Annotated in this window: 53 protein-coding genes and 1 riboswitch (2 of these 54 cut by a window edge); of the genes, 23 read left to right on the forward strand and 30 right to left on the reverse strand. The window is 57.8% G+C overall.

The genetic code is table 11. The annotated features are described in order from the left end of the window. On the forward strand, nt 1-166 hold the 3' portion of the coding sequence (locus B3X29_RS12235; RefSeq protein WP_159339928.1) for a S8 family peptidase. Its footprint begins 1,919 nt before the window's first position; 166 of the gene's 2,085 nt are visible here — the last part of the coding sequence; the start codon falls outside the window, past its left edge; the stop codon is at nt 164-166. 31 nt (nt 167-197) lie between these two features. On the opposite strand, the gene ureG is transcribed toward B3X29_RS12235, so the two are convergent. From ureG to plsY, 9 genes are all read right to left on the reverse strand, one after another. Beyond that, entirely contained in the window at nt 198-815 is a 618-nt protein-coding gene (gene ureG, locus B3X29_RS12240) for an urease accessory protein UreG (RefSeq protein WP_159339929.1), read from the reverse strand. Between the two features lie 9 nt (nt 816-824). Beyond that, nucleotides 825-1,499, reverse strand: a complete 675-nt coding sequence (locus B3X29_RS12245) for an urease accessory protein UreF (protein WP_159339930.1) — start codon at nt 1,497-1,499, stop codon at nt 825-827. After that, the gene (locus tag B3X29_RS12250; RefSeq protein ID WP_103177008.1) at nt 1,499-2,038 is read right to left on the reverse strand and encodes a HupE/UreJ family protein; all 540 of its coding nucleotides are present in this window, start codon (nt 2,036-2,038) and stop codon (nt 1,499-1,501) included. The genes B3X29_RS12245 and B3X29_RS12250 overlap by 1 nt, the downstream gene beginning before the upstream one ends. A gap of 9 nt (nt 2,039-2,047) precedes the next feature. Then, nucleotides 2,048-2,506, reverse strand: a complete 459-nt coding sequence (gene ureE / locus B3X29_RS12255) for an urease accessory protein UreE (RefSeq protein WP_103177007.1) — start codon at nt 2,504-2,506, stop codon at nt 2,048-2,050. A 9-nt stretch (nt 2,507-2,515) separates the two neighbouring features. Continuing rightward, nucleotides 2,516-4,219, reverse strand: coding sequence for an urease subunit alpha (gene ureC / locus B3X29_RS12260; protein ID WP_159339931.1), 1,704 nt, complete (start codon nt 4,217-4,219; stop codon nt 2,516-2,518). After that, the gene (locus B3X29_RS12265; RefSeq protein ID WP_103177005.1) at nt 4,212-4,526 is read right to left on the reverse strand and encodes an urease subunit beta; all 315 of its coding nucleotides are present in this window, start codon (nt 4,524-4,526) and stop codon (nt 4,212-4,214) included. Before B3X29_RS12265 ends, ureC begins: the two co-directional genes overlap by 8 nt. Nucleotides 4,527-4,535: 9 nt before the next feature. Continuing rightward, a complete protein-coding gene (locus tag B3X29_RS12270; protein ID WP_039031754.1) occupies nt 4,536-4,838 on the reverse strand; it encodes an urease subunit gamma in 303 nt (100 codons plus the stop codon). 10 nt (nt 4,839-4,848) lie between these two features. Further along, on the reverse strand, nt 4,849-5,676 hold the full coding sequence (locus tag B3X29_RS12275; RefSeq protein ID WP_159339932.1) for an urease accessory protein UreD: 828 nt from the start codon (nt 5,674-5,676) through the stop codon (nt 4,849-4,851). 740 nt (nt 5,677-6,416) lie between these two features. Next, on the reverse strand, nt 6,417-7,031 hold the full coding sequence (gene plsY / locus B3X29_RS12280; protein ID WP_159339933.1) for a glycerol-3-phosphate 1-O-acyltransferase PlsY: 615 nt from the start codon (nt 7,029-7,031) through the stop codon (nt 6,417-6,419). A 107-nt stretch (nt 7,032-7,138) separates the two neighbouring features. Between plsY and folB the strand changes: the two genes are divergently transcribed. Together folB and bacA are read left to right on the forward strand one after the other, a co-directional pair. After that, nucleotides 7,139-7,507 (forward strand): bifunctional dihydroneopterin aldolase/7,8-dihydroneopterin epimerase, encoded by a 369-nt coding sequence (gene folB / locus B3X29_RS12285; RefSeq protein WP_103177002.1) that lies wholly within the window; start codon nt 7,139-7,141, stop codon nt 7,505-7,507. 103 nt (nt 7,508-7,610) lie between these two features. Then, complete coding sequence (bacA, locus tag B3X29_RS12290) at nt 7,611-8,429, forward strand: undecaprenyl-diphosphate phosphatase (protein ID WP_103177001.1); 819 nt, start codon at nt 7,611-7,613, stop codon at nt 8,427-8,429. Nucleotides 8,430-8,439: 10 nt separating this feature from the next. On the opposite strand, the gene B3X29_RS12295 is transcribed toward bacA, so the two are convergent. Beyond that, nucleotides 8,440-9,681 (reverse strand): multifunctional CCA addition/repair protein, encoded by a 1,242-nt coding sequence (locus B3X29_RS12295; RefSeq protein WP_103177000.1) that lies wholly within the window; start codon nt 9,679-9,681, stop codon nt 8,440-8,442. Nucleotides 9,682-9,739: 58 nt separating this feature from the next. Further along, nucleotides 9,740-10,360, reverse strand: a complete 621-nt coding sequence (locus B3X29_RS12300; RefSeq protein ID WP_039031844.1) for a TIGR04211 family SH3 domain-containing protein — start codon at nt 10,358-10,360, stop codon at nt 9,740-9,742. 238 nt (nt 10,361-10,598) lie between these two features. Between B3X29_RS12300 and B3X29_RS12305 the strand changes: the two genes are divergently transcribed. From B3X29_RS12305 to hldE, 3 genes are read left to right on the forward strand one after another with little or no spacing between them, the layout of a single operon-like run. Beyond that, nucleotides 10,599-11,900, forward strand: coding sequence for an inorganic triphosphatase (locus tag B3X29_RS12305; RefSeq protein ID WP_159339934.1), 1,302 nt, complete (start codon nt 10,599-10,601; stop codon nt 11,898-11,900). An 18-nt stretch (nt 11,901-11,918) separates the two neighbouring features. Next, a complete protein-coding gene (glnE, locus tag B3X29_RS12310; RefSeq protein ID WP_159339935.1) occupies nt 11,919-14,777 on the forward strand; it encodes a bifunctional [glutamate--ammonia ligase]-adenylyl-L-tyrosine phosphorylase/[glutamate--ammonia-ligase] adenylyltransferase in 2,859 nt (952 codons plus the stop codon). A gap of 40 nt (nt 14,778-14,817) precedes the next feature. After that, nucleotides 14,818-16,251 (forward strand): bifunctional D-glycero-beta-D-manno-heptose-7-phosphate kinase/D-glycero-beta-D-manno-heptose 1-phosphate adenylyltransferase HldE, encoded by a 1,434-nt coding sequence (gene hldE, locus B3X29_RS12315; protein WP_103176996.1) that lies wholly within the window; start codon nt 14,818-14,820, stop codon nt 16,249-16,251. Nucleotides 16,252-16,325: 74 nt separating this feature from the next. Here the strand turns inward: hldE and ubiK are convergent, their stop codons facing one another. Beyond that, nucleotides 16,326-16,625, reverse strand: a complete 300-nt coding sequence (gene ubiK, locus B3X29_RS12320) for a ubiquinone biosynthesis accessory factor UbiK (RefSeq protein ID WP_103176995.1) — start codon at nt 16,623-16,625, stop codon at nt 16,326-16,328. 120 nt (nt 16,626-16,745) lie between these two features. Continuing rightward, nucleotides 16,746-16,896: riboswitch (FMN riboswitch) on the forward strand. A 104-nt stretch (nt 16,897-17,000) separates the two neighbouring features. Between ubiK and ribB the strand changes: the two genes are divergently transcribed. Then, nucleotides 17,001-17,654 (forward strand): 3,4-dihydroxy-2-butanone-4-phosphate synthase, encoded by a 654-nt coding sequence (ribB, locus tag B3X29_RS12325; protein ID WP_103176994.1) that lies wholly within the window; start codon nt 17,001-17,003, stop codon nt 17,652-17,654. A 41-nt stretch (nt 17,655-17,695) separates the two neighbouring features. Here ribB and zupT read toward each other — a convergent pair whose 3' ends face one another. Beyond that, complete coding sequence (zupT, locus tag B3X29_RS12330; protein WP_103176993.1) at nt 17,696-18,469, reverse strand: zinc transporter ZupT; 774 nt, start codon at nt 18,467-18,469, stop codon at nt 17,696-17,698. A 196-nt stretch (nt 18,470-18,665) separates the two neighbouring features. Here zupT and ygiD point away from each other — a divergent pair, with 196 nt between their 5' ends. Next, nucleotides 18,666-19,454: a 4,5-DOPA dioxygenase extradiol gene (gene ygiD, locus B3X29_RS12335; protein ID WP_159339936.1), complete on the forward strand. Its 789-nt coding sequence runs from the start codon at nt 18,666-18,668 to the stop codon at nt 19,452-19,454. Nucleotides 19,455-19,535: 81 nt separating this feature from the next. On the opposite strand, the gene B3X29_RS12340 is transcribed toward ygiD, so the two are convergent. The 3 genes from B3X29_RS12340 to tolC all read right to left on the reverse strand — a co-directional run bounded on the left by B3X29_RS12340 (nt 19,536) and on the right by tolC (nt 22,966). Then, the gene (locus tag B3X29_RS12340) at nt 19,536-20,696 is read right to left on the reverse strand and encodes a glutathionylspermidine synthase family protein (RefSeq protein WP_159339937.1); all 1,161 of its coding nucleotides are present in this window, start codon (nt 20,694-20,696) and stop codon (nt 19,536-19,538) included. Between the two features lie 2 nt (nt 20,697-20,698). Further along, nucleotides 20,699-21,370, reverse strand: coding sequence for a DUF1190 family protein (locus tag B3X29_RS12345; RefSeq protein ID WP_103176990.1), 672 nt, complete (start codon nt 21,368-21,370; stop codon nt 20,699-20,701). 174 nt (nt 21,371-21,544) lie between these two features. Beyond that, complete coding sequence (gene tolC, locus B3X29_RS12350; RefSeq protein ID WP_103176989.1) at nt 21,545-22,966, reverse strand: outer membrane channel protein TolC; 1,422 nt, start codon at nt 22,964-22,966, stop codon at nt 21,545-21,547. A gap of 204 nt (nt 22,967-23,170) precedes the next feature. On the opposite strand from tolC, the gene nudF reads away from it, so the two are divergent. From nudF to parE, 5 genes are read left to right on the forward strand one after another with little or no spacing between them, the layout of a single operon-like run. Continuing rightward, nucleotides 23,171-23,803 carry an ADP-ribose diphosphatase gene (nudF, locus tag B3X29_RS12355; RefSeq protein ID WP_159339938.1) on the forward strand — a complete coding sequence of 211 codons (633 nt, stop codon included), beginning with the start codon at nt 23,171-23,173 and terminating at the stop codon, nt 23,801-23,803. Next, on the forward strand, nt 23,800-24,222 hold the full coding sequence (locus B3X29_RS12360; protein WP_003862516.1) for a DUF1249 family protein: 423 nt from the start codon (nt 23,800-23,802) through the stop codon (nt 24,220-24,222). The genes nudF and B3X29_RS12360 overlap by 4 nt, the downstream gene beginning before the upstream one ends. 28 nt (nt 24,223-24,250) lie before the next feature. After that, nucleotides 24,251-25,078: a 3',5'-cyclic-AMP phosphodiesterase gene (gene cpdA / locus B3X29_RS12365; protein ID WP_159339939.1), complete on the forward strand. Its 828-nt coding sequence runs from the start codon at nt 24,251-24,253 to the stop codon at nt 25,076-25,078. Then, on the forward strand, nt 25,078-25,659 hold the full coding sequence (gene yqiA, locus B3X29_RS12370; RefSeq protein WP_103176986.1) for an esterase YqiA: 582 nt from the start codon (nt 25,078-25,080) through the stop codon (nt 25,657-25,659). Before cpdA ends, yqiA begins: the two co-directional genes overlap by 1 nt. A gap of 28 nt (nt 25,660-25,687) precedes the next feature. Beyond that, nucleotides 25,688-27,580 (forward strand): DNA topoisomerase IV subunit B, encoded by a 1,893-nt coding sequence (gene parE, locus B3X29_RS12375; protein ID WP_103176985.1) that lies wholly within the window; start codon nt 25,688-25,690, stop codon nt 27,578-27,580. 156 nt (nt 27,581-27,736) lie between these two features. Here parE and B3X29_RS12380 read toward each other — a convergent pair whose 3' ends face one another. Genes B3X29_RS12380 through B3X29_RS12395 form a run of 4 tightly spaced genes read right to left on the reverse strand, consistent with a single transcriptional unit; the run spans nt 27,737 to nt 33,944 of the window. After that, on the reverse strand, nt 27,737-30,883 hold the full coding sequence (locus tag B3X29_RS12380) for a CusA/CzcA family heavy metal efflux RND transporter (RefSeq protein ID WP_159339940.1): 3,147 nt from the start codon (nt 30,881-30,883) through the stop codon (nt 27,737-27,739). Continuing rightward, nucleotides 30,876-32,138, reverse strand: coding sequence for an efflux RND transporter periplasmic adaptor subunit (locus tag B3X29_RS12385; RefSeq protein ID WP_159339941.1), 1,263 nt, complete (start codon nt 32,136-32,138; stop codon nt 30,876-30,878). Before B3X29_RS12385 ends, B3X29_RS12380 begins: the two co-directional genes overlap by 8 nt. Before the next feature lie 40 nt (nt 32,139-32,178). Further along, nucleotides 32,179-32,529, reverse strand: coding sequence for a cation efflux system protein CusF (gene cusF, locus B3X29_RS12390; protein WP_159339942.1), 351 nt, complete (start codon nt 32,527-32,529; stop codon nt 32,179-32,181). A gap of 29 nt (nt 32,530-32,558) precedes the next feature. Next, complete coding sequence (locus B3X29_RS12395) at nt 32,559-33,944, reverse strand: Cu(I)/Ag(I) efflux RND transporter outer membrane protein (RefSeq protein ID WP_159339943.1); 1,386 nt, start codon at nt 33,942-33,944, stop codon at nt 32,559-32,561. Between the two features lie 183 nt (nt 33,945-34,127). On the opposite strand from B3X29_RS12395, the gene B3X29_RS12400 reads away from it, so the two are divergent. Beyond that, entirely contained in the window at nt 34,128-34,811 is a 684-nt protein-coding gene (locus B3X29_RS12400) for a copper/silver response regulator transcription factor (protein ID WP_103176980.1), read from the forward strand. Continuing rightward, a complete protein-coding gene (locus B3X29_RS12405; protein WP_159339944.1) occupies nt 34,801-36,261 on the forward strand; it encodes a Cu(+)/Ag(+) sensor histidine kinase in 1,461 nt (486 codons plus the stop codon). Before B3X29_RS12400 ends, B3X29_RS12405 begins: the two co-directional genes overlap by 11 nt. Before the next feature lie 84 nt (nt 36,262-36,345). On the opposite strand, the gene B3X29_RS12410 is transcribed toward B3X29_RS12405, so the two are convergent. After that, complete coding sequence (locus tag B3X29_RS12410) at nt 36,346-37,185, reverse strand: AraC family transcriptional regulator (RefSeq protein ID WP_103176978.1); 840 nt, start codon at nt 37,183-37,185, stop codon at nt 36,346-36,348. Between the two features lie 166 nt (nt 37,186-37,351). On the opposite strand from B3X29_RS12410, the gene B3X29_RS12415 reads away from it, so the two are divergent. Genes B3X29_RS12415 through B3X29_RS12425 form a run of 3 tightly spaced genes read left to right on the forward strand, consistent with a single transcriptional unit; the run spans nt 37,352 to nt 41,652 of the window. Then, nucleotides 37,352-39,160 (forward strand): DUF2264 domain-containing protein, encoded by a 1,809-nt coding sequence (locus B3X29_RS12415; RefSeq protein WP_159339945.1) that lies wholly within the window; start codon nt 37,352-37,354, stop codon nt 39,158-39,160. Between the two features lie 31 nt (nt 39,161-39,191). After that, nucleotides 39,192-40,436 (forward strand): oligosaccharide MFS transporter, encoded by a 1,245-nt coding sequence (locus B3X29_RS12420; protein WP_197431824.1) that lies wholly within the window; start codon nt 39,192-39,194, stop codon nt 40,434-40,436. Between the two features lie 28 nt (nt 40,437-40,464). Next, the gene (locus tag B3X29_RS12425) at nt 40,465-41,652 is read left to right on the forward strand and encodes a glycoside hydrolase family 88 protein (protein ID WP_103176975.1); all 1,188 of its coding nucleotides are present in this window, start codon (nt 40,465-40,467) and stop codon (nt 41,650-41,652) included. A gap of 21 nt (nt 41,653-41,673) precedes the next feature. On the opposite strand, the gene B3X29_RS12430 is transcribed toward B3X29_RS12425, so the two are convergent. The 6 genes from B3X29_RS12430 to qseB all read right to left on the reverse strand — a co-directional run bounded on the left by B3X29_RS12430 (nt 41,674) and on the right by qseB (nt 45,896). Then, nucleotides 41,674-42,204 carry a hypothetical protein gene (locus B3X29_RS12430; protein WP_371816533.1) on the reverse strand — a complete coding sequence of 177 codons (531 nt, stop codon included), beginning with the start codon at nt 42,202-42,204 and terminating at the stop codon, nt 41,674-41,676. Nucleotides 42,205-42,224: 20 nt separating this feature from the next. Next, entirely contained in the window at nt 42,225-42,665 is a 441-nt protein-coding gene (gene lysM / locus B3X29_RS12435; RefSeq protein WP_103176973.1) for a peptidoglycan-binding protein LysM, read from the reverse strand. A gap of 193 nt (nt 42,666-42,858) precedes the next feature. After that, nucleotides 42,859-43,173, reverse strand: a complete 315-nt coding sequence (locus B3X29_RS12440) for a putative quinol monooxygenase (RefSeq protein ID WP_032614615.1) — start codon at nt 43,171-43,173, stop codon at nt 42,859-42,861. A 29-nt stretch (nt 43,174-43,202) separates the two neighbouring features. Further along, nucleotides 43,203-43,784: an NAD(P)H-dependent oxidoreductase gene (locus B3X29_RS12445; protein WP_103176972.1), complete on the reverse strand. Its 582-nt coding sequence runs from the start codon at nt 43,782-43,784 to the stop codon at nt 43,203-43,205. Between the two features lie 106 nt (nt 43,785-43,890). After that, on the reverse strand, nt 43,891-45,240 hold the full coding sequence (gene qseC / locus B3X29_RS12450) for a quorum sensing histidine kinase QseC (protein ID WP_159339946.1): 1,350 nt from the start codon (nt 45,238-45,240) through the stop codon (nt 43,891-43,893). After that, a complete protein-coding gene (gene qseB / locus B3X29_RS12455; RefSeq protein WP_103176970.1) occupies nt 45,237-45,896 on the reverse strand; it encodes a quorum sensing response regulator transcription factor QseB in 660 nt (219 codons plus the stop codon). Before qseB ends, qseC begins: the two co-directional genes overlap by 4 nt. Before the next feature lie 139 nt (nt 45,897-46,035). Between qseB and B3X29_RS12460 the strand changes: the two genes are divergently transcribed. From B3X29_RS12460 to ftsP, 4 genes are all read left to right on the forward strand, one after another. After that, nucleotides 46,036-46,437, forward strand: a complete 402-nt coding sequence (locus B3X29_RS12460; protein WP_103176969.1) for a YgiW/YdeI family stress tolerance OB fold protein — start codon at nt 46,036-46,038, stop codon at nt 46,435-46,437. Between the two features lie 120 nt (nt 46,438-46,557). Beyond that, on the forward strand, nt 46,558-48,816 hold the full coding sequence (gene parC / locus B3X29_RS12465; protein WP_159339947.1) for a DNA topoisomerase IV subunit A: 2,259 nt from the start codon (nt 46,558-46,560) through the stop codon (nt 48,814-48,816). Between the two features lie 122 nt (nt 48,817-48,938). Continuing rightward, nucleotides 48,939-49,676: a 1-acylglycerol-3-phosphate O-acyltransferase gene (plsC, locus tag B3X29_RS12470; RefSeq protein ID WP_103180982.1), complete on the forward strand. Its 738-nt coding sequence runs from the start codon at nt 48,939-48,941 to the stop codon at nt 49,674-49,676. A gap of 58 nt (nt 49,677-49,734) precedes the next feature. Continuing rightward, a complete protein-coding gene (ftsP, locus tag B3X29_RS12475; protein WP_103176967.1) occupies nt 49,735-51,147 on the forward strand; it encodes a cell division protein FtsP in 1,413 nt (470 codons plus the stop codon). Between the two features lie 39 nt (nt 51,148-51,186). Here the strand turns inward: ftsP and B3X29_RS12480 are convergent, their stop codons facing one another. Continuing rightward, nucleotides 51,187-52,617, reverse strand: a complete 1,431-nt coding sequence (locus tag B3X29_RS12480; RefSeq protein WP_236560478.1) for a TrkH family potassium uptake protein — start codon at nt 52,615-52,617, stop codon at nt 51,187-51,189. Nucleotides 52,618-52,885: 268 nt separating this feature from the next. Between B3X29_RS12480 and B3X29_RS12485 the strand changes: the two genes are divergently transcribed. Continuing rightward, nucleotides 52,886-55,060, forward strand: a complete 2,175-nt coding sequence (locus B3X29_RS12485) for a YgiQ family radical SAM protein (protein ID WP_103176966.1) — start codon at nt 52,886-52,888, stop codon at nt 55,058-55,060. Between the two features lie 90 nt (nt 55,061-55,150). On the opposite strand, the gene dkgA is transcribed toward B3X29_RS12485, so the two are convergent. Continuing rightward, nucleotides 55,151-55,978: a 2,5-didehydrogluconate reductase DkgA gene (dkgA, locus tag B3X29_RS12490; protein WP_103176965.1), complete on the reverse strand. Its 828-nt coding sequence runs from the start codon at nt 55,976-55,978 to the stop codon at nt 55,151-55,153. 105 nt (nt 55,979-56,083) lie between these two features. Continuing rightward, nucleotides 56,084-56,625 carry the 3' portion of an alcohol dehydrogenase gene (gene yqhD / locus B3X29_RS12495; RefSeq protein ID WP_159339948.1) on the reverse strand. 622 nt of this gene lie beyond the right edge of the window, so only the last 542 of its 1,164 coding nucleotides appear in the window; the start codon falls outside the window, past its right edge; its stop codon occupies nt 56,084-56,086.

Here is a 56,625-nt window from a genome sequence, read left to right on the forward strand (position 1 = left end):
TAACCCAAAAATTGCCTATCCGGTGAAATGCACCAAAGTGTCCCACAACGGTAAAATCTGGTTTAACCAGTGGTACGTCAACCCGGGCCAGGAAGAGCCAGGCAAAGGCTTCAGCAGTTGGGGCGTATGGCGTGAAGAGGGGGCGTCGAACAACACCTGTAAATGATCGGCAAGCCTGGCGTCACGCCAGGCTTTTTTTAGACCTTCAGCATGCCTTTCTCTTCCAGAAACGCGATGATGTTTGCCAGCCCGTCACCCGCTTTCAGGTTAGTAAAGGTCCACGGACGCTCGCCGCGCATGCGTTTGGTGTCGCGCTCCATCACCTCCAGCGAGGCCCCCACGTAAGGGGCGAGATCGGTTTTATTGATCACCAGAAAATCGGATTTGGTGATCCCCGGCCCGCCTTTGCGCGGGATCTTCTCCCCTTCCGCCACGTCGATCACGTAGATCGTCAGATCCGCCAGCTCCGGGCTGAAGGTGGCGCTCAGGTTGTCGCCGCCGCTCTCGACAAAGATCAGATCCAGGTTGCCGAACTTCTCGCTCAGGGCTTCTACCGCCGCCAGGTTCATCGAGGCATCTTCACGAATGGCGGTGTGCGGACAGCCGCCGGTCTCCACCCCCACAATGCGCTCCGGCTCCAGCGCGCCCGCCTCGGTGAGGATGCGCTGATCCTCTTTGGTGTAGATATCGTTGGTGACGACGGCCAGGTGATAGGTGTCGCGCATCGCTTTACACAGCGCTTCCAGCAGGGCGGTTTTACCCGACCCCACCGGGCCGCCCACGCCCACGCGCAGGGGGTGTTTGTACTCAGACATAGAGACTCCTCAGGAACGGAATAATCGTGAATATTGGGTTTCGTGGCGCGCCGAGGCGATGGCCGACAGCGGCGTGGCGGCGCCCAGTTCGTCATCGCAAAGCAACAGCGCCTGCGCCAGCCCGTCGGTAAAGCGATCGCAGAGTTCGATGATCAACAGCTGGGCCGCCTGCTGCCCAAAGGGCACCAGCTTGACGCCCGCCATTACCGCGCTCTCGATCCAGCTGTAGCCAAGACTCAGCGCCATCTCGCGCAGGCCGATGCCCCAGTGCACACCGAGCCACGCCATACCGCATAGCTGGCTTTGCGGGAACAGCGCCAGCCAGTCAGGTGGGCAATCCGTCTCCCAGCTTTTGATCAGCCGGGTAAACGCCGCCCCGCGGTTGCGCTCCTCTTCCCGCAGCTCGCGGGTCTCCCGGCAGGCCAGCAGGTACGCCGTCCAGTGCGCGGCGCTCGCCAGATCCTGCTGTTCACAGGCGTGGTAGAGGCGGGAAAAGAGCGGCAGATCGACGCGGAAAAAGCTTTGCTCCATCTGCTGACACTGCCAGGCTTTGAATGCCGCCGGGGTAGTGACCCAGCCCGCTTCCACCGCCCACTCCAGCCCCTGCGACCAGGTAAAAGAGCCCACCGGCAGACTGCTGCTGGCGAGTTGCATCAGGCGCAACCACTGGCGGGACGGCTCCATCAGCTCATCAGCGCCAGCAGGGCAGAGGCGATCAGCCCGCCGCCGAGGGTTTTACGCAGCCCGTCGTGACGGCGCAGCAGCAGGCCTGCCGCAAAGCTTGCGCACAGCACCGCGGCGCTGGCGAGCATAAAGCCGCTGGTAAACAGCCAGAAGCTGTGGCCTGCCATCTCCACCCCGTGCGCCCAGCCGTGGAACATCGCCAGCGCGGGCACCGCCAGCAGCAGGCGGTTTTCGGTTTTGAACATCATGGCACCACACACCGCCAGCGAGGCGATAATCAGCATCTCCATGCCGCTAAAGCCCCCCAGCAGGCTGCCTGCAATCGCCCCGGTGAGCATCATGCCGAGAGTGGCAAAGGGCATCAGCAGCCTGCGGCCGCTCAGGGCGGCGAGCACGCCTGCGCCGGTCAACATCAGCAGATGATCAAGCCCGGTCAGGGGATGGAAAAAGCCCGCCTGAAAACTGTCGCTGCCGTGTCCCGGATGGGCCAGCGCGGGCAGGGAGAAGGCCAGCAGAAGCAGGGGTAACAACTTACGCATAATTAATCCTTAATGTGAATGAGCGTGAGAGTGGGAGTGCCCTTCGCTGGCATAAGCGCCCGCTTCCGGTTCAAAGGGCAGGGTGGCGAAAGTGACGTCCAGGCCCAACAGGTGCAGCATTTCATCCAGCACGTGATCGTGGTGATAGCGCAATTCGCCGGGCATGACCTGCAGCGGAACGTGGCGGTTGCCCAGGTGATAACAGGCGCGGGCCAGCAGGAACGGGTCCGCGCAGTGCACCACCGACAGCGGCTCGGGGGCGGCAATGACCTCCACCACTTCATGACCATCGTCACTGGCAAGCAGGTCGCCGCCCCGCAGCAACAGACCGCGGGGCAACATCAGCCCGGCGTCACGGCCATCGTTAAGCACTACGCGGGCGCGGCTCTTTACCCGCACATCAATGGGCAGCGTGACGTGTGCGGTAACGGGATGGGGATGATCAAGGCGTTGGGTTAAGGTGATCATGAGTCCTCCTCAGAACAGGAAATAGCGTTGCGCCATCGGCAGAACCTCTGCCGGTGCGCTGGTAATCAGCTCCCCGTCAATGCGCACCTCATAGGTTTGCGCATCGACGGTAATGTTCGGCTGCAGGCCGTTGTGGATCATGTCGGCCTTCTTCACCGTCCGGCAGCCTTTGACTACCGCAGTGGCGCTCTGCAGGTTCAGCTGCTGCGAAATGTTGTTATCGGCGGCAGCCTGCGAGAGAAAGGTCAGACGGGTGGCGTGGCGGGCGGCGCCCAGCACGCCAAACATGGGCCGGTAATGCACCGGCTGCGGCGTGGGGATCGAGGCGTTGATGTCGCCCATCGGCGCGCAGGCGATCATCCCGCCTTTGACGATGGTGGCTGGCTTGACGCCAAAGAAGGCGGGGGACCAGACCACCAGGTCCGCCAGTTTCCCTGCCTCAACCGACCCGACCTCATGGGCGATGCCGTGGGTCAGCGCCGGGTTGATGGTGTACTTGGCGATATAGCGCTTCACCCGCAGGTTATCGTTATCGCCCGACTCCTCCGCCAGCGGGCCGCGCTGCACCTTCATGCGGTGCGCCACCTGCCAGGTGCGGATGATCACTTCTCCCACCCGGCCCATCGCCTGTGAATCGGACGAGGTGAGCGAGAAGGCGCCAATATCGTGCAGCACATCTTCTGCCGCAATGGTCTCCCGGCGAATACGCGATTCGGCAAAGGCCACATCCTCGGCGATATCCGGGTCGAGGTGGTGGCAGACCATCAGCATGTCCAGATGTTCGTCGATGGTATTCACCGTGTAGGGCAGCGTGGGGTTGGTAGAGGAGGGCAGAATGTTGGGATGCGCGCAGGCGGTGATGATATCCGGCGCATGGCCGCCGCCCGCCCCTTCGGTGTGGAAGGTGTGGATGGTGCGCCCGGCGATGGCCGCCAGGGTGTCCTCGACAAACCCGCCCTCGTTAAGGGTGTCGCTGTGCAGCGCCACCTGGATATCCATCTCATCCGCCACCGTCAGGGCGCAGTCGATCGCCGCAGGGGTGGAACCCCAGTCCTCATGAATTTTCAGGCCAATCGCACCCGCGGCAACCTGCTCGCGCAGGGCATCCGGGTTGGAGCCGTTGCCTTTACCCAGCAGGCCGACATTCACCGGCAGCGTGTCGACCGCCTGCAACATGCGGGCGATATACCACGGCCCTGGCGTGCAGGTGGTGGCGTTGGTGCCTGCGGCAGGGCCGGTACCGCCGCCAATCATGGTGGTGACGCCAGAGACCAGCGCCTCTTCCGCCTGCTGCGGGCAGATCCAGTGGATATGGGTATCGACCCCGCCTGCGGTGACGATCTTCCCTTCGGCGGCGATCACCTCGGTGGCCGCGCCAATGGGGATCGTTACGCCGGGCTGAATGTCCGGGTTACCCGCTTTGCCGATGGCGAAGATCCTGCCATCCTTCACGCCGATATCCGCTTTGACGATCCCCCAGTGATCGACGATCAGCGCGTTGGTCAGCACCAGATCCACGCAGTCCTGCGCCAGCATCTGCCCCTGGCCCATGCCGTCGCGGATCACTTTTCCGCCGCCGAATTTGACCTCTTCGCCGTAGATGGTCAGATCGTTTTCCACCTCGATCCAGAGCTCGGTATCGGCGAGACGGACTTTATCCCCGGTGGTGGGGCCGAACATGTCGGCATATGCCTGACGTGAAATCTCAGCCATGGTTGACCTCACCCATCACCTCGCCACGAAAGCCCACAATACGCTGCGCGCCTGCCACAGCCACCAGCGTCACGGCGCGCTTCTGCCCCGGTTCAAAGCGCACGGCGGTACCGGCGGCAATGTTCAGCCGGTAGCCTCGGGTCGCCTCACGATCGAACTTAAGCGCCGGGTTCACCTCAAAAAAATGGTAGTGGGATCCGACCTGGATCGGGCGGTCGCCGTGGTTCTCGACGATCACCGTCCGGGTATCGCGATCCGCGTTAATGACGATCTGGCCGGGTTGTATCTGATATTCCCCTGGGATCATGTTGCCCCCTTACAGGATCGGATTGTGAACGGTGACGAGCTTGGAGCCGTCCGGGAAGGTGGCCTCCACCTGAATATCCGGGATCATCTCCGGTACGCCCTCCATCACCTGGGCGCGGGTCAGGACATGGCGGCCCGCTTCCATTAATTCCGCAACCGTCTGCCCATCGCGCGCCCCTTCCATAATGAAGGCGCTGATCAGGGCCACCGATTCCGGGTAATTGAGTTTTACGCCACGGGCGAGACGACGCTCGGCGACCAGCGCGGCGGTAAACAGCAACAGCTTGTCTTTTTCTCTGGGGGTCAGTTCCATCGTGCTTCTCTCAGGTGTGCCAGATTCGGGGCGAACAGGGGGCTTTGGCGGTAAGTTGCGGACGCAGGCGCTGCCAGATCTCACGCATCGCCTGCTGGCAAATCAGGTTGTCGTGCGCGAGGAAGCGCACCGACAGCAGGCCGTCGGTGAGGGTCGCGCCAGCGAAATGCTCCAGCGGTGCCAGGGCTTCGCAAGCCTCCTCCAGCTGTGTTTCGCTCGCCGGGTAAAACAGCAGGGTGCCGATCCACGGATGTTCCGCCACGGGGGTCAGATCGCCGTCGGCCAGGTGCTGGCGCTCGATTAACAGCGGCTCACCCTCAAGCCAGACTTCGAGACGGCTCTCAATACGACCGTGGCTGAAGGGCTCATTAATCACCGGGCGGCCCAGGCAAAACAGCTCCCAGGCCAGCAGCGTACTGCTGCGCTGCAGATGGAACACCGAGCGCAGGGCGGCCTGTGCCCCAGGAAAGAAAAGGGTGTCCTGTGGCAGCCACTCCAGCGTTGCGTTCTCCTCCAGCGTGAAGTGCTGATCCAGCCGCGCCAGGGCGCCGTTGCTGCGATAGAACTTGCTGGCGCCGGGCATGGTGATCAGCGCGTGGCTATGGGCCGCAAGATGAACGGTAATCGCCAGCTCATCCCCGCCGACAATCCCGCCGGGGGGATGCAGCAGATAGAGGTGGCAGGTTTCACCTTCGGGATAAAAGGGGCGCTGCACGGTGAGTGGCCCGACGTGGCGGGCAGAGTGGAGGAGGGTTTTCTCAGGCGAGTAGGAAAAGTGCAGGGCAAGGGATGCCTGCCAGCCTTTTACTGTTTTTTCATGCGCCTGAGTTGCTGACATGCTTTATCCATCTGCTCGCCGTCGGGTTTTTTTAGTATGCCCTGGCGGAAATGAAGGCTGTCATATGAGTCGCTTATGGATGGGGGGGGCTAAGCGCCCACTTATTTTCTGGAGTGGTGGAATTGTTCCGTTCACTATAACTTCTCTGCGTTATGTACGCCCCGCTGCGGTGAACGTGTTAAGGGGGCTGCCGCCGCCCCCTTAACAATCCCGGCTCCCGGCAAAGAAAATCGCCGCTTCGCGGTCCCTTCGGCTTATTCCCTCCGGCTAACGGGTCGGGCGTGATCCTACATCCATGTAGGTCACGCCCTCTCGGCGCATCCATGCGCCTCGCCCCGGCCTGCGGTCAACGCCTCAGCGATTTTCAGCCGGACTCACGCTCCCTCTGCCTTCGCTGCGGTCTGAAGGAAACAGAATGTCATTTCTCTGCAAATTCTTTTATTGCCGGAATGTGGCACGGGTGTTGAGTCCCCGCTGAAATCGGCGAACCGGAGACCGGCTGACAAGGGCTGGACGCCAGGGATGGCGGCCAGAGGCGAATCGAGACAGGATGTCGAGTTGAGCCGACCGCAGGCAGCAGGTCGGGAGGTGAGCGCAGTGCGAAGCACCGATTTCGTCGCGGGGCCGCGGGGATTGATAAGGGGGCCGCGGTGGCCCCCTTATCACGTTCACGGGTTCCGGAACGTCATATTCTGTTGGTCATAAAGTGAACGTAACTATTCCACTAAACTCAATATAAGCTACCGCGTCTCTTTATTCTTCCGCTTCAACCGCGCCCAGATCTTCGTCTCCTGACGCCGCCACAACCGCTGAATATTGTCATGGTGACGCAACAGGATCAGACAAGAGAGCATCGACACCGGAAAGGTAAACTGCGGCTTAAACCACCAGACATAAAATGGCGCAATCAGCGCGCTCACAATGGCGCCAAGCGAAGAGTAGCCGCTCAGCAACACGCTGAGCAGCCAGGTGCCGGCCATCACGCCGGTCAGATCCCAGCCAATGGGGGCAATGGCGCCAAACGCGGTGGCGACGCCTTTTCCACCTTTAAAACCAAAGAAAACCGGCCAGATATGGCCCAGACAGGCGGCAATGGCAATCAGCCCCAGCCAGAACGGCGTGACGCCCAGTGCATACGCGCCCCAGACGGGAAGCATTCCTTTCAGAACGTCAAAAATCAGAACCGCTACGGCTGCTCCTTTGCCGCCAATTCGTAGTACATTGGTCGCTCCCGGATTCCCGGAGCCGCTCTCGCGTGGGTCAGGCAACCCGGCGATACGGCAGACCAGAATGGCGCTGGAAATTGAGCCGCAAAGGTAGGCGAGGAGGATCATTCCAGGCGCGATTGCACTCATAACGCTGTTCCGTTTTGAAAATGTCGTTTTGTACTTAGCATCTGTGGATAATACGCATAATTCGCCGGGAGTGGTATCCGGTTTAGCCAAAAACCAGGCAGGTCGTGATGGATATAGTATTTATAGAGCAACTTTCGGTAATCACCACTATCGGGGTGTATGACTGGGAGCAGACCATCGAGCAGAAACTCGTGTTCGATATCGAAATGGGCTGGGATAACCTCGCCGCGGCAAAAAGCGACGATGTGAACGACTGTCTGAGCTATGCCGACGTGAGTGACGCGGTCATCAGTCACGTGGAAGGCCAGCGTTTTGCGCTGGTGGAGCGCGTGGCGGAAGAAGTCGCGGAGTTGCTGCTCAGCCGCTTCAACTCCCCATGGGTGCGTATCAAAGTCAGCAAGCCGGGGGCGGTTGCGCGGGCGGCCAATGTGGGCGTCATTATCGAACGTAGCCAAAATCTGAAAGGAAACATTTAAAGGTATAATAGTTAAACCAATTCCTGTTAAATCAGTCTTAGAGCTGTTCCTTTTACGGTTACCCCCTGGGTAGCCCTTTTTTCTGTCTTTTAGGGGTTAATTGATGAGCGATATGCACTCCCTGCTGGTGGCAGCAATACTGGGTGTGGTCGAAGGATTGACAGAGTTTTTGCCGGTTTCCAGTACAGGCCATATGATCATTGTCGGCCATCTGCTGGGGTTCGAAGGCGAAACGGCGAAAACCTTTGAGGTAGTGATCCAGTTAGGATCCATTCTGGCGGTGGTGGTGATGTTCTGGCGTCGCCTGTTCGGCCTGATTGGCATCCACTTTGGTCATCCGCCGCATGAAGGCACAGGTAAAGGGCGTTTAACGCTGCTGCACATTCTGCTCGGGATGATTCCGGCGGTAGTGCTGGGTCTGTTACTCCACGACACCATCAAGTCGCTGTTTAACCCGATTAACGTCATGTATGCCCTGGTGGTCGGCGGTATCCTGCTAATTGCCGCCGAGCTGCTGAAGCCGAAAGAGCCCCGCGCGCCGGGTCTGGACGACATGACCTACCGTCAGGCGTTTATGATTGGCTGCTTCCAGTGTCTGGCACTGTGGCCGGGCTTCTCTCGCTCCGGGGCGACGATTTCAGGCGGGATGCTGATGGGCGTGAGCCGCTATGCGGCCTCTGAGTTCTCATTCCTGCTGGCGGTGCCGATGATGATGGGCGCCACCGCGCTCGATCTCTACAAGAGCTATCACTTCCTGACCGCGGGCGACATCCCGATGTTTGCCGTGGGCTTTGTCACCGCCTTTATCGTGGCGCTGATCGCCATCAAAACCTTCCTGCAACTGATCAAGCACATCTCGTTTATCCCGTTCGCCATCTATCGCTTTATCGTGGCGGCCGCGGTATACGTGGTCTTCTTCTGATTGCCCGCCCTCAGTCTTTCGGCTGAGGGCAATGCTGTTCCTTCCAGGCTGCGACGGCCCGGATCCGCCGTTTCGTTAACTCTTCCCGGATTTCTGCTCCTTTAAATCCAGCTTCGACGACCGCTTTTGTCGGCACCGCTTTCGCCACCTCCCAGGCTTCACGCAGCAACCGCCCCTGCGGATAATCGTTGGCTTCAAACCCGGTACGCCCGCGCACGTCGGCTTCGCTGGTTAAGGCGATCTGCTCCACGCGCTGCGGTTTGCGCCAGGCGTCAATACTGTCGAACAGCTTGATGATGGTGGCCGGTTTAAGAATCGGGAAGGTGTGGATAAGGTCGTGGAACTCGGCAACCAGCTTCGCCAGATCGCGGATCTCGTTAGGGACCCGCATCCGCTGGCAGACCCGTTCAACCAGCCGCACGCCCGCCGGACCGTGGCCGTGGTGGCGCGGCCAGAGTTCGGGCGGCGTTAACCCCTTCCCGAGGTCGTGACAGAGCGTGGCAAAGCGGACGTCTACCTCCGGGCTCAGCATCGCCGCCATGCTCAGGGTCATCAGGGTATGGATGCCGGTATCGATTTCCGGGTGCCACTTCGCCGGGGCCGGCACGCCAAACAGGGCGTCCACTTCCGGGAACAGTACCTTCAGCGCCCCGCATTCGCGCAGCACCTGGAAGTAAACCTGTGGATTACGTGTGGTGAGCGCATTCTCGGTCTCTTTCCACACGCGTTCGGGGGTAAGGTGTTCCAGCTCGCCCGCTCTGGTCATGGCGGCCATCAGCGCCATCGTTTCATCGGCGATGCGAAAACTCAGGTGGGCATAGCGGGCAGCAAAACGCGCCACGCGCAGCACGCGGAGCGGATCTTCAGAGAAGGCGGGGGAAACATGGCGCAGAATGCGGTTTCGCAGATCCGACTGGCCGCCATAGGCATCAATGATATGGCCGTTTTCATCCTGGGCGAGGGCGTTAATGGTCAGATCGCGGCGCTGCAAATCCTCTTCAAGGGTGACGTCCGGGGCGGCATGACAGGTGAAGCCAGTATAACCGACGCCGGATTTGCGCTCGGTACGCGCCAGCGCGTACTCCTGGCGGCTTTGCGGATGCAGGAAGACAGGAAAATCGCGGCCTACCTGCTGGTAGCCCGCATCAAGCATCTCCTGAGGTGTGGCGCCTACCACCACCCAGTCTTTATCTTTGACCGGCAGACCTAACAACGCATCACGAACCGCACCACCGACCAGATAAATCTTCACGCCACACTCTCCCGTATTAAAAATGGCAATAATACGTAAGTGTGGCAGAGATAGCGATTTAGTTCATCCAGCGGTCTTTACGCTTACGGCTCGGTACCAGATGCGGCAGCACCAGACCCAGCAGCAGACCCATACCCAGCACGCCGCCGCCATACATAAACCACTGCATAATAATGGTGCGCTGTTTGTCATCCAGCTGCAGGTTGGCTGCGCTCACCTTTTTCTGGGCGACGATCAGCTCGTTCTTCAGCTTCTGGTTTTCGTCTTTGAGACCGTTGATCACCCCGTCGCTCTGCGCCACTTTCTGCTGCATTTCAGCCGTGCGCTGGTTCCAGGTGGCGTCGATATTGGTCAGTTTGTCGGTCAGGGTTTTGACCTGGTTTTCCAGATCCGGCACGCGGGTGCGCAGGCTTGGGCTGGTGCTAAGCTCTTTTAACGGGATCCAGGCGGTACGGCCGCTGCTGTCGCGCACCTGGCCATAGCTGGAGTCGGCGTTACTCTGTAACAGCACCACTTCCTCGCCGGCATTAATCGTACCCACGAGGCGATAATTGTCACCCGGACCACTACGTACCCAGGTATTCAGTTCGTCAGAAACGTAGCGTTTCTCTTCAGCGTGAACCGCTGTTGCGGCGCTAAAAGCAAGTAATGTCAGTCCGATTAGGCGTAATTTAAGCATCAGGCAGTCGTTATTTTCGTAAAAAGTGGAACGATAGTAGTGGTAACGGCTTCTCCACGCAAAGGATTCGTCAGCATTCGGAATCCTCCGTGTAGGGTTTGCCACTTTAACAAACTTTACGCCCGTCAAATTGCTCATTGCGTGGCAATCTGGCGCAAAATACTATCTACTGACAAAAAAGTGGCGAGTAAGTTCGCCTAAATTTACCCCGCAGTGCTGCAATCAAAAGAACAAGGCCATGGCTCAGGAAATCGAATTAAAGTTTATCGTTGAAAATGAGAGCGTCGACGCGCTGAAAAACCATCTGCACCAGCTGACAGCTGAACATCACGAGCCGGTGCAACTGCTCAACATCTATTACGAAACTCAGGACCTGTGGCTGCGTCGCCATGACAGGGGGCTGCGCATCCGCGGCGTTGATGGCCGCTACGAGATGACCATGAAAATTGGTGGTCGCGTGGTGGGCGGTCTGCATCAGCGCCCGGAATACAACATTGATATTGACCAGCCTGCGCTGGATCTGGCGCGCTTTCCGGCGGAAGTGTGGCCGGAAGGTCAACTCCCCGAGGGCCTGGAAGAGAGCGCCAGCCCGCTGTTCAGCACCGATTTCTGGCGCGAAAAGTGGCTGGTGAACGAAGGTAAAAGCCGCATTGAAATCGCCCTCGACCGGGGTGAGGTAAAAGCGGCCGAGTTCCAGGAGCCGATCTGCGAGCTGGAGCTTGAACTGCTGGAAGGCCACGCCGATGACGTGCTGAAGCTGGCGCGTAAGCTGGTGACCCAGAGCGGTCTGCGTCAGGGGAGCCTGAGCAAGGCGGCCCGCGGCTATCATCTGGCCCAGGGCAATGCCCCGCGCACCCTGAAACCGCTGGAGATTATGCGCGTCGCGCCGAAATCCTCTATCGAGCAGGGGTTTGAAGCCTCGCTGGAGCTGGCCCTGAGCCAGTGGCAGTATCACGAGGAGCTGTGGGTCCGCGGCGTGAAAGGGGCGAAAGCCGAGGTGCTGGCGGCGATGGCGCTGGTACGTCATAGCCTGACGCTGTTCGGCGGCATTGTGCCACGTAAAGCGAGTGCTCACTTACGCGATCTGCTGACCCAGACCGAAACCCTGATGGCGTCGGATGTCTCTGCCGAGACGGCGGTCTACAGCCCGCAAACCGCCACCGCGAAACTGGCGCTGACCGAGTTTCTGGTGACGCGCGGCTGGCGCACCTTCCTCGACGCGAAGGCGCAGAGCAAAATGGCGGATAACTTTAAGCGCTTCGCCGATATTCACCTCTCCCGTCATGCTGCTGAACTGAAAACCACCTTCGCCCATCCGCTGGGGGATCAGTATGGCGATCAGCTGATTCGTCTGGCGCGCAACATCGACAGTATGTTGCTGCTGTCAGGGGCGTATGACGGCCCGGTGGCCCGCGCCTGGCTGGAAAACTGGCAAGGGCTGCTGCATGCCATTAAGACGCGCCAGCACATTGAAATTGAGCATTTCCGTAACGAAGCCATTTCGCAGGAGCCATTCTGGCTGCACAGCGGAAAACGTTAACGCAGGCAAGGAACCCCAATGATGCCGCTTTCTTCACCCTTACAGCAGCAGTGGCAGACGGTATGTGAGCGTCTGCCGGAAACATTACCCGCCTCGTCATTAAGCGACCAGGCCAGGCAGGTGCTGGCGTTCAGCGACTTTGTGCAGGAGAGCGTTACGGCACATCCTGACTGGCTGACCGGGCTTGAGGCCGCGCCGCCGCAGGCGGACGAGTGGCAGCACTACGCGCAGTGGTTACGCGACGCGCTGGCAGATGTCGGCGATGAAGCCGCGCTGATGCGCGAGCTGCGCCATTTCCGCCGCCGGGTAATGGTGCGCATCGCCTGGGCGCAGGCGCTGATGCTGGTGAGTGAAGAGAGCACGTTGCAGCAGTTGAGTCACCTTGCGGAGACGCTGATCGTCACCGCCTGCGACTGGCTGTACGACGCCTGCTGTCGTGAATGGGGTACGCCATGCAGTGAGGATGGCACCCCGCAGCCGCTGCTGATTTTAGGGATGGGCAAGCTCGGCGGCGGCGAGCTCAACTTTTCCTCAGACATCGATCTGATCTTCGCCTGGCCGGAGAAGGGTGCCACCCGCGGCGGACGCCGTGAGCTGGACAACGCCCAGTTCTTTACCCGCCTGGGGCAGCGGCTGATTAAGGCCCTGGATCAACCCACCCAGGATGGCTTTGTCTATCGCGTGGATATGCGCCTGCGTCCGTTCGGTGACAGCGGCCCGCTGGTGCTGAGCTTCGCCGCGCTGGAGGACTACTACCAGGAGCAGGGGCGCGACTGGGAGCGCTACGCGATGGTGAAGGCGCGGATCATGGGCGATAACGACGGTGCCTACGCCAGCGAGCTGCGTGCCATGCTGCGCCCGTTCGTGTTCCGCCGCTATATCGATTTCAGCGTCATCCAGTCGCTGCGCAACATGAAAGGGATGATTGCCCGGGAAGTGCGGCGGCGTGGCCTGAAAGACAACATCAAGCTGGGGGCGGGCGGTATCCGCGAGATCGAGTTTATCGTCCAGGTGTTCCAGCTGATCCGCGGCGGGCGCGAGCCGTCGCTGCAATCCCGCTCCCTGCTGCCAACGCTTGCGGCAATTGCACAGCTGAACCTTTTGGCGGAAGGGGATGCGCAGATCCTGCGTGAGGCCTACCTCTTCTTGCGTCGGCTGGAGAACCTGCTGCAGAGCATTAACGACGAACAAACCCAGACCCTGCCGGGGGATGAGCTTAATCGCGCCCGTCTCGCCTGGGGAATGCGCCTTGACGACTGGCAGGCGCTGACCGAGGCGCTGGATGCGCACATGGCCGCGGTGCGGCGGATTTTTAACGACCTGATTGGCGACGATGAGAGCGAATCACAGGATGATGAGCTGTCGGAGCACTGGCGCGAGCTGTGGCAGGATGCGCTGCAGGAGGACGATACTACCCCGGTGCTGGCCCACCTCAGCAATGATGACCGTCACCGGGTGGTGGCGCTGATTGCAGATTTCCGCCTGGAGCTGAACAAGCGCGCCATTGGCCCGCGCGGACGTCAGGTGCTCGATCACCTGATGCCGCACCTGCTGAGCGACGTCTGCTCCCGCGCCGATGCGCCGGTGCCGCTGTCGCGCCTGACCCCGCTGCTCAGCGGGATCATCACCCGCACCACCTATCTGGAGCTGTTAAGCGAGTTCCCGGGCGCGCTCAAGCACCTGATTTCCCTTTGCGCCGCCTCGCCAATGATCGCCAGCAAGCTGGCGCGCTATCCGCTGCTGCTGGACGAGCTGCTCGATCCCAATACCCTTTACCAGCCGACGGCGACCGACGCCTACCGGGACGAGCTGCGCCAGTATCTGCTGCGCGTGCCGGAGGAGGATGAGGAGCAGCAGCTGGAGGCGCTGCGTCAGTTTAAACAGGCGCAGCTGCTGCGTGTGGCTGCCGCCGATATCGCCGGAACGTTGCCGGTGATGAAAGTGAGCGATCACTTAACCTGGCTGGCGGAGGCGATTATTGATGCCGTTGTCCATCAGGCGTGGGTACAGATGGTGGCGCGTTATGGCCAGCCGAAACACCTGGCCGATCGGGAAGGGCGCGGCTTTGCGGTTGTGGGATATGGCAAGCTGGGCGGCTGGGAGCTGGGCTACAGCTCCGATCTGGATCTCATTTTCCTTCACGACTGCCCGGTAGATGTGATGACCGACGGCGAGCGTGAGATCGACGGGCGTCAGTTCTACCTGCGCCTCGCCCAGCGCATCATGCACCTGTTCAGCACCCGCACGTCGTCGGGCATTCTGTATGAAGTGGATGCCCGCCTGCGTCCGTCCGGGGCGGCGGGCATGCTGGTCACCTCCACCGAGTCGTTCGCCGAGTATCAGAAGAACGAAGCCTGGACCTGGGAGCATCAGGCTCTGGTGCGCGCCCGGGTGGTCTATGGCGATCCGCAGCTGAAGGCGCAGTTCGATGCTATCCGGCGCGACGTGCTGACCGCCACGCGTGAAGGCCAGACGCTGCAGACCGAGGTGCGCGAGATGCGTGAAAAAATGCGCGCCCATCTGGGAAATAAACATCGTGATCGCTTTGATATTAAAGCCGACGAAGGCGGTATTACCGACATCGAATTTATCACCCAGTATCTGGTGCTGCGTGACGCCCACGCCAAACCGAAGCTGACCCGCTGGTCGGATAACGTGCGCATTCTGGAACTGCTGGCGCAGAACGACATTATGGATGAGCAGGAGGCGCTGGCGCTCACCCGCGCTTACACCACGCTGCGCGATGAACTGCATCATCTGGCGTTGCAGGAGCAGCCCGGTCATCTGCCGCTCGACTGCTTTAACGCCGAGCGGGAGCTGGTGCGCGCCTGCTGGCAGAAGTGGCTGGTGGAACCGTGCGTAACAAAACAAGTGTGATATTATCGCGCGCAAATTGTGAATCTTTCTGGAGTCAGGAATGAAAGTAACACTGCCAGAGTTTGAACGTGCTGGAGTTATGGTAGTTGGCGATGTGATGCTGGATCGCTACTGGTATGGGCCAACCAGCCGCATTTCCCCGGAAGCCCCGGTCCCGGTGGTGAAGGTGGATACCATTGAAGAGCGTCCTGGCGGCGCGGCAAACGTGGCGATGAACATTGCTTCTCTCGGCGCACATTCGCGTCTGGTCGGTCTGACCGGCATCGACGATGCGGCACGGGCGCTGAGCAAGACGCTGGCGGATGTGAACGTTAAATGTGATTTCGTTTCTGTTCCAACGCACCCGACCATTACCAAGCTGCGCGTGCTGTCGCGCAATCAGCAGCTGATCCGCCTCGACTTTGAAGAGGGCTTTGAAGGGGTAGATCCGGAGCCGCTGCACGAGCGCATCAACCAGGCGCTGGGCAACATCGGCGCGCTGGTGCTCTCCGACTACGCCAAAGGGGCGTTGGCGAGCGTCCAGCAGATGATTAAGCTGGCCCGCGCTTCCGGTGTGCCGGTGCTGATCGACCCGAAAGGCACCGATTTCGAACGCTATCGCGGTGCGACGCTGCTGACGCCGAACCTCTCCGAGTTTGAAGCGGTGGCGGGCAAATGCAAAACCGAGGATGAGATCGTTGAGCGCGGCATGAAGATCATCGCCGACTTCGATCTCTCCGCGCTGCTGGTGACCCGTTCCGAGCAGGGGATGACCCTGCTGCAACCGGGCAAAGCGCCGCTGCATATGCCAACCCAGGCGCAGGAAGTGTATGACGTCACCGGTGCGGGCGATACGGTGATTGGCGTGCTGGCGGCGACGCTGGCGGCCGGTAATACCCTTGAAGAGGCCTGCTACTTTGCCAACGCTGCCGCAGGCGTGGTGGTCGGCAAGCTGGGGACCTCAACCGTCTCCCCTATCGAGCTGGAAAACGCGGTGCGTGGCCGTGCTGATACCGGTTTTGGCGTGATGAGTGAAGAAGAGCTGAAAGTGGCCGTTGCCGCCGCGCGTAAGCGTGGTGAGAAAGTGGTAATGACCAACGGCGTGTTCGACATTCTGCACGCGGGCCACGTCTCCTATCTTGCCAACGCGCGCAAGCTGGGCGACCGTCTGATCGTGGCGGTGAACAGCGATGCCTCCACCAAACGTCTGAAGGGTGAAACCCGTCCGGTGAATCCGCTTGAGCAGCGTATGATTGTGCTAGGCGCGCTGGAAGCGGTGGACTGGGTCGTCTCCTTCGAAGAGGATACCCCGCAGCGCCTGATTGCCGGGATCCTGCCGGACCTGCTGGTGAAAGGCGGTGACTACAAGCCTGAGCAAATCGCGGGCAGCGAAGAGGTCTGGGCCAACGGCGGGGAAGTGATGGTGCTCAATTTTGAGGACGGATGTTCAACCACCAACATCATCAAAAAAATCCAGAAAGATAGCGAGAAATAAAAAACGGGCCGAAAGGCCCGTTTTTTTGCCGGGTGGCGGCTTCGCCTTACCCGGCCTACGGTAACCCGTGTGAATTATTCCACGTTGTCTACCGGTGGGATCGCCGGGGCCGGTTTCACTTCATCAACAACAACACCGCGGTTTTCCAGCTCGGTGAGGCGCTGCTCCAGCAGGGCAATCTTTTCGCGGGTGCGCAGCAGAACCTGCGTCTGCACGTCAAATTCTTCACGGCTGACCAGATCCAGACGCATCAGCTGCGCCTGCAGCACCTGGCGGATCTTCTTCTCAACATCATCACCAAACTCACGTACGCCTTTTGGCATGGATTCATGGACCTGGCGGGCAAGTTGTTCAATTTTTTTTGGGTCGATCATCATAGTTCCCTTGAAGTAAAGATGTTTAGAACCATTGTAGCGCGTTACGGGGATCCTTAAACCAGAATTGTGTGAAGCTTATGCGTTGCCGAACATAATCATTAGCGTTATAGTTATCCCGCTTATTCTCAGGGCGGGGCGAAATTCCCCACCGGCGGTAAATCAACACCATGTTGAAAGCCCGCGAGCGCTTTGGGTGCATACTCAAAGGTCAGCAGATCCGGTGTAATTCCGGGGCCGACGGTTAAAGTCCGGATGGGAGAGAGTAACGAACCAGTCGGGCGAGGCCCGCTCACGTTATTTTTTTGCCGTACTCCGGCGCTCCTAAGACTGCCCTGATTCTGGTAACCATAATTTTAATGAGGTTTTTTTACCATGAATCAGACGCTCCTTTCCTCTTTCGGTACCTCTACTGACCGTGTTGAGCAGGCGCTTGCTGCGCTTCGCGAAGGCCGCGGCGTGATGGTGCTTGACGATGAAGACCGTGAAAACGAAGGCGATATGATTTTCGCCGCCGAAACCATGACCGTTGAGCAGATGGCGCTGACCATCCGTCACGGCAGCGGCATTGTTTGCCTGTGTATCACCGAAGATCGCCGTAAACAGCTGGAACTGCCTATGATGGTAGAGAACAACACCAGCGCCTTCGGCACCGGTTTTACCGTCACCATCGAAGCCGCCAGCGGCGTGACCACCGGTGTCTCTGCCGCTGACCGCGTCACCACCGTGCGTGCCGCCATTGCCGACGGTGCAAAACCTTCTGACCTGAACCGTCCGGGCCATGTCTTCCCGCTTCGCGCGCAGCCGGGCGGCGTGTTGACTCGCGGCGGCCACACCGAAGCCACTATCGATCTGGTAACGCTGGCCGGTTTCAAACCCGCCGGTGTCCTGTGTGAACTGACCAATGATGATGGCTCTATGGCCCGCGCGCCGGAGTGCATCGACTTCGCGGTGAAACACAACATGGCTGTGGTCACCATTGAAGATCTGGTGGCGTATCGCCAGGCGCACGAGCGCAAAGCCAGCTGATAACGCAGCATAAAAAACGCCGGGTTAACCCGGCGTTTTTTTTACCCTATTCCTGCCGTCTGGAGCAGCACCAGACTGAGCCCCATTACCGACATCCCGCACAGCACGCCGTAGCTGGGATTGTTATTGGGATCGATCTCTTTGGCGAGCGGCATCAGCTCATCCACCGACAGCGCCACCATAATGCCCGCCACTGCCGCCATAATCGCCGCCATCACCACCGGCGAGATCAGGCTGCCGAGGATCAGCCACGCCAGTACGCCGCCTGCAATCTCCGCCATGCCGGAAATACCCGCCCAGAAGACCGCTTTACGTTTTGAACCGGTGGCCGCATAGACCGGGCCTGCGACCGCGAGCCCCTCCGGGATATTGTGCAACGCCACCGCCAGCGCAATACCGAATCCTAACTCCAGGTTGTTACTGGCGGTCACATAGGTCGCAACGCCTTCCGGGAAGTTGTGCAGGCTGATGCCCAGGGTCAGCAGCAGCGCAGTACGTCGCAGGTTGCGGGGCAGCGGCTGACTCCCTTTCTGCATCAGATCCTGCGGGTGCGCGTGGGGCAGCATTCTGTCCAGCGCAAAGTAGCCCAGCAGGCCAAAAACAAACATCCCGTAGCCGAGCACCGGCGACATCCCTTCGGTGCCGAGTGCCGCGGGCAGCATCTCCATCAGGGAGATGAGCAACATGATCCCGGCGGCAAAGCCGAGCGAAAATGCCAGCACGCGGTTCGAGGGCTTCTGGCCCAGCACGCCGAGCAGGGCGCCGATAAAGGTGGCGGCGCCTGCGAGAATCGTCAGAATCAGAGGAACTGACATTCACCTCTCCTTATGATAATGATTATCATTCATATTAAAGGCTAAACGCGCGTAAAGCGAGCGGGTATAATCGCCTTTACAGATCCCTTACATTCAAATTTCCTGATGATCTTCATCATGGTTATCAGAGTTCATCTTATCCTGTTAACGGGTAAGGTAAAGCTATCAAATCGACAGCTTGTGTAAGGATATCATCATGACATCTTCTCGTATGCCAGCACTGTTTTTGGGCCACGGTAGCCCCATGAACGCGCTGGAGGATAACGTCTATACCCGCGCCTGGCGTCATCTGGGAGAGACGTTGCCGCGTCCGAAAGCAATCGTGGTGATTTCTGCACACTGGTTTACCCGTGGCACCGGTGTTACCGCGATGGAAACGCCGAAAACGATCCATGATTTTGGTGGCTTCCCGCAGGCGCTGTACGACACGCACTATCCGGCACTGGGATCACCGGCCCTGGCGCAGCGGCTGGTAGAGCTGCTGTCGCCTCTCCCGGTCATCCTTGATAAAGAGGCGTGGGGCTTTGACCACGGCTCCTGGGGCGTGCTGATCAAGATGTACCCGGATGCCGACATCCCGATGGTGCAGCTGAGCATCGACAGTACCAAACCGGCGGCGTGGCACCTTGAGATGGGCCGTAAGCTCGCCGCGCTCCGTGACGAGGGCATCATGCTGGTAGCCAGCGGTAACGTGGTGCATAACCTGCGCACAGCCCGCTGGCATGGAGAAAACACGCCCTATCCGTGGGCAACGTCGTTTAACGATTACGTGAAAGCAAACCTGACCTGGCAGGGGCCGGCTGAAGAACATCCCCTGGTGAACTATCTGGCGCATGAAGGCGGCTCGCTCTCAAACCCGACGGCGGAACATTTCCTGCCGCTGCTCTATGTCCTGGGCGCGTGGGATGGTCAGGAGCCCGTTTCCACACCGGTGGACGGCATTGAGATGGGCAGCTTGAGTATGTTGTCGGTGCAGGTGGGGTAAAGCGCCCGGTGGCGCTGCGCTTACCGGGCCTGCGGAGTGATGTAGGCCGGATAAGGCGAAGCCGCCACCCGGCACCACAGGCTACTCCACGAAGATATGCGGATAGAACCGCGACAGATCCTGGGTGATCAACGCCCGATCTTCACGAATACCAATCCCGGCTGGCTGATCGTTGATCAGCCAGCTGCCGATCAGCATGTAGCTGTCGCCATACTTCGGTAACTGACAGAACTGCTGGACGATCATCCCTTCTTCGCCATACGGACCTTCTACCGCTTCCACGGTGTTACCGTTTTCGATAATCGATACGTTGGCGCCTTCGCGGGAGAAAATCGGCTTTTTGACATACTTATCCATCTGCGGATAGTCATCTTCCGCGAAGTAAGCGGGCAGCAGGTTTGGATGGTCCGGGAACATCTCCCACAGCAGCGGTAACAGCGCTTTGTTGGAGATAATGCTCTTCCAGGCCGGCTCCAGCCAGCGCACGCCAGCATCTTCCAGCTTGGTAGAGAAAACTTCGCGCAGCATGTATTCCCACGGATAGAGCTTGAACAGGTTACTGATTACCTGGTCCTGCAGATCGGTGAACTGGCCTTTTTCACCCAGCCCGATATCTTCCATGTAGAGAAATTCGCTGGCAACGTCCGCTTCGGCGGCGCAGTCCTGCAGGTACTGTACCGTGCCGCGATCTTCGACCGTGTCACGACAGCAGGCAAAGTGCAGCAGGTTGAAGCCGTGCTGTTCGCGCAGTTCAGCGAAACGCGCGATCAGCTTTTCCTGCAAACTGTTGAACTGGTCACTGCCTTCCGGCAGATGGCCTGCGTTCTGCTGATCTTCCAGCCAGATCCACTGGAAGAAGGCCGCTTCATACAGGGAGGTTGGTGTATCAGCGTTGTTCTCAAGCAGCTTCGGCTCGCCGGTGCCATCCCACGCCAGATCGAGGCGGGAGTAGAGCGACGGCTGATGGGTCAGCCATGACTGACGCACAAAGCCCCAGGTGTGCTTCGGAATGCGGAATTTGGTCATCAGCTCATCGCTGGCGATCACCTTTTCCACCACCTTCAGGCACATCTGATGCAGCTCCGCCGTCACCTCTTCCAGTTTTTCAACCTGGGCGAGGGTCAGCTTGTAGTAGGCATCTTCACACCAGTACGGCTCGCCGTACATGGTGTGGAAGTTGAAACCATATTCGGTGGCTTTTTCGCGCCAGTCCGGGCGCTCAACAATACTGACTCGTTCCATTATCAGCCGCCCATTGAGCGCGTTGAGGTGCCGGTCGCGCTGCGTTGCATGGTGTTCTGTTTGGCAACAGATTCACCAAAGCCGCCGCGGGTAACGGTGCTGGTGGTCGCCGGTTTAGGCGCCATAGCGGTTTTCGGAACGGTCATGGTGCGGCCTGGCTGGGCAGCACCGTAACCTTTGCCGCTGGCATCGGTATACTGGCCGTAAGCCGGGCTGGCCGGGTTTTTAGAGCTGAACAGCGGTTGCTGCTGATAACCCGCGCCGCCGCTCATCAGTCGGCCCATCATGTAACCGGCCATCAACGGCATCCAGAAACTGCCGCTGGATTGCGCCTGCGCCTGGTTTTCTGGCGCCGTGCCCGCCTGAGCCGGAGCAGGCGCCTGCTGGCACTGACCTTCGCCAAATTCCGCCACGCAGTCTTCACGGCTGGCATATTTCGGCGCGGTACGTTCGGCCTCTTTCAGGGCATTGTTGTAGGCGGTAGTACACTCTGCCTTGTTGCCGGTGGCGGAGGCACAGTCATCGGCATTCTGGTAGAGCGAAACCGTTTCGTCGCTTTGCTCACATCCTGCCAGCATAAACACGGCGCCCAGCGCCAGGGCGACAGGAGTGAGGTGACGCGCGTTCCAGCTTTTGCGGAACGTGGCGTGATTAATGGATTTTGTCCGTTTCATGATCGTCTTCCAGGACCCAGTGATAAAACACAGAAAATAACGCTCAGAATAGAGGATGAGTGGTGGAAATTGAAGCGATGGGGGCGAAACTGGGGGATCTTTACGTTGGCTTACGTTTTTTTGTCGGGCAGCGCGATAATACCCGGCCAGGATAGCCCTGGCCGGATGACATCATTAGTTGCTGGTGGTACGCGCAGCGGCGGCGGTTAAGCCATCAGCAGAGGCAGCCTGCTGTGGATTTTCCGGGGCCACAACCTCTGGGGTAGTGGAGATAGGTTTACCCAGAGCGCCGTTCAGCGCCAGCAGATCCTGCTCGTTCAACGTACCCAGCGCTTGCTTGATGTTCAGCTGGTTAATCAGGTAGTTATAACGGGCATTGGAGAGCTGTTGTTTGGCGTTATAGAGCGTGGTGGTCGCGTCCAGCACGTCAACAATGGTACGGGTACCGACCGCGTAACCCGCTTCTGACGCATCCAGCGAGCTCTGAGCAGACACTACGGCCTGTTTATAGGCATTGATGCTGCTGACAGAGGCATTCACGTTGTTGAAGGAGGAACGCACGGTCTGCACAACGCTGCGGTGCGCACTTTCAAGCTGCTCGCTGGCACCGACAAAGTTGTACTGCGCCTGTTTGACCTGCGAATTGACCTGGCCGCCCTGATAGATTGGCAGAGAGAAGTTCAGGCCGATTTTATTCTGGCCAACGTCGCTGTCGTTGTACTGGGCTCCGCTGGTTCGTGAACCACTGTAGCTGGTGTTTGACACCCCGGTAGAGGCGCTCAGGCTCAGGGTTGGCAGATGGCCATCCTGTGCCAGGCGGATCTGCTCGCGGGCCAGATCCTGGTTCAGGCGGGCCTGCAGCAGGCTCAGGTTACGGTTTTCAGCTTCTTTCAGCAGGGCATTCACCGCCTGCGGCTTTTCGGCTTTGAAGCGATCAACGTTCAGGGAAGCCAGCTGTGGGTAATAGTTACCGGTGACCTGACGCAGCTGTTCAACGGCGTTATCCAGGTCGTTACGCGCGGTCACTTCGTTCGCCAGTACGTTATCGTATTGCGAACGGGCGTTCTGCACGTCGGTGATGGCGACCAGGCCCACGTTAAAACGCTGGGTGGTCTGATCGAGCTGACGGTAGATAGCTTGTTTTTGCGCTTCAATATAGGAGAGCGTATCGATAGCGCTCAGCACTCTGAAGTAGGCGGTGGCCGTGTTCAGGATCAGGGTCTGCTGGTCGGTCTGATAGGTCACATCCTGAATACCGGCAGATTTCTCCTGCAGGCTCAGGGTACGCCATTTAGACATATCAAACAGCGTCTGGGTCAACTGGAGTGAACCGCTGGTGACGTTGGAGTCGATGCCGTTAGCATCACGGTAACCGTTGTTATAGGTATAGTCTGCACCTAAACCCAGCTGTGGTAATAATGGGCTGCGTGCTTCATTAATTTTTTCAAATGCAGCATCACGATCGGCGGCGGATTTACGCAGTTCCGGATTACTCAGACGTGCCTGCTTATAAACCTGTATCAGGTCCTCTGCCTGACTCACCGCGCTGAAACCCGTCAGGCTCAGGCCGATGAGGATGGGGAGCAATTTCTTCATTTGCTTTCCTTGTTGTGAAGCTTAGTTAGCGCTGATCTAATTTAAAAAATATCTACCGATTCTAGCAGACTTCGCCACTGCAAAAGGTTGGCGTTCCGTGCCATGCGGCAGTAACTTGCACCAATTTACCATACTGTTGTAGAAACCGCATTTTAGCAGAATTGAATTTCACCTTAACGCCACCATTTATACCAGGATGCAAACATGGATAAACCAGAGAAGTTGCCAGTGACTTTTACAAAAAACGATGTAGAAATTATTGCACGAGAAACGCTCTACAGCGGATTTTTTTCACTGGAATTATACCGTTTTCGCCATCGTCTGTTTAACGGCGAAATGAGTGGCGAAGTGCGGCGCGAAATTTTTGAGCGCGGGCATGCTGCAGTCTTGCTACCCTTTGACCCAGTGCGTGATGAAGTGGTACTGGTAGAGCAGATTCGCATTGCCGCGCTGGATACCAGCGAAAGCCCGTGGCTGCTGGAGATGGTAGCCGGGATGGTTGAAGCAGGCGAGACCCCGGATGAGGTCGCCCGTCGCGAGGCGATGGAAGAGGCCGGGCTGATGGTTGGGCGTACAAAACCGATTTCGAATTATCTGGCAAGCCCTGGCGGCACCAGCGAGCGTTTATCGGTTCTGGTAGGCGAAGTGGACGCCACGACCGCGCAAGGGATTCACGGTCTGGTTGATGAAAACGAAGATATTCGTGTTCATGTGGTAAGTCGGGAGCAGGCTTATCAATGGGTAGAAGAGGGGAAAATCGACAACGCGGCGTCTGTCATCGCTTTGCAATGGCTACAGCTGCACTATCAGGAATTAAGAAACGAGTGGAAAAAATGAAGCGTTATACACCTGACTTCCCTGAAATGATGCGCCTGTGCGAAACCAACTTCGCCCAGTTGCGCCGTTTGCTGCCGCGTAATGACGCGCCCGGCGAAACAGTGAGCTATCAGGTGAGCAACGCGCAGTATCGGTTAACGATTACGGAATCAACCCGTTACACTACGCTGGTGGAGATTGAACAAACGGCACCTTCCATCAGCTACTGGAGCCTGCCGTCGATGACGGTGCGGCTGTACCATGACGCGATGGTCGCTGAAGTGTGTTCAAGTCAGCAGATCTTCCGCTTCAAAGCGCGTTATGATTACCCAAATAAAAAGTTGCATCAACGTGACGAAAAGCATCAAATTAATCAGTTTCTGGCTGATTGGCTAAGATACTGTTTAGCACATGGAGCGATGGCGATTCCGGTTTGTTAGCGTCGTGAAACCTACCTAAGGACACCATTTGGAAAGCCTGTTGAACCTGACTGTTGCTGGTGGGGCGCCAGTCAGGGTATTACAAATTACCGATACTCACCTGTTTGCCAATAAGCATGAAACCCTGTTAGGTGTGAATACCTGGGAGAGTTATCAGGCTGTTCTGGAAGCCATTCATGGCCAGAAGCGCGAATGCGATTTGATAGTCGCAACGGGCGATTTGGCGCAGGACCAAACCGCCGCGGCTTATCAGCATTTCGCTGAAGGTACCGCGAGCTTTCACGCGCCCTGCGTCTGGTTACCGGGAAACCACGATTTTCAACCTGCGATGTACAACGCACTTCAGGATTCAGGCATTTCGCCCGCTAAACGGGTCTACGCCGGCGACCACTGGCAGATTCTGCTGCTCGACAGCCAGGTCTTCGGCGTGCCGCACGGTGAGCTGAGCGATTTTCAGCTGGAGTGGCTGGAAGGGAAACTGGCGGCTGAGCCGGAGCGCAACACCCTGCTTTTACTGCATCATCATCCGCTGCCGGCAGGATGTAGCTGGCTCGATCAGCACAGTCTGCGCAACTCCGCCGCCCTGGATCAGGTGCTGGAAAAATTCCCGCGGGTGAAGCACTTGCTCTGCGGGCATATCCATCAGGAGCAGGATCTCGACTGGAACGGTCGTCGCCTGCTGGCTACGCCTTCTACCTGCGTGCAGTTCAAACCGCATTGCGCGAACTTCACGTTAGATACCATTGCGCCAGGCTGGCGCTGGCTGGAACTGCATGCCGACGGCTCGTTGACCACCGAAGTCTGCCGCCTGGAAGGCACCCGGTTCCGCCCGGATACCGCTTCAGAAGGCTACTGATGTCTGCGCTCCTTTATCTGCACGGGTTCAACAGCTCCCCGCGCTCGGCAAAAGCGACGCTGTTTCGCCAATGGCTGGAGGTTCATCATCCCGACGTCGAGATGATCGTCCCGCAATTGCCGCCGTACCCGGCTGACGCTGCCGAGATGCTGGAGACCATCGTCATGGCGCACGGCGGCGAGCCTTTCGGTGTGGTGGGCTCTTCCCTTGGTGGCTACTACGCCACCTGGCTCTCTCAGTGCTTTATGCTGCCCGCCGTGGTGGTGAACCCAGCGGTGCGGCCTTTTGAGCTGCTGGTGGGCTATCTTGGGCACAACGAGAACCCCTACACCGGACAGCAATATGTGCTAGAGTCTCGCCATATTTACGACCTCAAAGTGATGCAGATTGATCCGCTGGAAGCGCCAGATCTTATCTGGCTGCTGCAACAGACGGGTGATGAAGTGCTGGATTACCGCCAGGCAGTGGCGTATTACGCCTCCTGCCGCCAGACTGTAGAAGAGGGTGGCAACCACGCTTTCACGGGCTTTGAGGATCATTTCACCCAGATTGTCGATTTTCTCGGTCTGCACAGCCTCTGACAATCGCTGCGAATTGCTAGTTTAAATCATGACGCAAACCTATAACGCTGATGCCATTGAGGTACTCACCGGGCTTGAGCCGGTTCGCCGCCGTCCGGGGATGTACACCGATACCACGCGCCCAAACCATCTGGGCCAGGAAGTAATTGATAACAGCGTCGACGAAGCGCTGGCGGGTCATGCCAGACGCGTTGACGTTATTCTGCATGCCGACCAGTCGCTGGAAGTGATCGACGACGGGCGCGGCATGCCTGTCGATATCCACCCGGAAGAGGGTGTGCCGGCGGTTGAACTGATCCTCTGCCGCCTGCATGCGGGCGGTAAGTTCTCCAATAAAAATTACCAGTTCTCAGGCGGTCTGCACGGGGTAGGTATCTCCGTGGTGAACGCCCTTTCCAAACGCGTTGAAGTGACCGTTAAGCGCGACGGCCAGGTCTACAACATCGCCTTTGAGAACGGCGATAAAGTGCAGGATTTGCAGGTGATCGGTACCTGCGCGAAACGTAATACCGGTACCAGCGTCCACTTCTGGCCGGACGAGAGCTTCTTCGACAGCCCGCGTTTCTCGGTTTCTCGCTTAACGCACATCCTGAAAGCGAAAGCGGTGCTCTGCCCTGGGGTAGAAATTACCTTCAAGGATGAGGTCAACAACAGCGAGCAGCGCTGGTGCTACCAGGATGGTCTGAATGATTATCTGGGCGAAGCGGTTAACGGCCTGCCAACCCTGCCGGAAAAACCGTTTATCGGTAATTTTGCCGGTGATACGGAAGCGGTGGACTGGGCGCTGCTGTGGCTGCCGGAAGGCGGCGAGCTGCTGACTGAAAGCTACGTTAACCTGATCCCGACCATGCAGGGCGGCACGCACGTGAACGGCCTGCGCCAGGGGCTGCTGGACGCGATGCGTGAGTTCTGCGAATACCGCAACATCCTGCCGCGCGGCGTGAAGCTGTCGGCGGAAGATATCTGGGAGCGCTGCGCCTACGTCCTCTCCGTGAAGATGCAGGATCCGCAGTTTGCCGGTCAGACTAAAGAGCGGCTTTCTTCACGCCAGTGCGCGGCGTTTGTCTCCGGCGTGGTGAAAGATGCCTTCAGCCTGTGGCTGAACCAGAACGTGCAGGCCGCAGAAATGCTGGCCGAAATGGCGATCTCCAGCGCCCAGCGCCGTCTGCGCGCGGCGAAGAAAGTGGTGCGTAAAAAGCTCACCAGCGGCCCTGCGCTGCCGGGCAAGCTGGCGGACTGTACCGCACAGGATCTGAACCGCACCGAGCTGTTCCTCGTGGAAGGGGACTCTGCGGGCGGGTCGGCCAAGCAGGCGCGCGACCGTGAATATCAGGCGATCATGCCGCTGAAGGGTAAGATCCTTAACACCTGGGAAGTCTCTTCCGATGAGGTGCTGGCGTCGCAGGAGGTGCATGACATCTCGGTGGCGATCGGTATTGATCCGGACAGCGAAGATCTCAGCCAGCTGCGTTACGGCAAGATCTGTATCCTTGCGGATGCGGACTCCGATGGTCTGCACATCGCCACGCTGCTGTGCGCGCTCTTTGTGAAGCATTTCCGCACGCTGGTGAAAAACGGCCATGTCTATGTGGCACTCCCGCCGTTGTACCGTATCGATCTCGGTAAAGAGGTCTATTACGCCCTGACGGAAGAAGAGAAAGCGGGCGTGCTGGAGCAGCTTAAACGCAAGAAGGGCAAACCTAACGTGCAGCGCTTTAAAGGGCTGGGCGAGATGAACCCGTTGCAGCTGCGTGAAACCACGCTCGATCCGAATACCCGCCGTCTGGTGCAGCTCACCATCAGCGATGAAGATGAGCAGCAGACCACTGCGGTGATGGATATGCTGCTGGCCAAGAAGCGCTCGGAAGACCGCCGCAACTGGCTGCAGGAGAAGGGCGACCTGGCAGATATCGAGGGTTGATGGCATTACCGTACTGACCTCACTGCGGATGCAGATCGCTGCTCAGAGCCTCTCCCGTAGCGATCGCTGACCAGCGAGGCCTCTTTTCATAAGGCCTTTATCCGCCGCGTTAGCTGCTGAATAACGCAAACGGGTAAAGGCCCAGGAAAAGTCTTTCTAAACGCGGGCGCGACGGTGCCTGTGCAGCCACATCAATTTATAGGCCGCCGGAATAATAAACAGCGACAGCAGTGGTGCCGTGATCATGCCACCAATCATCGGGGCAGCAATCCGGCTCATCACTTCCGAGCCTGCGCCAGCGCCCCATAAAATGGGCAGCAAACCGGCAAGGATCACCGCGACCGTCATCGCTTTAGGCCGCACACGCAGAACCGCTCCCTGATACAGCGCAGCGTCCAGTTTTACAGTACTGAAGGTGCGTGGATCGTCCAGAGATGGATCGGCCTCGATGGCATGGCGCAGATACATCAACATTACTACCCCAAATTCCGCGGCTACCCCGGCCAGCGCAATAAAGCCAGTACCGGTGGCTACCGACATGTGAAACCCCATCCATAACAGGAACCAGAACCCGCCCACCAGGGCAAAGGGGACGCTGGTAATGATCAGTAACGCTTCACCAACGCGACGAAATGCCAGATACAGCAGCACAAAGATGATGAGTAGTGTCATCGGCACCATCAATTTCAGCTTCTGGCTGGCGCGCTCAAGGTATTCAAACTGCCCGGAGAAGGTTACGCTGATGCCGGGTTTTAACTGCACATTTTCAGCAATCGCCTGCTTCAGGTCGTTAACTACTGATAACAGGTCACGATCGCGGGCATCAATATAAATCCAGCCTGTGGGACGCGCGTTTTCTGTTTTGAGCATCGACGCGCCTGTTGAGACCGTTACGTCTGCGACATCCCCAAGGGTGATTTGCTGTTTCATCGGGGTCAGGATGGGCAACTGACGCAGCTGTTCCGGGCTATTGCGATAGCGTTGGGGATAGCGAAGGTTAACAGGATAGCGTTCAATGCCCTCCACCGTTTCGCCAATCATGGCCCCACCGACGGCGGAGGTAATAAACAGCTGCACGTCGGCTGGGGTCATACCGTAGCGCGCCGCTCTGTCGCGCTGGATCTCCACGTTGATATAGCGCCCGCCAGCCAGACGCTCTGCCAGAGCCGAGGTGACCCCCGGCACGGTTCTGGCCACCCCTTCAATCTGCTCTGCTGTGGCGTCGATATCGGCCAGAACCCTACCGGAGACTTTGATGCCAATAGGGCTTTTTATCCCGGTCGAGAGCATATCAATGCGGTTACGGATGGGCGGTACCCAAAGGTTTGCCAGCCCCGGCAGGCGCACCGTTTTATCCAGCTCGGCCACGATCTTGTCCATTGTCATACCCGGTCGCCACTGATCTTCAGGTTTCAGCTGAATGGTTGTTTCCACCATCTCCAGCGGTGCCGGGTCGGTTGCCGTTTCCGCTTTTCCGGTTTTGCCAAAAACGCGCGCAACTTCCGGCACGGTCATGATCAGTTTATCGGTAGTTTGCAACATCGCCGCCGCTTGCGCAGCGGAAATGCCCGGCAGGGTAGAGGGCATATACAACAGATCGCCTTCATTAATTTGCGGCAGAAACTCCCCCCCGATCTTATTGAGCGGCCAGATGACGGTCAAAACCGACAGCACCGCCACCAGTAAGGTCGTTTTCGGCCAGCGCAGCACTTTGAGCAACAGGGGGTGATACAGGCGGATCAACAGGCGGTTCAATGGATTACTGGTTTCCGCCGGGATCTTGCCTCTGATCCACAATCCCATCAGGATCGGGATCACCATGATCGCTAATAGGGCAGCCCCCGCCATCGACCAGGTTTTGGTAAAAGCCAGCGGTCCGAACAGGCGTCCCTCCTGGCCTTCCAGGGTAAAGATCGGAATGAAGGACAAAGTGATAATCAACAGGCTGATAAACAGCGCCGGTCCAACCTCAACGGACGCCTGGGTGATCACCTGCCAGCGTGTGTCGTTGCGTAGCTTCTGGCCCGGATGCTGGTGTTGCCACTCTTCCAGGCGCTTATGGGCATTTTCGATCATCACGATAGCGGCATCCACCATCGCGCCAACGGCAATGGCAATGCCGCCAAGGGACATGATATTGGCGTTAATTCCCTGAAAACGCATGATGATAAAGGCGAAGCACAGGCCAAGCGGCAGTGAAATAATCGCCACCAGCGCGGAGCGCAAATGCCAGAGAAACAGGGCGCAGACCAGGGCAACCACAATGAACTCTTCCAGCAGTTTATGGCTCAGGTTACCGACGGCCCGGTCAATGAGCTGGCTGCGGTCGTAAGTGGTGACAATCTCCACCCCTTCCGGCAGGCTTTGCTTTAACGTCTCCAGCTTATTTTTGACCGCGGAGATCACCTCCCGGGCATTTTTACCGGAACGCAGGATCACCACGCCCCCGGCCACTTCTCCTTCGCCATTAAGCTCAGCGATACCCCGGCGCATTTCCGGTCCAGTCTGCACCCGCGCCACGTCACGCAGATAAATCGGTACACCGTTGACGCCAGCTTTTAGCACGATGGCATTGAAATCATCCAGCGTTTGCAGGTAGCCGCTGGCCCGGATCATATACTCGGCTTCAGAGAGCTCGACAGAGGCACCCCCCGCCTCCTGATTGGAGGCATTCACTGCGGCTTTCACCTCCGCCAGACTGATGCCGAACTGGGTTAGTTTCTGAGGATCGACCACGATCTGGTAAGCTTTAACCACGCCTCCCACCGACGCCACTTCGGCAACATCCGGGAGAGTTTTCAGCTCATATTTCAGGAACCAGTCCTGTAAAGAGCGCAGTTCAGCCAGATCGTGTTTGCCGCTGCGATCCACCAGCGCATACTCAAAGATCCAGCCTACGCCGGTGGCATCCGGACCCATTTCTGCCGTTACGCCCGCGGGCAGTTTGCCCTGGACCTGGTTGAGGTATTCCAGCACCCGGGAGCGCGCCCAGTACCGATCGGTACCCTCTTCAAAAATGACATACACATACGAATCACCAAACTGCGAAAAGCCGCGCACCGTTTTTGCGCCTGGCACAGAGAGCATGGTGGTGGTGATTGGGTAGGTGACCTGATTTTCTACCAGTTGCGGAGCCTGGCCCGGATACTGGGTTTTTACGATCACCTGTACGTCAGAGAGATCCGGCAAGGCATCAACCGGGGTGTGGAGGATTGTCCAGGTACCCCAGATGCTGAGAAACGCTACGCCCATTAACATCAGAAAACGGTTAGCCACCGAACGGCGAATAATCCATTCAATCATTTGCTTTCCCTTCGTGCGGATGGCCGGTTGTACGCATTCTCTCCAGCGCGCCTGTGATGTTTGCCTCTGAATCGATCAGGAACAGGCCGCTCGACACGACCTTTTCACCCTCTGTAAGCCCGGTACGAATGGCGGTGACGCCCTGGGATTCATGGAACACTTCAACCAATTTCGGGACGAAACGCCCCTCGCTATTAACGGTAATAACCCGTTGCTCATCACCGCTGTCGATTAACGCGGTGGAAGGAATTAACAGCATGGGCTGACTTTGGCTGTTGAGTTTTAACCAGGCATTCATACCCGGTTTCAGGGTCTCATCCGGGTTATCCACCTCCAGGCGCAGCTGGAGCGTGCGGGTTGCCGCATCCACACTCGGCAGCAGCGACCATTTCTTCACGGAGAGCGTTTTATCCGGCCATGCCGGCACAGAAAACGTGAACTGTGATGTATCGTTAATCAGCCAGGCGATGGATTCTGGCACTGAGGCTGTGATCCACACCGGGTCCATACCCTGGATTTTGGCGACTACGTTGTCTTTAGCGATGTTCATCCCGCTGCGCAGATCAAATGCGGTAATCACCCCGTCAATAGGCGCTTTCAACGTGAAGCGGGTCTGAATTTTGCGGCTGGAGATGAGACGCCGTACAGCCTCGTCCGGCATACCCGCCAGCCGCAGGCGCTCAAGGATCCCTTCAGTTTGAGTACCTGTCCCGCCAGTCTCCTGCAGGAGTAAATATTCACTCTGTGCTTCAACCCAGTCCGGGATAGTCATATCCACCAGCGGCATCCCTTTGCGCACTTTGTCCCCCACGGTCAGGGGATAGACTTTCTCAATAAAGCCCGCTGAGCGTGCCTGCAGGATGGCAAACTGATATTCGTTGTAGCTGACATTGGCCGGGAAGGTCCGCTGATACTGCAGCGGCCCCTGGCGAACCGACTCCACCTTTACGCCGAGGTTTTGTGTCTGGGTCGGGTCGATGCGAATGCCAGGGGCAGGGGTTTCCCCTCCCTCTTCATCGGCATACTTCGCCACCAGATCCATATCCATAAAGGGTGACTTGCCTGGTTTATCAAAGCGGGTGTTGGGGTACATCGGGTCATACCAGAACAGCACTTGCCGGTGCTGCTCTGTGGCGGGAGCTTCCGTGGTCGAATGCGCAGCTGAAATAGAGAAAGCAATGCCCGCGGTAATGCTCCCGCCCAGGATCGCGCCACCGACAATAAGTGCTGTGTTTTTAATGTTGAAAGGCATCATAGTTATTCCATTCACGCTCAGTGCACCGTATCTGGCGAAATTAATCCTGGGTGTGGATATCCTGTAATAACGAGATGTTGCCCTGCTGCACAAAGGTAAATTCAACCTTGTCGCCCGGTTTAATATCCTGCAGGTGCGTCGTGGGGGTCAGGGTGAAGCGCATCGTCATTGCTGGCCAGTTCAATGCCGCGACAGGTCCGTGGGCGATGGTTATCTTTTTTTCTTGCATATCAATATGTTTGACTTCTCCTGTGGCGTTGACCACCGGATGTTGCTCTGCCGTTGCCGCGGTGGGCTGCATGTTTGCCATGTCATGCCTGTCGCTGGCGTGCGCGCTGAACAGGGTCGCGGAACAGAGGCCGAAAAAGAGTGCGGTAGAGAGCGTTTTCATCGTGATAATTCCTGAGTGAAGTAAGGGGGTTATTCAATCCAGCCGCCGCCGAGAGCGGTGAATAACGTAATTTCGTTTACCTGACGGGCGTAGTTAAGGTCGAGTAAGGTCTGCCGGGTGGTAAACAGGGCGCGTTCGGCATCCAGCACTTCGATATAGCTGACCGCGCCATGCTGATAGAGGCCTCTGGCGCGCTGTTGGGTTATCTGCAGCGAGGTGAGATAGCGCTGCTGCGCCGCAATCTGATCGCTAATGTGCTGGCGTAATGCAAGCGCATCCGCAACCTGTTTAAAGGCGGTCTGGATCTTATTTTCATAATTCACTACCGACTGTTGCTGACGAATTTCAGCCAGGCTGAGGTTCGACTGATTACGTCCGGCATTAAACAGAGGCAGCTCGATTTTGGGGATAAAATTCCACATCCCACTGCCCGCAGAAAACAGGCTGGATAACTCGGTACTGCTGCTGGATAACGCGCTGGTGAGAGTGATGGACGGGAAAAAAGCGGCTCGGGCGGCACCGATATTGGCATTGGCCGCCAGCAGCTCGTGTTCAGCCTGCATGATATCCGGGCGCTGCAATAAAATGTTTGAGGAGAGATTTGGCGGTAATACTACGCCATTATTTGCAATATCCTCGCGATAGCCATTCTTCGGCAGCGGGTTCCAGGTACCCAGCAGCAGATGCAGGGCGTTATCGGCCTGCACCAGCTCCCCTTGCCGCCTGGCGATATCGCTGCGGGTGCTCTCTATGACGCCACGCGCCTGCTCCAGTGCCAGCACACTGGTGCTGCCTGTCAGCAGTTGCTTCTCAACAAAGGTATAAGCACGCTCATAGTTGGCGAACGTCTCCTGGGCCACCTGGAGCTGGGCCCAGGCCCGCTGCTGATTGAAATAGGCCTGCGATACATTCGAGATAAGTAAAATATGTACCGCCCGATGAGCTTCGGCGCTGGCAAGATACGCCTGACGCTCAGCTTCACTCAGATTTTTTAAGCGGCCAAAGAAATCCAGATCGAAGCTAAGGTTGAGGCCTGCTTCATAGTCCCCCGTGGTCGATGCATTCCCGTCCACTCTCCCGCTCACTGTTTTACGGCCATCCATCGTCAGTTGCGCAAAACGGTCGGCATCCGTTACGCCGTATTGCGCCTGGGCTTCCTCTACTTTCAACGCCGCCATTCGCAAATCGCGGTTATTTACCAGCGCTTCGTCTATCAGGGCCTTGACGTGCGGATCGACAAAAAAGGCCCGCCAGCCGCTATCCCGGTAACCCGGCGTTGTAGCCACTAATGCATTCTGGCTGAGCGAGAATTGCGACGGCACCGGGGCGGACGGGCGCTGATATTCCGGTGCCAGCGAAAGACAGCCGGTCAGAATAAAACTTACGCTGAGCGTCATTAATTGAAATTTACGCATAGGTTTTCTCGCCCGGGCGGATCCTTAAAGGGGTAGTTCAACGACGGGTACTTTACGTTCCGGACTCTGTTTGACGGGTGACAGGAAAATGACAAAGCTGTCATTAAGCGGAATATGCCTTTGCTATCGAATCCGGGATGCCTAAAATCTCAGGCTCGCAGCGCAGGGCAGGGAGAGAACGTCATGAAAATTCTGATCGTCGAAGACGAGAAAAAAACCGGCGAGTATTTGACTAAGGGGCTGAAAGAGGCCGGGTTTATTGTCGATCTGGCAGACAACGGCCTGAACGGTTTTCATCTGGCAATGACCGCAGATTACGATCTGTTGATCCTCGACATTATGCTGCCGGATGTGAACGGCTGGGATATTGTCAGGATGCTGCGCACGGCCAACAAAGGGATGCCCATTCTCCTGCTCACCGCGCTGGGCACCATTGAACATCGGGTCAAAGGGCTTGAGCTGGGCGCTGATGATTATCTGATTAAGCCTTTTGCCTTTGCCGAACTGCTGGCCCGGGTAAAGACGTTGCTACGTCGTGGCGCGGCGGTGATGGTCGAAAGCCAGTTTCAGGTAGCCGATCTGACCCTCGATCTGGTCAGCCGTAAGGTAACGCGCAACGGAACGCGCATCACGCTGACCAGCAAGGAGTTTACCTTGCTGGAGTTCTTCATTCGTCATCAGGGCGAAGTGTTGCCCCGGTCGCTGATTGCGTCTCAGGTCTGGGACATGAATTTTGACAGCGATACCAACGCCATCGACGTGGCGGTGAAAAGGTTGCGGGGCAAGATTGATAACGATTTTGAACCACGGCTCATCCAGACCGTGCGCGGTGTAGGCTATATGCTTGAGGTGCCAGATGATCTTTAGGCGCTCCCCCCGGCCTTTTTCGTTGGCCACGCGGCTCACGTTCTTTATCAGCCTCGCCACCATTGCCTCTTTTTTTGTCTTCACCTGGGTAATGATCCACTCCGTAAAGGCACATTTCGAAGAGCGCGATATTCATGATTTGAAGCAGATAGGCTTCACCCTCGAAACGGTACTGAGCCATCAGGAGGAGCCGGAAAAAGAGCGGCTGGAAATCCTGCAAAATGTCGTGGCAGGCTTCGCCAATATCTCTGTTTTGCTGCTGGATAGGGATAATCGTCCGGTTTTTCAGTCCTCAACCGGACCCGATTTGAACACCCTTCTCAACGATCCCGCCCCTGCCAGAGATTTGCGTGCCGGACATGTGCTCTTATGGCGTGATCCCGCCCCGCACCAGGGAATGGCTGATAGTGCGCAGGCGCAGCACAGCGCCTGGCGTATAATTATGCTACCCATCGGCAAAAAAGCAGATGGCACGCCCGCCTATAATTTACTGATGGCGCTATCGATCAATTTTCATCTGCATTATATCAATGACCTCAAAAACAAGCTGATGATAATGGCGTCGATAATCAGCATTATCGTGATCTTTATTGTGCTGTTTGCCGTCTATCAGGGGCATAAACCTATCCGCAGTTTAAGTCAGCAGATCAAAAATATTAGCTCGGCCGATCTCGGTGTCCGCTTAAATAACCAAAATGTGCCCATTGAGCTGGAAAGGCTGGTGATCTCTTTTAACCATATGATTGAGCGTATAGAAGATGTCTTTAACCGGCAGTCCAATTTTTCTGCCGATATTGCTCATGAAATGCGTACCCCGATCACTAATCTTGTCACGCAAACCGAAATAGCTCTCAGCCAGCCACGTAACGTGAAAGAGCTGGAGGAAGTGCTCTACTCTAGCCTGGAGGAGTTTTCACGCATGTCGAAAATGGTCAGCGATATGCTATTTCTCGCCCAGGCAGATAATAACCAGCTGATCCCGGAAAAAGAGAAGCTGGATCTGGCGACGGAGATCGCCACGGTTTTCGACTTCTTTGAAGCCCTGGCCGAGGAACGCGAAGTAGCGCTAAGCCTGGAGGGGCAGGCCACCCCGGTGGAGGGCGATCCGCTGATGCTGCGTCGGGCAATAAGCAACTTACTGTCAAACGCCATCCGTTATACCCCACGTGGGAGCACCATTACCGTTCACCTGCGCTCAGGGGAAGAGGAAGTGCATATTAGTGTGGAAAACCCGGGCACGCCTATAGCGCCTGTGCATTTACCCCGGCTGTTCGATCGCTTTTATCGGGTCGATCCCTCTCGTCAGCGAAAAGATGAAAACAGCAGCGGCATCGGTCTGGCGATCGTTAAATCCATTATTACTGCCCATAATGGACGGGTATCCGTTGAGTCAGATAAAACCTCGACGCGCTTTATTCTGATGCTGCCTGCTCAGTCAGGGGGCCATTAATCCGCCGTTATGATGAACAGGAAAAGTATCACTATGCTGTCATTTTTTCAGAGATGAATGAACATGAGCGCGCAGCCGTGTGTCTCAGGGCTGCAGATGATTCTTCCGGTACTGTAAGGGCGTCTCTCCGATCCCCTTTTTAAACGCGCTGATAAAGTAGGTCACGTCTGAAAACCCCACCCGGGCGGCAATCTCCCGCACGCTGGCGTCTGAATGCAGCAGGCTCTCACAGGCTTTGCGTAATCGTAACGTATTCAGGTAATCGTGAATTTTCTCTCCCGTCTCCGCATGGAATTTCCGTGATACGTAGCTGCGGGATTTACCCAGCTCGTCTGCCAGCGCATCAAGACTGAACTTATGCTGGTAGTGCTCATCCAGCCAGAACATTACCTGGCTGGCAATACCGTGGCTGTTGCCGGGCTGGCCTTCGTCATCGTGCGGCAGCATGGCGAACAGGCTAATCAGCAGGCTGGCGATGCGCTCGCCGTTCAACGGCGGCGGGTAGCAGCTGAAGAGATGATCGATATGGCTGTGGCAGTGGGCCATGTCCGCTACCCAGGCTTCTCCTCCCCGTTGGGACAGCTTCTGGAGTCGCTGTTGGGTCTGGGGAAAATCACGCAGGGCTTTCATTACCGCATGCTGATCGAGATGAATAATGGTCCGGCGGTAGTTCGCTTCGGCCTGGGGGTCGACCATCACCTTGTGCAGGGTAAAGGGGGGAAAGAAAAATAGCCTCCCCGGGCGCATGGTGTAGTGGCGGTTATCGACAATCGCCACGCCAAAGCCCTCTTCGACATAGAGAATCTCCAGACACTGATGCCAGTGGTGATAGCGCACGGTGTTGGCGAACAGGCGACTGAACGACACGAGGGTATCGTTCAGGGTGATGAGCTCAAGGTGTTCCGGCGTAGGTGTCTCGCGCATAGTGCAATAAAACTCAACTTTTCCCTTTTCTTTCCTCTTTATAAACCACCATTTTAAATTTCCTCAACTGCAGGTTTATTCATCTCTCACTCCTGTGACCCGGCTAACATTTCTGCACCTTGTTGATTAACTATGCTTTGCCGCAGTTGATTGCGAGGACAAGCGTATGTGCGCGGCAAATAAAGAAAAATCAAATCCGTTGTCATCCCGCCAGGATCTGGTGGTGGCCCTGAACATGTGGCTTGCGGCGGTAGATAATCAGTTTCCGGCGGGAAGCTCGCGGTTTTCACTGGGCGATACCTGCGCGCACTACGCCCGGGATGTGGCGCAGATGGAGGGGCTCTCCCGGATCTTATGGGGGCTGTTTCCGTTGATGGCCGCAGGCGACAGTACGCCGTTCAGCGATAAGTACCTCACCGCCATTAAGCAGGGTACCGATCCGCAAAGCGCAGGCTACTGGGGCGAAGCCGGGCCTTATGACCAGCGTCTGGTGGAGATGGCGGCCTATGGCCTCGGGCTGGCGCTCCTACAGGACAAACTTACTGAACTGTTTAGCGAACGTGAGCTGATGAATCTGCACGCCTGGCTGAACCAGATCACCGACGCGACGATGCCGGACAGCAACTGGAACTACTTCGCCATCATGGTCCAGCTTGGCTTTAAGCGCGCCGGACTGCCCTACGACCAGCAGGCCATCGATCGCCGCTTCGCCATGATGGAGACCTACTATCTGGGGGACGGCTGGTACTCCGACGGTCCGGGACGGCCAAAGGACTACTACATCTCAATGGCGTTTCACTTTTACGGTTTGCTCTACGCCACCCTGAGCGGTGATGAGGCGAGGGCAGAGGTGCTGCGCCAGCGTTCGCGCCTGTTCGCGGAAGATTTTATCTATATGTCCGCCGCCGACGGCGCCTCGGTGCCCTTTGGCCGCAGCCTGACCTACCGCTTCGCGATGGTCGCCTTCTGGAGCGCGGTGGCTTTTTCCGGGCTGGAGGTGTTCACGCCGGGGGTTGTGAAAGGGATCATCCTCCGTCATCTGCGCTGGTGGCAGCAGCAGCCGATGACCGATCGCGACGGGATCCTGACGCTTGGCTTCGCCTACCCGAACCTGGCGATGTGCGAGGACTATAACTCCCCCGGCTCGCCTTACTGGGCGCTGAAAACCTACCTGATTTTGGCCCTGCCGGAGAGCCATCCGTTCTGGCAGGCAGAAGAGCAGCCATTACCTGCGCTTGCCGAAAAGCGCCTCATTCCCCATGCCCAGCAGATCCTGATGCAGGCGGATCACGTCACGATGCTCACCGCCGGACAGCTGGAGCTGAACAACTATGTGAACACCGAGGCGAAATACACCAAATTTGCCTACTCCAGCCGCTTTGGGTTCACCATCGAGCGCGGACGCTTCGGCATCAAGCATGCTGCCTGCGACTCCATGCTGCTGCTGGCCGATGGTGATAACTACTTCCGCGGACGCCGTGAATGCGAGGCGGTCCGCGTCGACGAGAACTTCATCTTTTCGCGCTGGTCGCCGTGGCACGACGTCCACATTGAGAGCTGGCTGGTGCCGTTTGGCGAGTGGCATCTGCGCCTGCACCGCATCAACAGCGCCCGCACGTTGCAGACGGTGGAGGGCGGTTTTGCGGTAATGAAAACCGACCATCAGCTTATCGGGCGCGGCAGTTATCTGAATGCCGCGAACGGCAGCAGCGTCATTGTCGATCTGTCGCCTGTCATCAGCCGTCAGCCTGACAGCGTGGTGACGCCACCCAACAGCAGCATCATGTTTGCCGAATGCGCCGCCATTCCGGTGCTGACCACCACTCTCCCGCAGGGGGAGAGCTGGCTATGCAGTGCGGTATACGCCTCCGGGAAAGCGCGTGCAGAGGCAAACACACCACAACTGAAAATAGAAGATAACCGGGTCGTTATTTGCGCGCCCGGAAGCGAACGTAAGCTGTCGTTCATTTTATAAGAGCCTTACCCTGGATATCGGCGAGGATGGTATGAGCAACAAAACTGAATATTACAAAATCAGCAGTTTTATCTTTCTCTATTTCTTTACCTGGTCGGCCAGTATTGGTTTGCTGGCGATCTGGCTCGGGCAAAAAGCCAACCTGAGCGGCTCGGTGATCGGCACCGTATTTGCGGTAAATGGTGTCTTCTCCGTTATTCTGAAACCGATCTATGGCTATATTCTGGATAAGATCGGCATGAGCAAATACCTGCTCTATTTTGTGGTGGCGATGTCCGCCCTGATGGCGCCGTTCTTTATTTATGTCTATCAGCCGCTGTTAATGTCCAACACCATGCTGGGGATTATTATCGGCGCGCTCTATTTAAGTTTCGCCTGGTATGCGGGCGTCGCGGCGTGCGAATCCTATTCCGACCGTTTCAGCCGTCTGAACGGCATGGAATTTGGTCAGATCCGTATGTGGGGATCGCTCGGCTGGGCGGTGGCATCGTCGTTCTCCGGCCTGCTGTTTAACCTCTCTCCTGCGTACAACTTTATTATGGGCAGCGTGGCGTCGGTCATTATGCTGATTGTCCTCCTGAGCCTGAAGGTGAACACCAACTCGGCCCATGCCGGTGAGGTGCTGACCAAAGAGAAAATCGTTCCGGCGGATGTTTACGCCCTGCTGCGCAGCCGCAAATTCTGGGCCTTCTGCCTGTACGTGGCGGGCGTGGCGTGGATGATGTTTATCGCCGAGCAGCAGTTCTCGCGCTATTTCGTCACCTTCTTTGATGATGTGCACCAGGGCAACGCGGTATTTGGCTATCTGGGCACCGTGCAGTCGGGGATGGAATTTGTCATGTATATGGTCATCCCGCTGTTCGTGAATTTTATTGGCGCCAAGCGCGGGTTATTGATTGTCGGTCTGATTGTCGGGGCGCGCCTGATTATTTCCGGGATCTGCGATTCGCACCTGCTTATTTCGGTTCTCAAGCCGCTGTACGGTCTGGAGATCTGCCTCCTGCTGGTGTCGGTCTTTAAATATATCGCCGAGCATTTCGATAAACGCGTGAACGCCACCATGTATCTGCTGGGCTATCAGGCAATGCTCTACGTCGGTAATGTCGTGGTCTCTTCCCCTGCGGGTTATATGTATGACCGCATCGGCTTTGAGCAGACCTATATCATCATGGGCGCTACGGCGCTGACCTTTACCCTTATTTCCGCCTTCACGTTATCCGCCTGCCAGAGCAAATGGCGCGGCGCAAAAACGCTGAACGTTGCTGAGCATCACTAATTTACGTCGTCAAAGAAGGAATCGAATTATGTTAAGTCGTATCACCGAGGAACGTCTGGCCGATATTCCCGTGCCCGTGGATGAACGCGCCTTTAGCGATGAATTAATCTCGGCACGCAGCCATATCCTCGACCTGATTAGCCGTCATTTAACGGAATTCGGTGACAAATTCCCGGCAGAAACCTGCAAAGAGGGGTTTTATCCCCTGACCGATAACGTCGAGTGGACCACCAGCTTCTGGACCGGGCAGCTGTGGCTGGCGTGGGAGATGAGCGGGGACGAGAAATTCCGTGAGATGGCCCAAAAACACACGCGCTCGTTTGGCCTGCGCATTGCCGGGCGCAGCGACACCAACACCCACGATCTCGGCTTCCTCTACACGCTCTCCTGCGTGGCGGACTGGCGGCTGACCGGCAGTCGCGAGGCGCGCGGCTTCTCGCTGCTGGCGGCAGAAGCTTTGCTGGAGCGCTTCCACGAGAAGGCGAAGATCATCCAGGCGTGGGGCGATCTGGCCGACCCGGAACAGGCTGGCCGGATGATCATCGACTGCAACATGAACCTGCCGCTGCTCTACTGGGCGACGGAGCAGACCGGCGATCCGCGCTTTGCCGAGGCCGCTAAAGCCCATGTGATGCAGGCCGCAACGTACCTTATCCGTGACGATGCCTCCACCTTCCACACCTACTATATGGATGTGGTCACCGGCGCGCCGCGCTACGGTAATACCCAGCAGGGCTATGCGGACGACTCCTGCTGGTCGCGGGGCCAGGCGTGGGGGATTTACGGCTTTCTGCTGAGCTATATCTATACCGGCGACGAGACGATGATCGCCCTGTCAAAACGGCTGGCAAACTACTTCCTCAACCGCCTGCCGGAGGATTACGTCTGCCACTGGGATCTGGCGCTGGTGGGCACCGACGCGCTGCGTGATTCATCGTCAGCGGCGATTGCGGTATGCGGCCTGCTGGAGCTGGTGAAGCACCTGCCGGTGACTGACCCGGATCGCGAGCGCTATCTGGCGTGGGCGAAAGGGATCATGTCCTCGCTGACCAGGCACTACCTGATGGGAAAAGAGGAGAAGGGCAACGGCGTGCTGAAACACTCTGTGTATCACCTCGCCAGCAATAAAGGCGTGGACGAGTGCGCCAGTTGGGGGGATTACTTCTACGTCGAAGCGCTGGTGCGCTTTACCCAGAGCTGGAAACTGTACTGGTAAGAAAACGCTGGGGTGGCGTTGTTACCACCCCAGCACTTCAGTGATTACCCGCCGGTAGGGGGTGTCGATTTGGGCTGGCACCTGGTCAAAATAGTCCCGCGCGTGCTGGCGGGCCTCGCCGCTCAGGCTATCCAGATAGACAATCGCTTCGTCCACGGTAGGCACCCGCCCCTCCAGTGAGGCGCTTCTCGGTGGCAGCCCGGTCCAGATCACCGCCTCGATGCCTCTCTCGGCCGCCCATTTAGCAAGCAGGCCGGTGTGGCGCTCTCCAGTCAGCAACGAACCGATACCGTCACAACGTTCCTCAGGGATCCCTTCGCGCTCGCGCAGGGCCTGACAGGCAACGTTCAGGGTTTCCGCGTTGAGCCACGCCCAGAGCACGGGAACGGCAGGTGCGTTCATGCAGAGGGCGGTGGCGAGCTCGCCGCCATCGCTGATCCGACAAAATTCAACGGGGAGCGATGGCCCGTCAGTTTTCCACTCCCCGGCGACGGGGAGTGGGCCGCTTTTCCATATCAACGAGCCCCAGCCCAGACAGGCTATCTTCATCATCTTCCCTCGGTGCGGTGCTATCAGGCTTCTGGAATACGCAGCGTCTGGCCGGGATAAATTTTATCGGGGCTGGAGAGCATAGGGCGGTTGGCTTCGAAGATTTTGTTGTACTGCGACGCATCGCCATACACCGTTTTGGAGATAGCGCTCAGCGTATCACCCGATTTGACCGTATAGTAGGTGGCTTCTTGTTGGGTGTCGGTGGCGGTGATGCTGTTTTCCACCTCGCTGACGCCCGCGATGTTCCCCACCGCGACCTGGATTTTTTCCTTCTGCTCCTGGGTGAGTCCGTCACCCGTCACCACGGCCTTACCGTCGTTGACGTTGACCTGCACTTTGTCGGCGCCCGGTATGTTGAGTTTTTTAAGGTGTTCAGTCACCTTATCGCTCTGACCTTTGTGATCGGTCAGGTTATCCCACAGCTTTTCACCTGCCTCTTTAACGAAGTTAAAAATACCCATTCCTTCCTCCAGATAACAATGAAATCAGAAGTAAGCATAGCAGGTGCGTTTTGAGGTGATAAAAAAAGCCCGGAAACGCTATGCGTACCGGGCCTGAGATTCGGTGCTGTTGGTATTGCCGGGCGGCACTTCGTTTGCCCGGCCTACGGTTTTGTAGGCCCGGTAAGCGTAGCGCCACCGGGCAAAACAGGGGTTAAACCCCGTTCTCCAGAATACGGATATGCGTTTCCAGAACGTCACCCTTCACCGCCTCGCTCCACGCTTTCATGTGCGGAGTCTGCAGATGCGCTTCAAGGTGCGCGACGGTTTCCCACAGCTCAACCATCACGATGGAGTCGGGGGCGGTGGTCTGGAAGCTGACACCCGCGGCGGTGTCCACCATCGGCGCGTAGCCGTGGCAGCCGGCTTCTTCTAAAACGGTCGGGATAATTTTAGCGAACTGATCCAGCACCGCCTGACGGTGATGTTGGCCAGGACGGGTACGAATTTCAGCAATAACGGTAAGCATGGTCATTTCTCCTGATAACATGCAACCAGTTAAGCAAAAATTTCAGCCAGATGCTTGCGATATTCTGCGATATAGCGTGGCACGTCCGGCATTTTGATCACGTCGTTGGTGATAAAGGTCGGCAGCGCCTCCATTCCCAGGAACTGGTTGGCTTTGTGGAACGGCAGATAAACACCGTCCACGCCCACGCCGTGGAAGAACTGATCTTCTTCGGTGAAGGCTTCTATCGGGGCGTTCCAGGTGAGGGAAAGCATGTACTTTTTCCCCTGAATCAGACCGCCGGAGCCATATTTTTTCGAGGCATCTGAACGGGTGCGGCCATCGCTGGCATACAGCGCGCCGTGGCCTTCGGTAAAGACATCGTCCATGTACTTTTTCACGGTCCACGGTGCGCCCATCCACCAGCCAGGCATCTGCCAGATCACCACGTCAGCCCAGAGGAAGTTCTGCACTTCGGCCTGGATATCGTACTCGCCGTCGGTGCGCACGACTTTAACATCATGCCCGGCGTCGCGCAGGAAGCCGTCCGCGACCTCGGTCAGGGTGTCATTCAGTTGGCCATTGGAGTGGGCGAATTTTTTTGCACCGTTGATAATTAAGATATTGCTCATTAAGTTGTCCTCAGAGTAGCGAGTCTGAGGGCTATTCTACGCGCGACAGCGGTGCGGTGAAATTAGCAAAATGTGCAAAGTCTTTTGCTATAGCAGCAATAATTCCCTACCAGCCGACGGTGACGGCAAAGCCGCCCTCCGGCGCATTCCCGAGTGTTACCCTCATTCGATGCAGGGCGGCAATCCGTTTAACGATAGATAGCCCCAGCCCGCTGCCGGTTTGCTCCTGCCCTGGCGGGCGATAGAAGCGCTCGCCGATCCGCGCCAGCGCATCGGGGGCAATGCCTGGTCCGTTGTCTCGGACGGTAAAACTGCGGCTATCGAGCGTAACCTCCACCACACTGCCGCGCGGGCTGTAGCGGACGGCGTTATCCAGCAGATTGCGCACCAGCAGGCTCAGCAGCAGCTGCTGACCAGGGCGGGTGACCTGCGGGGCGTTGATGTTCAGGCGCATCTCGATCCCGGCCTGCTGCGCCGGAGAGTAGATCGCCATCACCGCTGACTGGAGAACATCGGCCAGCACCAGGGATTCCACGTCATCGAGGCTCTCCAGTGAATCCAGGCGCGACAGGGTCAGGAGCTGCTCAACCAGCCGCGATGCCCGGTCGATACCGGCGTGTAGCTGGTTCAGCGCTTTGCCCTGCGCCTCAGGATCGTCCAGCGACAGCTGCGCCACGTCGGTCTGCACTTTCAGGGCGGTGAGGGGGCTGCGCAGTTCGTGGGCGGCATCGGAGGTAAAGCGGCGCTCGCGGGCCATCATCTCCTGGGTGCGGGCGAACAGATGATTCAGCGCATCGAGCAGCGGACGAACCTCAACGGGCACGCCGTGGGTCGGCAGGCGGTCAGTGGCATCCGGTGAGCGGAGGCGCAGGGTTTGCGCCAGCTTTTTCAGCGGGTGCAGTTCCCGGCTCAGCAAGACGATAAGCAACAGCAGCATCACCGGCAGCGCCACCAGCCACGGCGTGAGCTGCGATCGCACCACGTCCAGCGCCATCTCCTGACGGTACTCCCGCTCCTGGCCCACTACCACCCGGTATTTGCCGTCCGGGGCGGTGAGCCAGAGGAATCGCCATTCGTCGTTATCGTCGTCCAGCCGCCCGTTGTCGAAGCCCTCCCGGCGATAGTGGTACGGAATGTCGCGTCCGTTTTCGCCGTCGTTAAGCACCATTTTGCCCTCGGGGGTGTAGATGGCGAAGGCCAGCGCATCGTCATCCAGATGGCCGTGACGGGCTTTTTTCGGCACCTCGCGCATGCGTTCCGGGGCTTTGAGCTCGTCGAGATCCATGGTCAGCAGCCTTTTGGCAAACAGCATCTGCTGAGTGTCAAACAGCTTATCGAGCTTATCGGTGGTCTGGTGCCAGGCGACGATGCTCGCGGCAAACCACGCCGTCAGCGACAGGGCTAAGAACAGCAGCGTCAGGCGCAGCTTGAGGCTGAGGCGTTGGGTCAGTTTCATGCGTCACCCAGGGTATAACCGATGCCGTGCACGGTGCGGATAACATCGCTGCCGAGCTTGCGGCGCAGATGGTGTATGTGGACTTCTATGGCGTTGCTGGAGACGTCGTCATCCCAGGTATAGAGCTTCTCTTCAATCAGCTTCCGCGGCAGGACGCGGCCTGCGTTGCGCATCAGGAGTTCCAGCAGGGCAAACTCTTTCGGCTTCAGCACCAGAGTTTCGCCGTTCAGGGTGGCGACGAGGCTGGTGGGATTGAGCGTGATCTTACCGTGGCGCAGTTCGCTGTGCGCCTGCCCGTGGCTGCGGCGCACCAGCGCCTCCAGACGGGCAGCCACCTCAATCAGGGCGAAGGGTTTACAGAGATAATCGTCAGCCCCCAGGCGCAGCCCCTCGACGCGCTGATCGAGCGCATCCCGCGCGGTTAATATCAGCACCGGTTCGTCGCGCCCCTGTGCCCGCCATTCGCGCAGGATTTGTAGCCCGTCGAGGCCGGGCAGCGTCAGGTCGAGTACCACGGCGTCGTAGGGGGCGCTATAGAGCGCCGCACGGCCCGTTTCGCCGTCGGTGAACCAGTCCACGCAAAAGCCCATTTTCGTCAGCCCGGCTTTAATGCCATCGCCAATCAGCCTGTCATCTTCTACCAGTAAAATGCGCATGTTTCCCTCCCTGATGCCGTCAGTAAACCCTCTGTTACGCACAGCTGTACAGTAAAAAAATTTAAATTTTCCGCTTAAGAAGTTGTTAAGGTTTACCCTGTTTAATGGATTGCGAAACGACATTAAAGGGAGAGTTAAGATGAAAAAAATCGCTGCTATTGCTGCCATCATGATGATCACCTCCGCGCCGGTGTTTGCGGCACAGGGGGGATTTAATGGCCCATCCGCGACGGCAACCCAGACGCAAACCCAGCAGGGCGGGTTTGTCGATAATGACGCTAACCTCACCACGGCGCAGAAGGTCAAGGATATGAAGGATGACAGCTGGGTGAAACTGCGCGGGACGATTACCGAGCGCCTCTCTGACGACCGTTATACCTTCCGTGATGAGAGCGGCACGGTAACGGTGGAGATCGACAATAAACACTGGAACGGCCAGACCATTACGCCGCAGGATAAGGTTGAGCTGCAGGGCAAGGTCGATAAAGAGTGGAACGATTTCGAAATCGACGTGAAACAGGTTATCAAGCTGAATAAATAACCCATCAAGGGGCCGCTATTCCGGCCCCTTTTTCTTTGTGACTCGACTCGCCAGATAAGGTAGTATCTGCGGCAATATTGCCTGAAACCAACTGGTTTCTGAGTTGAGGAATCCCATTTAATGAGCGATATGGCAGAGCGCCTCGCGCTACATGAATTCACGGAAAACGCCTACCTGAACTACTCCATGTACGTCATCATGGACAGGGCGTTGCCGTTTATCGGAGATGGCCTGAAACCCGTTCAGCGCCGCATCGTTTATGCGATGTCTGAGCTGGGACTGAATGCCAGCGCCAAGTTTAAAAAATCCGCCCGTACCGTGGGTGACGTGCTGGGTAAATACCATCCGCACGGCGACAGCGCCTGTTATGAAGCGATGGTGTTGATGGCCCAGCCGTTCTCCTACCGCTATCCGCTGGTCGACGGCCAGGGGAACTGGGGTGCGCCGGACGATCCGAAGTCGTTCGCGGCGATGCGTTATACCGAATCCCGTCTCTCAAAATATGCCGAACTGCTGCTCAGCGAGCTGGGCCAGGGCACCGTGGAGTGGGTACCCAACTTCGACGGTACGCTGCAGGAGCCGAAAATGCTGCCTGCGCGTCTGCCGAACATTCTGCTGAACGGCACCACCGGTATTGCCGTCGGGATGGCGACGGATATCCCGCCGCACAACCTGCGTGAAGTGGCGAAAGCGGCCATTATCCTGATTGAACAGCCGAAGACCACGCTGGACGATCTGCTGGATATCGTGCAGGGGCCGGACTTCCCGACCGAAGCGGAGATCATCACCTCCCGCGCGGAAATCCGCAAAATCTACCAGAACGGTCGCGGCTCGGTGCGTATGCGCGCGGTGTGGACCAAAGAGGATGGCGCGGTGGTGATTACCGCGCTGCCGCACCAGGTCTCGGGCGCGAAGGTGCTGGAGCAGATCGCCGCCCAGATGCGCAATAAAAAGCTGCCGATGGTGGACGATCTGCGCGATGAATCCGACCACGAAAACCCGACCCGTCTGGTGATCGTGCCGCGTTCCAACCGTGTGGATATGGAGCCGGTGATGAATCACCTGTTCGCCACCACCGATCTGGAAAAAAGCTACCGTATCAACCTGAACATGATCGGGCTGGATGGCCGTCCGGCGGTGAAAAACCTGCTGGAGATCCTCACCGAATGGCTGACGTTCCGCCGCGATACGGTGCGCCGTCGTCTGAATCACCGTCTGGAGAAAGTGCTTAAGCGCCTGCATATCCTCGAAGGTTTGCTGGTGGCGTTCCTCAACATCGACGAAGTGATTGAGATCATCCGTACCGAGGATGAGCCGAAGCCAGCCCTGATGTCGCGCTTTGGCATCAGCGAAACCCAGGCGGAAGCGATCCTCGAGCTGAAACTGCGCCATCTCGCGAAGCTGGAAGAGATGAAAATTCGCGGTGAGCAGAATGAGCTGGAAAAAGAGCGCGATCAGCTGCAGGCGATCCTCGCCTCCGAACGCAAGATGAACAACCTGCTGAAGAAAGAGCTGCAGGCTGACGCCGATGCCTTCGGCGATGAGCGTCGCTCTCCGCTGCACGAGCGTGAAGAAGCGAAAGCGATGAGCGAGCATGACATGCAGCCGTCCGAGCCGGTGACCATTGTGCTGTCACAAAGCGGCTGGGTGCGTAGCGCCAAAGGTCATGATATCGACGCGCCGGGTCTGAGTTACAAAGCGGGCGACAGCTTCAAAGCCGCCGTGAAGGGCAAGAGCAACCAGCCGGTGGCCTTTATCGACACCACCGGGCGTAGCTACGCCATCGACCCGATTACGCTGCCGTCAGCGCGCGGGCAGGGCGAGCCGCTCACCGGCAAGCTGACGCTGCCGCCAGGGGCGACCGTCGAGCATATGCTGATGGAAGGTGATGAGCAGAAACTGCTGATGGCCTCCGATGCGGGTTACGGCTTCATCTGTACCTTTAACGATCTGATCTCGCGCAACCGTGCGGGCAAAGCGTTGATTAGCCTGCCGGATAACGCCCGGGTCATGGCCCCGCTGGTGATTGAAGACGAGAACGACATGCTGCTGGCGATCTCCGCCGCGGGCCGCATGCTGATGTTCCCGCTCAGCGATCTGCCGCAGCTGTCGAAAGGCAAAGGCAACAAGATCATCAACATCGCTGCGGCGGATGCGGCAAAAGGGGAAGACAGCCTGGCGCACCTCTTTATTCTGCCGCCGCAGAGCACGTTGACCATCCATGTGGGTAAACGCAAAATCAAGCTGCGCCCGGAAGAGCTGCAGAAAGTGGTGGGCGAACGTGGACGCAAAGGATCGCTGATGCGTGGCTTGCAGCGCATTGACCGTGTAGAGATCGACTCTCCACACCGCGCGACATCGGGCGACAACGAAGCGTAACAGAGCACCTCCCCCTCCGCTCAGGAGGGGGACTCGTGAAAAACATCCGTTATAGAAACAAAGGAGTTACCCGCTCACAGTTGCAGTATAATCGCCAACTGTCAGGGGTTTTTGAGGTCGCTATGCTATTAATTGTTCGAACCATTCTTGCCGTTATCTACTGCATTCTGGTCTGTATCTTCGGCTCTGTTTACTGCCTGTTCAGCCCGCGTAATCCAAAACACGTTGCCACCTTTGGCCACATGTTTGCCCGTCTGGCGCCGCTGTTTGGCCTGAAGGTGGAAACGCGTCTGCCGGAAGGGGCAGAGAAATTTGGTAACGCTATCTATATCGGTAACCACCAGAATAACTACGATATGGTGACCGCAGCGAAAATCGTGCAGCCGCCAACCGTCACCGTGGGCAAGAAAAGCCTGCTGTGGATCCCGTTCTTCGGCCAGCTCTACTGGCTCACCGGCAACCTGCTGATTGACCGCAACAACCGGGCCAAAGCGCACGGCACGATTGCCGAGGTGGTGAACCACTTCAAAAAGCGCAAGATCTCTATCTGGATGTTCCCGGAAGGGACCCGCAGCCGGGGTCGTGGCCTGCTGCCGTTCAAAACTGGCGCATTTCATGCCGCAATTGCGGCAGGCGTACCGATTATTCCAGTGTGTGTTTCCAACACATCGAATAAGATAAACCTGAATCGTCTGCGTAACGGTCTGGTCATCGTAGAGATGCTGCCGCCGGTCGATGTCAGTAAATATGGCAAAGACCAGGTACGCGAGCTGGCGGCACATTGCCGCGAATTAATGCTGAATAAAATCGCTGAGCTCGATAAAGAAGTCGCAGAGCGAGAAGCTGCTGGCAAGGTTTAAGCCGGTTTAAAGGGAAAACGAATTCCCGTGTGTTAGTGCGTTTATAGATGGAGCCATTATGTCACTCAGTCGCCGTCAGTTTATTCAGGCATCGGGGATCGCCCTTTGTGCAGGCGCGGTTCCGCTGAGGGCAAACGCCGCCGGGCAGCAGCAGCCGCTGCCCATTCCGCCGTTACTGGAATCCCGCCGCGGGCAGCCGCTGTTTCTGACGCTACAGCGCGCCCACTGGTCGTTCACTCAGGGTACCCGGGCTTCGGTCTGGGGCATCAACGGACGCTACCTCGGCCCGACGGTGCGCGTCTGGAGCGGCGATGACGTCAAACTGATCTACAGCAACCGCCTGGCGGAGAACGTCGCCATGACCATCAGCGGGATGCAGGTGCCGGGCCCGCTGCTGGGCGGTGCGCCGCGCATGATGTCCGCAAGCGCCGACTGGGCACCGGTTCTGCCGGTCCGCCAGCGCGCCGCGACCCTCTGGTATCACGCCAACACCCCAAACCGCACCGCGCAGCAGGTCTACAACGGTCTGGCCGGGATGTGGCTGATAGAGGATGAGGTCAGTAAATCCCTGCCGATCCCGAACCACTACGGGGTGGATGACTTCCCGCTCATCATTCAGGACAAGCGGCTGGATAATTTCGGTACGCCGGAGTACAGCGAGCCGGGCAGCGGCGGTTTTGTGGGTGATACGCTGCTGGTCAACGGCGCGCAAAGCCCCTATGTCGAGGTGTCACGCGGCTGGGTACGCCTGCGTCTGCTGAATGCCTCCAACTCGCGTCGCTATCAACTGCAGATGAGCGATGGCCGCGCGCTGCACGTCATTGCCGGGGATCAGGGCTTTTTACCGGCTCCGGTGTCGGTTAAACAGCTGGCGCTGGCGCCGGGCGAGCGACGCGAAATCCTGGTGGATATGACCAACGGCGAAGAGGTGTCGATCACCTGTGGCGAGGCGGCGGGCATTGTTGATCGTCTGCGCGGTTTCTTTGAGCCATCAAGCATTCTGGTCTCGACGCTGGTGTTAACCCTGCGTCCAACCGGCCTGCTGCCGCTGGTGACCGATACCCTGCCGATGCGCCTGCTGTCGGAGGAGATCCTGAGCGGTACGCCGGTGCGCAGCCGGGATATCAGCCTTGGCGACGATCCGGGCATTAACGGCCAGCTGTGGGATGTGAACCGCATCGATATCACCGCCCAGCAGGGCTCCTGGGAGCGCTGGACGGTGCGCGCCGACAGGCCGCAGTCGTTCCATATCGAAGGGGTGAGTTTCCTTATCCGCAACGTCAACGGCGCCATGCCGTTCCCGGAAGACAGAGGCTGGAAGGATACCGTCTGGGTCGACGGGCAGGTGGAACTGCTGGTCTATTACGGGCAGCCTTCCTGGCCGCACTTCCCGTTCCTGTTCCACAGCCAGACGCTGGAGATGGCGGATCGCGGCTCGGTGGGGCAGCTGCTGGTAAATCCGGCCCCGTAATTCTCTCCCGCCCGGCATCCTCTGCCGGGCGTGTTGTTTCTAGGCCCGCCAGAAGAAGCGCGAGCAGAGGATCAGTATCGGATAGATCTCCAGACGCCCCAGAATCATCGCCACGCACATCAGGTATTTTGCCCCTTCCGTCAGCGTACCGAACGTTGACGCAGTTTCACCGAATCCCAGCCCCATATTGTTGATGCAGGCGGCGACCGTGGCGAAGGAGGTGAACAGATCGTACCCCATCAGATTCAGCGCCCAGATAAAAAAGGCGGTAAACAGGACGTAGAGAAAAAAGAAGCTCCAGACCGAACGCAGTACGCGCTCGTTGACCACGCTTTTACCGATGCGCACCGGCAAAAGGGCGCGTGGATGGCCAAGCTGGTGCAGCTCCTGGCGGCACTGTTTGAACATGATCAGAAAACGCAGCGCCTTGATCCCGCCGCAGGTGGAGCCGATGCAGCCGCCGAAGAAGCTGGCCAGTAACAGTAAAAAGATGGTGTGCGCGGGCCACTGGGCATAGTCCCCGGTCGACAGGCCATTATCGGTCATCATCGAGCTGGCAAGAAAAAAGGCATGCACCAGACTGTCAGGGATGTTGTACATCCCTGCATGCCATACCTGCCAGGCGGTGATCAAAATGATGATGGCCGCGGCAATCAGAAAGAACTTTAGCTCCTGGTTACGGCGAAACGGCTTCAGCGTGCGGCGGGTGATGGCCACATACCAGAGGGTAAAGTTGAAAGCGGAGAGCAGGGAGAACAGCCCGGCGACCAGCTCCACGGCATGGCTGTCGTAAAAACCGATACTCTCCGAACGGGTGGAGAAGCCGCCGAGGGAGACGGTTGAGAGCCCGTGGCACAGCGCGTCGAAGAACGACATCCCCGCAAGCCAGTAGGCCAGCGTGCAGGTTAGCCCCAGCAGCAGATAGGTGAGCCAGAGAGTGCGTGAGGTATCCGCCAGCCGGGGAGTGAGGCGCTCCTCTTTAAACGGTCCTGGCATTTCAGACTGATAAAGCTTCATGCCGCCAATGCCGAGAAACGGCAGCACCGCCACCGCCAGCACGATGACCCCAAGGCCGCCGATAAAATTGAGCTGCGCGCGATAGTAGAGATACGATTTTGGCAGGGCGCTGACGTCGCCAATCACCGTAGCCCCGGTGGTGGTGATCCCCGATACCCCTTCAAAAAGCGCATCCGCCAGCGAGAGTTTCTGCGCGTCATCCATCCACAGCGGCATGGCGCTAATCAGCGAAAAGAGGAACCAGAACAGTACGATAATCACAAACCCGTCGCGGGTGCGCAGCTGGATCCCGGCATGTTTGGTCATCAGCCAGGTGCCGCCTCCGAGGGTAAAAAAGGTCACGAAGGTGCTCAAAAAGGCGATATAGCTGCGCTCTTTATTTGCCAGCGCGATGGCCATCGGCGGCAGCATCGAGAAGCTATAAAGCAACACCAAAAACCCGCACAGATGCATCACAACCTGTAGCTGGGAAACCTGAGAAGAGTGGCTGCCTCGCAAAGTGTCATTCCCCGTCATGGCCGTTTTTGCTGAGCAAAAACGGGCTAAAAATCCTGCGTAGTAAAGCGGTTATTCGTCAGCGCGCGGCATTCTAGCAGGTTGTTTACAGCGCTTGTGGAAGTTTCGTTAACCTGGCGCCATTTTGGCGCGTTCCCCACTTCATTTATTACAGAAGAACAGCGTATAATCGCCGCCCTTTGATTATTTTTTCTTCGGAAGCATTATGAGCGCAATTTCCCTGATCCAGCCGGATCGTGACCTCTTCTCCTGGCCGCAGTACTGGGCGGCCTGCTTTGGACCGGCGCCTTTCCTGCCGATGTCTCGTGAAGAGATGGACCAACTTGGCTGGGACAGCTGCGACATTATCCTGGTGACGGGTGACGCTTACGTCGATCATCCGAGCTTTGGTATGGCGATCTGCGGTCGCATGCTCGAAGCCCAGGGCTTCCGCGTCGGGATCATTGCCCAGCCTGACTGGAACAGCAAAGATGATTTTATGCGCCTCGGTAAGCCTAACCTCTTCTTCGGCGTTACCGCGGGCAACATGGACTCGATGATCAACCGCTACACCGCCGACCGCAAGCTGCGTCACGACGACGCCTACACCGCGGATAACGTGGCGGGCAAGCGTCCGGATCGCGCAACCCTCGTCTACACCCAGCGCTGCAAAGAGGCCTGGAAAGATGTACCGGTTATCCTGGGGGGTATCGAAGCGAGCCTGCGCCGTACCGCGCACTACGACTACTGGTCTGATACCGTGCGCCGTTCGGTGCTGGTGGACTCCAAAGCCGACATGCTGATCTTCGGCAACGGCGAGCGTCCGCTGGTGGAAGTGGCGCACCGTCTGGCGCAGGGCGAACCGGTGGGCGACATCCGCGACGTGCGTAACACCGCCATCATGGTGAAAGAGGCGCTGCCGGGCTGGAAAGGGGTGGATTCCCGTATCATCGATATGCCGGGCAAAATCGATCCGATCCCGCATCCATACGGCGAAGATCTGCCGTGTGCGGATAATAAGCCGGTTGCGCCGAAGAAAGCCGAAGCAAAAGCCATCGTGGTGCAGCCGCCGCGTCCGAAGCCGTGGGAAAAGACCTACGTGCTGCTGCCATCCTTTGAGAAGGTAAAAAGCGACAAGGTGCTCTACGCGCATGCGTCCCGTATTCTGCACCACGAAACCAACCCGGGCTGCGCCCGTGCGCTGATGCAAAAGCACGGTGAGCGCTACATCTGGGTAAACCCGCCGGCGATCCCGCTCTCTACCGAAGAGATGGACAGCGTATTTGCGCTGCCGTACAAGCGCGTGCCGCATCCGTCATACGGCAACAGCCGTATCCCGGCGTATGAGATGATCCGCTTCTCGATCAACATCATGCGTGGCTGCTTCGGGGGCTGCTCTTTCTGTTCGATCACCGAGCATGAAGGGCGCATTATTCAGAGCCGCTCTGAAGACTCTATCGTCAACGAGATCGAAGCCATTCGCGACACGGTACCGGGCTTTACCGGCGTCATCTCCGATCTGGGGGGCCCAACCGCCAACATGTACATGCTGCGCTGTAAGTCGCCGCGCGCGGAGCAGACCTGCCGTCGTCTCTCCTGTGTCTATCCGAGCATTTGCGAACATATGGACACCAACCATGAGCCGACGATCAACCTCTACCGTCGTGCCCGCGATCTGAAGGGCATCAAGAAGATCCTCATCGCTTCCGGGGTGCGTTATGACATCGCCGTGGAAGATCCGCGCTACATCAAAGAGCTGGCGACCCACCATGTGGGCGGCTACCTGAAGATCGCCCCGGAGCATACCGAAGAGGGGCCATTATCGAAGATGATGAAGCCGGGGATGGGGAGCTACGATCGCTTTAAAGAGCTGTTCGATACCTATTCGAAGCAGGCCGGGAAAGAGCAGTACCTGATCCCGTACTTTATCTCCGCGCACCCGGGCACGCGTGACGAAGACATGGTGAACCTGGCCCTGTGGCTGAAGCAGCGTCGCTTCCGTCTGGATCAGGTGCAGAACTTCTATCCGTCGCCGCTGGCGAACTCAACCACCATGTATTACACCGGCAAGAACCCGCTTAGTAAGATTGGCTATAAGAGTGAGGATGTGGTGGTGCCGAAGGGGGACAAACAGCGTCGTCTGCACAAAGCCCTGCTGCGTTATCACGATCCGAAAAACTGGCCGCTGATCCGCCAGGCGCTGGAAGAGATGGGCAAAAAGCACCTGATTGGCTCACGCCGCGACTGTCTGGTGCCTGCGCCAACGGTTGAAGAGATGCGCGAAGCGCGCCGCCAGAACCGCAATACACGTCCGGCCCTGACCAAGCACACGCCAATTGTGCATCAGCGTTCGAACGGTGGGGCGAGCACGAAGAAGAGTGTAAAACGTAAGGCCGGTTAAGCCTGTAAAAAAGCCCGGTGGCGCTGCGCTTACCGGGCCTACAAGTCTGAACGTAGGCCGGGTAAGGCGAAGCCGCCACCCGGCTTTTTACTAACCGCCAAACTGGTCCGGATCCGGGCCTAAACGCTTGCCTTTATCCAGCTTCGCAATTTCACCCAGTTCATCTTTATCCAGGCGGAAATCCCACACGTTGAAGTTCTCAGCGATGCGCGACGGGGTGACCGATTTCGGGATCACCACCAGACCGCAGTCCAGATGCCAGCGAATAACAATCTGTGCCGGGGTTTTGCCATACTTATCGGCCAGATCGCGGATAATTTTCTGATCGAAGACCCCTTCGCCGCCCTGAGCCAGCGGGCTCCAGGATTCGGTCTGAATTTTGTGGGTCGCATTCCATGAATGAAGCTGGCGCTGCTGCATCAGCGGGTGCAGCTCAATCTGGTTGATCACCGGGGCGACGCCCGTCTCATCGATCAGGCGCTGCAGATGGTGAACCTGGAAGTTACAGACCCCGATGCTTTTTATCAGTCCGGCTTTTTGCAGCTCAATCATCCCTTTCCAGGCCTCGACGTAATGGTCGATAGCCGGAACCGGCCAGTGCATCAGATAGAGATCGACAAAATCGAGCTGCAGCTTGTCCAGGCTCTCCTGGAGGGCTTCTGCCGGACGCTTCTGGTCGTCGTTCCACAGCTTGGTGGTAATGAACAGCTCATCGCGGGGTACGCCAGCGCTGGCAAGGGCCTTGCCGACGCCCTCCTCATTTTTGTAGGCGGCAGCGGTATCAATGGAGCGATAGCCGACTTCCAGTGCTTTATGAATGGCGGAGACGACCTCGTCGTTACCGGCTTTCCATACGCCGAGCCCCAACTGGGGCATTACGTTGCCATCCTGAAGCTTGATTACGGTTTGGTTTGCCATTTTTCCTCCTTCATTGGACATCCACCAGGAGTGAGCCCCTGGTGGCGTATGTGCATTAAGCCTGGCCTAAATGCCGAAAAACGGAAGGCAATCGCGTAAAATCAGTTAGCGAGCGGCCTCGTAAATACGGCGGCTTACATCGAGAGTAATGTCATGATGTTCCCCGATTTGCGTCATGCCGTGCTCCTCGAGTTTTGCCAGCAGGGCAGGGATGGAACTGCCGTCCAGACCGTAGCCGGAGAGACGCGTCGGGACACCCAGCTGCTCGAAGAAGTTGCGGGTGGCAGCGATGGCCGCATCGATACGCTCATCTTCAGAACCGGCAGTAATACTCCAGACGCGCTCAGCGTACTGCAGCAGCTTGCCACGTTTGGTGTCGCGTTTTTCATTCCACAGCGCAGGCAGAACCACAGCCAGGGTCTGGGCATGATCGAGGCCGTGCATCGCCGTCAGCTCATGGCCCAGCATATGGGTCGCCCAGTCCTGCGGCACGCCGGCACCAATCAGGCCGTTCAGCGCCTGGGTGGCGGCCCACATCACGTTGGCGCGCACTTCGTAGTTTTCTGGCTCTTTCAGCGCCAGCGGGCCATCTTCGATCAGGGTCAGCAGAATGCCCTCGGCGAAACGATCCTGAATCTTCGCGTTTA

This window comes from Leclercia sp. UBA5076 (assembly GCF_002416465.1).
Taxonomy (GTDB): domain Bacteria; phylum Pseudomonadota; class Gammaproteobacteria; order Enterobacterales; family Enterobacteriaceae; genus Enterobacter.

Excerpts from the sequence above, each read along its gene's own strand:
- ureG (WP_159339929.1), bottom strand. The coding sequence starts at position 815 with ATGTCTGAGTACAAACACCCCCTGCGCGTGGGCGTGGGCGGCCCGGTG.
- B3X29_RS12360 (WP_003862516.1), top strand. The coding sequence starts at position 23,800 with ATGAAGCGTTATACACCTGACTTCCCTGAAATGATGCGCCTGTGCGAA.
- B3X29_RS12425 (WP_103176975.1), top strand. The coding sequence starts at position 40,465 with ATGTTAAGTCGTATCACCGAGGAACGTCTGGCCGATATTCCCGTGCCC.
- parC (WP_159339947.1), top strand. The coding sequence starts at position 46,558 with ATGAGCGATATGGCAGAGCGCCTCGCGCTACATGAATTCACGGAAAAC.
- plsC (WP_103180982.1), top strand. The coding sequence starts at position 48,939 with ATGCTATTAATTGTTCGAACCATTCTTGCCGTTATCTACTGCATTCTG.
- parE (WP_103176985.1), top strand. The coding sequence starts at position 25,688 with ATGACGCAAACCTATAACGCTGATGCCATTGAGGTACTCACCGGGCTT.
- tolC (WP_103176989.1), bottom strand. The coding sequence starts at position 22,966 with ATGAAGAAATTGCTCCCCATCCTCATCGGCCTGAGCCTGACGGGTTTC.
- bacA (WP_103177001.1), top strand. The coding sequence starts at position 7,611 with ATGAGCGATATGCACTCCCTGCTGGTGGCAGCAATACTGGGTGTGGTC.
- B3X29_RS12480 (WP_236560478.1), bottom strand. The coding sequence starts at position 52,617 with ATGCATCTGTGCGGGTTTTTGGTGTTGCTTTATAGCTTCTCGATGCTG.
- ribB (WP_103176994.1), top strand. The coding sequence starts at position 17,001 with ATGAATCAGACGCTCCTTTCCTCTTTCGGTACCTCTACTGACCGTGTT.
- plsY (WP_159339933.1), bottom strand. The coding sequence starts at position 7,031 with ATGAGTGCAATCGCGCCTGGAATGATCCTCCTCGCCTACCTTTGCGGC.
- B3X29_RS12245 (WP_159339930.1), bottom strand. The coding sequence starts at position 1,499 with ATGGAGCCGTCCCGCCAGTGGTTGCGCCTGATGCAACTCGCCAGCAGC.
- zupT (WP_103176993.1), bottom strand. The coding sequence starts at position 18,469 with ATGTCAGTTCCTCTGATTCTGACGATTCTCGCAGGCGCCGCCACCTTT.
- B3X29_RS12345 (WP_103176990.1), bottom strand. The coding sequence starts at position 21,370 with ATGAAACGGACAAAATCCATTAATCACGCCACGTTCCGCAAAAGCTGG.
- ygiD (WP_159339936.1), top strand. The coding sequence starts at position 18,666 with ATGACATCTTCTCGTATGCCAGCACTGTTTTTGGGCCACGGTAGCCCC.
- B3X29_RS12300 (WP_039031844.1), bottom strand. The coding sequence starts at position 10,360 with ATGCTTAAATTACGCCTAATCGGACTGACATTACTTGCTTTTAGCGCC.
- B3X29_RS12305 (WP_159339934.1), top strand. The coding sequence starts at position 10,599 with ATGGCTCAGGAAATCGAATTAAAGTTTATCGTTGAAAATGAGAGCGTC.
- B3X29_RS12420 (WP_197431824.1), top strand. The coding sequence starts at position 39,192 with ATGAGCAACAAAACTGAATATTACAAAATCAGCAGTTTTATCTTTCTC.
- ureE (WP_103177007.1), bottom strand. The coding sequence starts at position 2,506 with ATGATCACCTTAACCCAACGCCTTGATCATCCCCATCCCGTTACCGCA.
- ubiK (WP_103176995.1), bottom strand. The coding sequence starts at position 16,625 with ATGATCGACCCAAAAAAAATTGAACAACTTGCCCGCCAGGTCCATGAA.
- ureC (WP_159339931.1), bottom strand. The coding sequence starts at position 4,219 with ATGGCTGAGATTTCACGTCAGGCATATGCCGACATGTTCGGCCCCACC.
- yqiA (WP_103176986.1), top strand. The coding sequence starts at position 25,078 with ATGTCTGCGCTCCTTTATCTGCACGGGTTCAACAGCTCCCCGCGCTCG.
- folB (WP_103177002.1), top strand. The coding sequence starts at position 7,139 with ATGGATATAGTATTTATAGAGCAACTTTCGGTAATCACCACTATCGGG.
- qseC (WP_159339946.1), bottom strand. The coding sequence starts at position 45,240 with ATGAAACTGACCCAACGCCTCAGCCTCAAGCTGCGCCTGACGCTGCTG.
- B3X29_RS12275 (WP_159339932.1), bottom strand. The coding sequence starts at position 5,676 with ATGTCAGCAACTCAGGCGCATGAAAAAACAGTAAAAGGCTGGCAGGCA.
- B3X29_RS12440 (WP_032614615.1), bottom strand. The coding sequence starts at position 43,173 with ATGCTTACCGTTATTGCTGAAATTCGTACCCGTCCTGGCCAACATCAC.
- ftsP (WP_103176967.1), top strand. The coding sequence starts at position 49,735 with ATGTCACTCAGTCGCCGTCAGTTTATTCAGGCATCGGGGATCGCCCTT.
- hldE (WP_103176996.1), top strand. The coding sequence starts at position 14,818 with ATGAAAGTAACACTGCCAGAGTTTGAACGTGCTGGAGTTATGGTAGTT.
- B3X29_RS12385 (WP_159339941.1), bottom strand. The coding sequence starts at position 32,138 with ATGATGCCTTTCAACATTAAAAACACAGCACTTATTGTCGGTGGCGCG.
- B3X29_RS12380 (WP_159339940.1), bottom strand. The coding sequence starts at position 30,883 with ATGATTGAATGGATTATTCGCCGTTCGGTGGCTAACCGTTTTCTGATG.
- B3X29_RS12430 (WP_371816533.1), bottom strand. The coding sequence starts at position 42,204 with ATGATGAAGATAGCCTGTCTGGGCTGGGGCTCGTTGATATGGAAAAGC.
- lysM (WP_103176973.1), bottom strand. The coding sequence starts at position 42,665 with ATGGGTATTTTTAACTTCGTTAAAGAGGCAGGTGAAAAGCTGTGGGAT.
- qseB (WP_103176970.1), bottom strand. The coding sequence starts at position 45,896 with ATGCGCATTTTACTGGTAGAAGATGACAGGCTGATTGGCGATGGCATT.
- B3X29_RS12265 (WP_103177005.1), bottom strand. The coding sequence starts at position 4,526 with ATGATCCCAGGGGAATATCAGATACAACCCGGCCAGATCGTCATTAAC.
- B3X29_RS12460 (WP_103176969.1), top strand. The coding sequence starts at position 46,036 with ATGAAAAAAATCGCTGCTATTGCTGCCATCATGATGATCACCTCCGCG.
- B3X29_RS12250 (WP_103177008.1), bottom strand. The coding sequence starts at position 2,038 with ATGCGTAAGTTGTTACCCCTGCTTCTGCTGGCCTTCTCCCTGCCCGCG.
- B3X29_RS12395 (WP_159339943.1), bottom strand. The coding sequence starts at position 33,944 with ATGCGTAAATTTCAATTAATGACGCTCAGCGTAAGTTTTATTCTGACC.
- glnE (WP_159339935.1), top strand. The coding sequence starts at position 11,919 with ATGATGCCGCTTTCTTCACCCTTACAGCAGCAGTGGCAGACGGTATGT.
- B3X29_RS12405 (WP_159339944.1), top strand. The coding sequence starts at position 34,801 with ATGATCTTTAGGCGCTCCCCCCGGCCTTTTTCGTTGGCCACGCGGCTC.
- B3X29_RS12485 (WP_103176966.1), top strand. The coding sequence starts at position 52,886 with ATGAGCGCAATTTCCCTGATCCAGCCGGATCGTGACCTCTTCTCCTGG.
- B3X29_RS12415 (WP_159339945.1), top strand. The coding sequence starts at position 37,352 with ATGTGCGCGGCAAATAAAGAAAAATCAAATCCGTTGTCATCCCGCCAG.
- dkgA (WP_103176965.1), bottom strand. The coding sequence starts at position 55,978 with ATGGCAAACCAAACCGTAATCAAGCTTCAGGATGGCAACGTAATGCCC.
- B3X29_RS12445 (WP_103176972.1), bottom strand. The coding sequence starts at position 43,784 with ATGAGCAATATCTTAATTATCAACGGTGCAAAAAAATTCGCCCACTCC.
- cusF (WP_159339942.1), bottom strand. The coding sequence starts at position 32,529 with ATGAAAACGCTCTCTACCGCACTCTTTTTCGGCCTCTGTTCCGCGACC.
- B3X29_RS12410 (WP_103176978.1), bottom strand. The coding sequence starts at position 37,185 with ATGCGCGAGACACCTACGCCGGAACACCTTGAGCTCATCACCCTGAAC.
- nudF (WP_159339938.1), top strand. The coding sequence starts at position 23,171 with ATGGATAAACCAGAGAAGTTGCCAGTGACTTTTACAAAAAACGATGTA.
- B3X29_RS12270 (WP_039031754.1), bottom strand. The coding sequence starts at position 4,838 with ATGGAACTGACCCCCAGAGAAAAAGACAAGCTGTTGCTGTTTACCGCC.
- B3X29_RS12340 (WP_159339937.1), bottom strand. The coding sequence starts at position 20,696 with ATGGAACGAGTCAGTATTGTTGAGCGCCCGGACTGGCGCGAAAAAGCC.
- B3X29_RS12400 (WP_103176980.1), top strand. The coding sequence starts at position 34,128 with ATGAAAATTCTGATCGTCGAAGACGAGAAAAAAACCGGCGAGTATTTG.